Source organism: Pseudonocardia sp. N23 (assembly GCF_002583555.1).
Lineage (GTDB): Bacteria > Actinomycetota > Actinomycetes > Mycobacteriales > Pseudonocardiaceae > Pseudonocardia.
This window is the reverse complement of the sequence record NZ_BEGX01000106.1, coordinates 57,672-99,885: the sequence shown is the minus strand read 5'-3', so window position 1 is coordinate 99,885 and position 42,214 is coordinate 57,672. Positions and strand designations below refer to the sequence as shown.

General features: G+C 73.9%; 37 protein-coding genes and 2 pseudogenes (1 of these 39 running past the window's edge). 8 read left to right on the top strand and 31 right to left on the bottom strand.

Annotated elements, in window-relative coordinates; all coding sequences use genetic code 11:
- Nucleotides 1–750, bottom strand: a 750-nt coding sequence (locus TOK_RS23615) for a methionine adenosyltransferase domain-containing protein (protein WP_374754926.1), incomplete at its 3' end; no start/stop codon positions are given.
- A 305-nt stretch (nucleotides 751–1,055) separates the two neighbouring features.
- On the opposite strand from TOK_RS23615, the gene TOK_RS23610 reads away from it, so the two are divergent.
- The gene (locus tag TOK_RS23610) at nucleotides 1,056–1,631 is read left to right on the top strand and encodes an SH3 domain-containing protein (protein ID WP_098960180.1); all 576 of its coding nucleotides are present in this window, start codon (nucleotides 1,056–1,058) and stop codon (nucleotides 1,629–1,631) included.
- A 224-nt stretch (nucleotides 1,632–1,855) separates the two neighbouring features.
- On the opposite strand, the gene coaBC is transcribed toward TOK_RS23610, so the two are convergent.
- From coaBC to pyrR, 11 genes and pseudogenes are all read right to left on the bottom strand, one after another.
- Nucleotides 1,856–3,073 carry a bifunctional phosphopantothenoylcysteine decarboxylase/phosphopantothenate--cysteine ligase CoaBC gene (coaBC, locus tag TOK_RS23605; RefSeq protein ID WP_253258588.1) on the bottom strand — a complete coding sequence of 406 codons (1,218 nt, stop codon included), beginning with the start codon at nucleotides 3,071–3,073 and terminating at the stop codon, nucleotides 1,856–1,858.
- Between the two features lie 7 nt (nucleotides 3,074–3,080).
- Nucleotides 3,081–3,353 carry a DNA-directed RNA polymerase subunit omega gene (gene rpoZ, locus TOK_RS23600; protein WP_049803439.1) on the bottom strand — a complete coding sequence of 91 codons (273 nt, stop codon included), beginning with the start codon at nucleotides 3,351–3,353 and terminating at the stop codon, nucleotides 3,081–3,083.
- A gap of 2 nt (nucleotides 3,354–3,355) precedes the next feature.
- Nucleotides 3,356–4,048, bottom strand: coding sequence for a guanylate kinase (gene gmk, locus TOK_RS23595; protein ID WP_374754925.1), 693 nt, complete (start codon nucleotides 4,046–4,048; stop codon nucleotides 3,356–3,358).
- Between the two features lie 123 nt (nucleotides 4,049–4,171).
- Complete coding sequence (gene mihF / locus TOK_RS23590) at nucleotides 4,172–4,486, bottom strand: integration host factor, actinobacterial type (RefSeq protein ID WP_098960178.1); 315 nt, start codon at nucleotides 4,484–4,486, stop codon at nucleotides 4,172–4,174.
- Nucleotides 4,487–4,915: 429 nt separating this feature from the next.
- Nucleotides 4,916–5,269, bottom strand: a complete 354-nt coding sequence (locus tag TOK_RS23585) for a response regulator transcription factor (RefSeq protein WP_253258587.1) — start codon at nucleotides 5,267–5,269, stop codon at nucleotides 4,916–4,918.
- Nucleotides 5,270–5,399: 130 nt separating this feature from the next.
- Nucleotides 5,400–6,233: an orotidine-5'-phosphate decarboxylase gene (gene pyrF / locus TOK_RS23580; RefSeq protein ID WP_098960176.1), complete on the bottom strand. Its 834-nt coding sequence runs from the start codon at nucleotides 6,231–6,233 to the stop codon at nucleotides 5,400–5,402.
- Complete coding sequence (gene carB, locus TOK_RS23575; protein WP_098960175.1) at nucleotides 6,230–9,523, bottom strand: carbamoyl-phosphate synthase large subunit; 3,294 nt, start codon at nucleotides 9,521–9,523, stop codon at nucleotides 6,230–6,232. Before carB ends, pyrF begins: the two co-directional genes overlap by 4 nt.
- 545 nt (nucleotides 9,524–10,068) lie before the next feature.
- A pseudogene (gene carA / locus TOK_RS23570) lies at nucleotides 10,069–11,199 on the bottom strand (glutamine-hydrolyzing carbamoyl-phosphate synthase small subunit); the annotation flags it as partial.
- Nucleotides 11,196–12,497: a dihydroorotase gene (locus TOK_RS23565; protein WP_098960173.1), complete on the bottom strand. Its 1,302-nt coding sequence runs from the start codon at nucleotides 12,495–12,497 to the stop codon at nucleotides 11,196–11,198. The pseudogene carA and the gene TOK_RS23565, both read right to left, overlap by 4 nt.
- Nucleotides 12,494–13,438: an aspartate carbamoyltransferase catalytic subunit gene (locus TOK_RS23560; RefSeq protein WP_098960172.1), complete on the bottom strand. Its 945-nt coding sequence runs from the start codon at nucleotides 13,436–13,438 to the stop codon at nucleotides 12,494–12,496. The genes TOK_RS23565 and TOK_RS23560 overlap by 4 nt, the downstream gene beginning before the upstream one ends.
- Complete coding sequence (gene pyrR / locus TOK_RS23555) at nucleotides 13,435–14,022, bottom strand: bifunctional pyr operon transcriptional regulator/uracil phosphoribosyltransferase PyrR (RefSeq protein ID WP_098960171.1); 588 nt, start codon at nucleotides 14,020–14,022, stop codon at nucleotides 13,435–13,437. The genes TOK_RS23560 and pyrR overlap by 4 nt, the downstream gene beginning before the upstream one ends.
- Before the next feature lie 564 nt (nucleotides 14,023–14,586).
- On the opposite strand from pyrR, the gene TOK_RS23550 reads away from it, so the two are divergent.
- Nucleotides 14,587–15,078: a transcriptional regulator gene (locus TOK_RS23550; RefSeq protein ID WP_098960170.1), complete on the top strand. Its 492-nt coding sequence runs from the start codon at nucleotides 14,587–14,589 to the stop codon at nucleotides 15,076–15,078.
- Between the two features lie 125 nt (nucleotides 15,079–15,203).
- Here the strand turns inward: TOK_RS23550 and TOK_RS23545 are convergent, their stop codons facing one another.
- From TOK_RS23545 to shbA, 16 genes and pseudogenes are all read right to left on the bottom strand, one after another.
- The gene (locus tag TOK_RS23545) at nucleotides 15,204–16,370 is read right to left on the bottom strand and encodes an MFS transporter (protein WP_098960169.1); all 1,167 of its coding nucleotides are present in this window, start codon (nucleotides 16,368–16,370) and stop codon (nucleotides 15,204–15,206) included.
- Nucleotides 16,371–16,542: 172 nt separating this feature from the next.
- Complete coding sequence (locus TOK_RS23540; protein WP_098960168.1) at nucleotides 16,543–18,051, bottom strand: ankyrin repeat domain-containing protein; 1,509 nt, start codon at nucleotides 18,049–18,051, stop codon at nucleotides 16,543–16,545.
- 279 nt (nucleotides 18,052–18,330) lie between these two features.
- A complete protein-coding gene (nusB, locus tag TOK_RS23535; protein WP_098960167.1) occupies nucleotides 18,331–18,750 on the bottom strand; it encodes a transcription antitermination factor NusB in 420 nt (139 codons plus the stop codon).
- Between the two features lies 1 nt (nucleotide 18,751).
- Complete coding sequence (gene efp, locus TOK_RS23530; RefSeq protein WP_098960166.1) at nucleotides 18,752–19,315, bottom strand: elongation factor P; 564 nt, start codon at nucleotides 19,313–19,315, stop codon at nucleotides 18,752–18,754.
- Nucleotides 19,316–19,558: 243 nt separating this feature from the next.
- Complete coding sequence (locus tag TOK_RS23525) at nucleotides 19,559–20,650, bottom strand: Xaa-Pro peptidase family protein (protein ID WP_098960165.1); 1,092 nt, start codon at nucleotides 20,648–20,650, stop codon at nucleotides 19,559–19,561.
- A gap of 4 nt (nucleotides 20,651–20,654) precedes the next feature.
- The gene (gene aroB, locus TOK_RS23520; protein ID WP_253258586.1) at nucleotides 20,655–21,746 is read right to left on the bottom strand and encodes a 3-dehydroquinate synthase; all 1,092 of its coding nucleotides are present in this window, start codon (nucleotides 21,744–21,746) and stop codon (nucleotides 20,655–20,657) included.
- A 79-nt stretch (nucleotides 21,747–21,825) separates the two neighbouring features.
- Nucleotides 21,826–22,446 (bottom strand): shikimate kinase, encoded by a 621-nt coding sequence (locus TOK_RS23515; RefSeq protein WP_098960163.1) that lies wholly within the window; start codon nucleotides 22,444–22,446, stop codon nucleotides 21,826–21,828.
- Nucleotides 22,443–23,630: a chorismate synthase gene (aroC, locus tag TOK_RS23510; RefSeq protein WP_216362076.1), complete on the bottom strand. Its 1,188-nt coding sequence runs from the start codon at nucleotides 23,628–23,630 to the stop codon at nucleotides 22,443–22,445. Before aroC ends, TOK_RS23515 begins: the two co-directional genes overlap by 4 nt.
- Before the next feature lie 64 nt (nucleotides 23,631–23,694).
- Nucleotides 23,695–24,678, bottom strand: a complete 984-nt coding sequence (locus tag TOK_RS23505) for a prepilin peptidase (protein ID WP_141566516.1) — start codon at nucleotides 24,676–24,678, stop codon at nucleotides 23,695–23,697.
- A 408-nt stretch (nucleotides 24,679–25,086) separates the two neighbouring features.
- The gene (locus tag TOK_RS23500; protein WP_172457734.1) at nucleotides 25,087–25,992 is read right to left on the bottom strand and encodes a spermidine synthase; all 906 of its coding nucleotides are present in this window, start codon (nucleotides 25,990–25,992) and stop codon (nucleotides 25,087–25,089) included.
- Nucleotide 25,993: 1 nt separating this feature from the next.
- Nucleotides 25,994–27,877, bottom strand: a complete 1,884-nt coding sequence (locus tag TOK_RS34395) for an endolytic transglycosylase MltG (protein WP_253258585.1) — start codon at nucleotides 27,875–27,877, stop codon at nucleotides 25,994–25,996.
- A 160-nt stretch (nucleotides 27,878–28,037) separates the two neighbouring features.
- Nucleotides 28,038–28,487 carry a Holliday junction resolvase RuvX gene (ruvX, locus tag TOK_RS23490; protein ID WP_098960160.1) on the bottom strand — a complete coding sequence of 150 codons (450 nt, stop codon included), beginning with the start codon at nucleotides 28,485–28,487 and terminating at the stop codon, nucleotides 28,038–28,040.
- Complete coding sequence (alaS, locus tag TOK_RS23485; RefSeq protein WP_098960159.1) at nucleotides 28,484–31,147, bottom strand: alanine--tRNA ligase; 2,664 nt, start codon at nucleotides 31,145–31,147, stop codon at nucleotides 28,484–28,486. The genes ruvX and alaS overlap by 4 nt, the downstream gene beginning before the upstream one ends.
- Before the next feature lie 77 nt (nucleotides 31,148–31,224).
- The gene (locus tag TOK_RS23480) at nucleotides 31,225–31,530 is read right to left on the bottom strand and encodes a hypothetical protein (protein ID WP_098960158.1); all 306 of its coding nucleotides are present in this window, start codon (nucleotides 31,528–31,530) and stop codon (nucleotides 31,225–31,227) included.
- Nucleotides 31,527–31,913: a DUF948 domain-containing protein gene (locus TOK_RS23475; protein ID WP_098960157.1), complete on the bottom strand. Its 387-nt coding sequence runs from the start codon at nucleotides 31,911–31,913 to the stop codon at nucleotides 31,527–31,529. The genes TOK_RS23480 and TOK_RS23475 overlap by 4 nt, the downstream gene beginning before the upstream one ends.
- 169 nt (nucleotides 31,914–32,082) lie before the next feature.
- Nucleotides 32,083–32,625: pseudogene (gene shbA / locus TOK_RS23470) on the bottom strand (RNA polymerase sigma factor ShbA); the annotation flags it as partial.
- A gap of 536 nt (nucleotides 32,626–33,161) precedes the next feature.
- Between shbA and TOK_RS32850 the strand changes: the two are divergent.
- The gene (locus TOK_RS32850) at nucleotides 33,162–33,842 is read left to right on the top strand and encodes a TetR/AcrR family transcriptional regulator (protein WP_172457733.1); all 681 of its coding nucleotides are present in this window, start codon (nucleotides 33,162–33,164) and stop codon (nucleotides 33,840–33,842) included.
- A 15-nt stretch (nucleotides 33,843–33,857) separates the two neighbouring features.
- On the opposite strand, the gene rocD is transcribed toward TOK_RS32850, so the two are convergent.
- The gene (rocD, locus tag TOK_RS23460) at nucleotides 33,858–35,129 is read right to left on the bottom strand and encodes an ornithine--oxo-acid transaminase (protein WP_098960155.1); all 1,272 of its coding nucleotides are present in this window, start codon (nucleotides 35,127–35,129) and stop codon (nucleotides 33,858–33,860) included.
- A gap of 151 nt (nucleotides 35,130–35,280) precedes the next feature.
- Nucleotides 35,281–35,736 carry an Lrp/AsnC family transcriptional regulator gene (locus TOK_RS23455; protein WP_098960154.1) on the bottom strand — a complete coding sequence of 152 codons (456 nt, stop codon included), beginning with the start codon at nucleotides 35,734–35,736 and terminating at the stop codon, nucleotides 35,281–35,283.
- A 27-nt stretch (nucleotides 35,737–35,763) separates the two neighbouring features.
- Here TOK_RS23455 and TOK_RS23450 point away from each other — a divergent pair, with 27 nt between their 5' ends.
- Together TOK_RS23450 and TOK_RS23445 are read left to right on the top strand one after the other, a co-directional pair.
- Nucleotides 35,764–37,002 (top strand): arginine deiminase, encoded by a 1,239-nt coding sequence (locus TOK_RS23450; RefSeq protein WP_098960153.1) that lies wholly within the window; start codon nucleotides 35,764–35,766, stop codon nucleotides 37,000–37,002.
- Between the two features lie 174 nt (nucleotides 37,003–37,176).
- On the top strand, nucleotides 37,177–38,034 hold the full coding sequence (locus tag TOK_RS23445) for a S1 family peptidase (protein WP_141566515.1): 858 nt from the start codon (nucleotides 37,177–37,179) through the stop codon (nucleotides 38,032–38,034).
- Between the two features lie 4 nt (nucleotides 38,035–38,038).
- On the opposite strand, the gene TOK_RS23440 is transcribed toward TOK_RS23445, so the two are convergent.
- Nucleotides 38,039–39,412: a replication-associated recombination protein A gene (locus TOK_RS23440; RefSeq protein ID WP_098960151.1), complete on the bottom strand. Its 1,374-nt coding sequence runs from the start codon at nucleotides 39,410–39,412 to the stop codon at nucleotides 38,039–38,041.
- Between the two features lie 294 nt (nucleotides 39,413–39,706).
- Between TOK_RS23440 and TOK_RS23435 the strand changes: the two genes are divergently transcribed.
- The 3 genes from TOK_RS23435 to TOK_RS23425 form a co-directional block, all read left to right on the top strand.
- Nucleotides 39,707–40,891 carry a PLP-dependent aminotransferase family protein gene (locus tag TOK_RS23435; protein ID WP_098960150.1) on the top strand — a complete coding sequence of 395 codons (1,185 nt, stop codon included), beginning with the start codon at nucleotides 39,707–39,709 and terminating at the stop codon, nucleotides 40,889–40,891.
- 11 nt (nucleotides 40,892–40,902) lie between these two features.
- Nucleotides 40,903–41,394, top strand: coding sequence for an Lrp/AsnC family transcriptional regulator (locus TOK_RS23430; protein ID WP_098960201.1), 492 nt, complete (start codon nucleotides 40,903–40,905; stop codon nucleotides 41,392–41,394).
- A 171-nt stretch (nucleotides 41,395–41,565) separates the two neighbouring features.
- Nucleotides 41,566–42,214, top strand: the 5' portion of a protein-coding gene (locus tag TOK_RS23425) for an aminotransferase class I/II-fold pyridoxal phosphate-dependent enzyme (RefSeq protein WP_098960149.1). 506 nt of this gene lie beyond the right edge of the window; 649 of the gene's 1,155 nt are visible here — the first part of the coding sequence; the start codon lies at nucleotides 41,566–41,568; its stop codon lies beyond the right edge, outside the window.

Sequence of the window (42,214 nt, the reverse complement as noted above, 5' to 3'; positions counted from 1 at the left end):
GGCGAACCCGCCGTAGGTGTCGACGATGATCTTGCGGCCGGTGAGGCCCGCGTCACCCATCGGGCCACCGACGACGAACCGGCCGGTCGGGTTGACCAGCAGCCGGGCACCGTCGGCGTCGATGCCGGCACGCTCGAGCTCCGGCTCGACGACGTGCTGGCGGATGTCGGGGGCCAGGAGCGCGTCGAGGTCGACGTCGGCGGCGTGCTGGCTGGACACGACGACCGTGTCGACGCGGACCGCGCGGTCGCCGTCGTACTCGATGGTGACCTGGGTCTTGCCGTCGGGCCGCAGGTACGGCAGCAGCCCGCTCTTGCGGACCTCCGTCAGCCGGCGGGCGAGCCGGTGAGCGAGCGCGATCGGCAGCGGCAGCAGCTCCGGGGTGTCGGTGTTGGCGTAGCCGAACATCAGGCCCTGGTCGCCGGCGCCCTGGCGGGCGATCTCGTCCTCGCTGGACTCGACACGCGACTCGTAGGCGGTGTCGACGCCCTGGGCGATGTCGGCCGACTGCGCGCCGATCGCGATGTTGACGCCGCAGGAGTTGCCGTCGAAGCCCTTGGCCGACGAGTCGTAGCCGATCTCCAGGATCTTCTCCCGGACCAGCGTCGGGATGTCGGCGTAGGCACTCGTGGTGACCTCGCCCGCGACGTGCACCTGACCGGTGGTCACCATCGTCTCGACGGCGACGCGGCTGCGGGGGTCCTGCGCGAGGAGCGAGTCGAGGACGGTGTCGCTGATCGCGTCGCACATCTTGTCGGGATGACCCTCGGTCACCGATTCGCTGGTGAACAGCCGGCGGGCCGGGTTCGTCACGCGTGTCTCCGTCCAGAGTCGTCCTGTGGTCCCGCCCGAGCCTAGTCGACGTCACCGACCCTGCTCACGGGCCTGACCTGCGACGACCGATGCCGTTCGCCACGTCACCGAGCGTAATCGGTTTGCCCGACGCGCCGGTGATCGTTCACCGCTTCCGGTGATGTCGGGGCAGATGGCGAATCGGTGACGAGCCGACTCGTTGGGCCTGGTGAGCGCATCCACCCAACGGAGGTACCCCCCAGATGAACGCGTTGTTGCAACGGCGAGGCCGCGCGGCCGCAGTCGTCGGTGGCCTGATCGCTGCCGGCGCGACCACCGTCCTGGTCATGGTCGGAACGGCGTCCGCAGCCGAACAGGGGCGTTGCACCGACAACGTCAACGTCCGCTCGCAGCCGAGCGCGACGGCCTCGGTCGTGACGGTCTGCAAGCGTGGCACGGACGTCACCATCGGTGAGCGCCGAAACGGCTACGTGCAGCTCACCAACCTCAACGGCTGGGCGTCGGAGCAGTACGTCTCCGCCAACCCGGGCCGTGGCGGGTCGGCGACGACCACCAAGGCCACCACGACCACCGCCCCGACGACGAGCGGTGCGGCGCGCGGCGAGCAGGTCCGCCCGACCACGCCGGCGGCGACCACGACGAAGTCGTCGCAACTGCGCAGCACCGGGTCGGCCGCGCCGACCACGACGGCGCCGCGTACCACCACCTCCTCCCAGGACACCGCCGCCGCGCGCGACGCCGGTGCGTCCGGCGGCGACCAGGGCGGCAGCGACGAGTCGACCGGGAGCACCCCGACGCGTTCGGGTCTCCTCGGCTGACACGCCCCGACCGGCCGAGAGCCGGGAGCTCCACGAGAACGGCCCCACCCCGGGCGGACCGGGAGTGGGGCCGTTCTCGTCGCGCCGGGAGACCGGGCGAGGTGCTCAGACCTCGGCGAGCAGCCTTACGGCGCCGATCTCGGCGCGGGCCGACCACCCGCTCACGGCTCAGATCTCGGCGAGCGGCCGTACCGCGCCGATCTCGGCGCGGGCCGACCGCCCGCTCACGACAGGCGCGGGGTGACGGCGTCCCACACCCGGGAGGCGAGCAGCGCCTTCGACCCGTCGGGAAGCTCCGTCTCCGCACCGTCGGCGGCCAGCAGCCAGCCTGCGTTGTCGGCCACCTCGAAGGCCTTGCCGTCGCCGACGGCATTGACGACCAGCAGGTCACATCCCTTGCGCCGCAGCTTGATCCGGCCGTGGTGCAGCGCGTCGCCGGACTCGTCACCGGTCTCGGCGGCGAACCCGACGACGACCTGACCGGGCCGCCGCGCCGTGACGAGCTCGGCGAGGATGTCGGCGTTGGTCGCCAGGACGAGCGGGTCGGGCGAGGCGCCAGGCGTCTTCTTGATCTTCGTGGTGACGAGGGTGGCGGGCCGGAAGTCGGCGACCGCGGCCGACATCACCAGCACGTCGGCGTCGGCGGCGGCCTCGTGCATCGCGACGCGCATCTGCTCCGCGGTGCCGACCCGCACGACCTCGACCGACGCCGGGTCCCCGAGGTCGGCGGTGGCGCCGGCGACGAGCGTCACCGCGGCGCCGCGCTGAGCGGCCACGCGCGCCAGTGCGTAGCCCTGTCGGCCCGAGGAACGGTTGCCGAGGAACCGGACGGGATCGAGCGGCTCCCGGGTGCCGCCCGCGGACACGACGACGCGCCGGCCCTCGAGATCGCGCGGCAGGGCGTCGCCGCGTTCGAGCAGCAACCGGGCGAGCTCGGCGATCTCGGCGGGGTCGGGCAGCCGGCCGGGGCCGGTGTCCTTGCCGGTGAGCCTGCCCGACGCGGGCTCCAGCACCACCACACCCCGGGACCGCAGGAGCGCGACGTTGTCCTGGGTGGCGGGGTGCTGCCACATCTCTGTGTGCATCGCCGGGGCGAACAGCACCGGGCAGCGCGCGGTGAGCAGCGCGGCGGTGAGCAGGTCGTCGGCGCGACCGTGCGCGGCCCGCGCGAGCAGGTCGGCGGTGGCGGGGGCGACCACGACCAGATCGGCCTCCTGGCCGAGCCGGACGTGCGCCACCGACGGAACGTCCTGGAAGACGCCGGTGTGGACCGGCCGGCCCGACAAGGCCTCGAACGTCGCGGCGCCGACGAACTCCAGCGCCGCGGCCGTGGGCAGCACCCGCACCGAGTGACCGGACTCGGTGAACCGGCGCAGCAGCTCCGCGCTCTTGTAGGCCGCGATGCCGCCGGCCACACCCAGCAGGACGCGGGGCGCGGTCACCTCGGGACTACTCGCCCTCGGTGTGCTCGAGCAGGCCGCTCTGGATCTCGCGCATGGCGATCGACAGCGGCTTCTCACGCGGGCCCGGCTCGACGAGCGGACCGACGTACTCGAGCAGGCCTTCGCCCAGCTGGGAGTAGTAGTCGTTGATCTGGCGGGCCCGCTTGGCGGCGTAGATCACCAGCGCGTACTTCGACGACACCTGACCGAGCAGGTCGTCGATGGGCGGGTTGGTGATGCCCTCGGGCGTGGAACCGGCGACTGCACCGGTCAGAGGCATGCTCACTTAAAGGACTCCTGTGGGGAGAGATCGTCGTCAGGACCCCTGCGCCTGCTCTCCGGCGGCGTGGGGCCGATCGCCAATCCTACCAACCTGTCGACCACTGCCCGCAGGTCGTCGTTGACGACGACGACGTCGAACTCGTCGCGGGCGGCCAGCTCCTCGCGCGCGGTCTGCAACCGGCGCTCGAACTGGGCCGCCGACTCGGTCCCGCGGCCCTTGAGACGTCGCGCCAGCTCCTCGAAGGAGGGGGCGTCGACGAACACCGTCACGGCGTCCGGGATCGCCGCCTTGACGGCGCGGGCGCCCTGCAGGTCGACCTCGACGAGCACCGGCCGCCCTGCGGCCCGGGCCTGCTCGACCGGCGCCGCGGGGGTGCCGGAGCGTTGCAGGCCGCCGTGGATCTCGGCCCACTCCAGCAGTTCACCGCGGGCGATCAGGTCGTCGAACCCGGCCGACGACACGAACAGGTAGTCGCGGCCGTCGACCTCACCGGTGCGCGGGGCGCGTGTCGTCGCCGACACGCTGAAGTGGAGCTCCGGCAGCTGCTCGCGCAGCCCGGCGACGACGCTGCTCTTCCCGACGCCCGAGGGGCCGGCCAACACGATCAGCCGGCCTCTCGGCGCGTCGGGCGAGCGGCCGTCGCACAAGGGCTCGTCCACGGCGGTTCCAGCAGGGTCGGGGGCGCGGTTCACGCCTCGTCCTCGCTCCGTTCCGGACGCCGCTCGCGACGCCCACCCGGCCCGGCCACCGTCACGGCCGGGCTGGGACCGATCGACCACGTGCCCGGGGGCCCGGGATGCGACCGGCCCGATCCGTCAGCCCTCGAACTCGGTGAGCAGCGCCTTGCGCTGCCGGTCGCCCAGGCCACGCAGGCGACGGCTCGTCGCGATCTCCAGGCGCTCCATGATCTGCGCCGCACGGACCTTGCCGACACCCGGCATCGCCTCGAGCAGTGCCGAGACCCTCATCTTGCCGAGAACATCGTCGGTGTCGGACTGGGTCAGCACCTCCTTGAGGGTCGTACCGCCTCGCTTGAGCCGGTCCTTCAGCTCTGCCCGGGCCCGGCGCGCGGCGGCCGCCTTCTCCAACGCTGCGGCGCGCTGTTCCTCGGTCAGCTGGGGAAGGGCCACGATCTCCTCCGTCTTTCGTCGTGCACATCGCTCTGGTGGGACCGCCGCCGGGACCTGCTCGGAACCTGCGTCGGCGCTCTCTGCGGGGTGACCCGAAGAGACTCGGACGAACGTACTCACGACCCTTACGAGGCCGTGAACGGGGGGTCGCACCAGGCGCTTTACCGTCGACGACCCCCCAAAGGGTGATACCACGAACGGGGCCGAACGGCGGCGATCGACCCGGCCGTTCGGCGATACGTCACAACCGCGCGGCTCAGCCGGCGCACGCGAGGACACCCGCCACGCCGTCCGGCGCACGGCAACGGCATGCCGCGTCCGCACACGCCGGTACGCCGACCACCGACGGGCGGTCGGACGGACCGGTGGGCCACCGCGCAGCGACGTGTTCTTCCCGACAACATCCGTCGTTGGGCTCCTGGACGCGTATCAGCCCACGTGCAGTGCGCGCAGCGCGGCCGGCGTCAGGTCCTCCTTGCGGATGTACGCCGCGGCGCCGCAGTCGGCGGCGTCGGCGGGCAGGTCGTCGACGGTGTAGGTCGACAGCAGCACGACGGTCGTCCCCGGGGCCCGGGCCAGCAGCCGCCTCGTCGCCTCGATCCCGTTGATACCGGGCAGGTTGATGTCCATCAGCACGACAGCGGGCCGGAGGCGCTCGGCCTCGTCGAGTGCGTCCTCCCCGCTGCCCGCCTCCGCCGCGACCCGCCAGCCACCGACGAGACCCACGACCGTGCGGGCCACCCGCCGGAACGGTCGCTGATCGTCGACGATCAGTACGTCCACCAAACCGGCCCTCCTCCTTCGCCACTGGTCCCCAGGATCGACCAGGGGTGACCGGCGGGCGAGGGTGCTAGTACCACTCGGCTCCCGCACGCCATGGCGCTCAGGCCGTTGCCGACCCGTGGCCCGGGTGTCAGCTCGCCGCGCGGGCGGCCTCCAGCTCGTCTCGCAACACCTCGGCCGCGCCGCGCAGCGCCACCGGGTCCGGACCGGCACGCAGCACCGACCGCGACGCCGTGGGCACGACGATCCCCGCCAGCCCGGCGAACCGGGCCGCGACGTCGGCCGGGCTCGCGCCCTGCGCTCCGAGGCCCGGCGCCAGCACCGCGCCGCCGAGCGCGGACAGGTCGAGGCCGTGCTCGTGGGTCGCGCCGATCACGACGCCCACGTCGCCGAGCGGCGTGACGTCCGCGTTGGCCGCGGCCGCCCCGTCGACGATCCCCTGGGCGACGCTGCGGCCCGACCAGTCGGCCAGCTGCACCGGCCCGCCCTCCGGGTTCGACGTCCTGGCCAGCACGAACACGCCGCGCCCCGCCTCCTCCGCGGCCCGCAGCGCAGGCGCCAGCGAGCCGAAACCGAGGTAGGGCGAGAGCGTGACGGCGTCGGCACCCAGCGGCGCGCCGACGCCCAGGTAGGCGTCGGCGTAGCCGTCCATTGTCGAGCCGATGTCGCCGCGTTTGACGTCGAGCAGGCTCAGGGTGGGTGTCTGCGCCAGCCCGGCGAGCAGCCGCTCCAGCACCGCCACCCCGGCCGAGCCGTGCCGTTCGAAGAACGCGGACTGCGGCTTGACCAGGCCGACGTGCCCCCCGAGGCCGTCGAGGCAGACGTCGCAGAACCGGGCGAGCCCGTCGGGGTCGTCGGTGAGGCCCCACTCCGCGAGCAGCGAGGGGTGCGGGTCGATGCCGACACAGAGCGTGCCGAACGCGTCGGCCGTCCGCGCGAGCCGCGCGCCGAAACGGTCGCTCATCGGCCCGCCCTCGCCAGCGCCGCGTGGGCGTCCTGCAGCGACCGGACCCCGATGCTGCCCGCGATCATGGCCTCGATCCCCTGCACCGCTGCCGCCGCGCCCTGCACCGTGGTGATGCACGGCACGCCCTTCGTGACCGCCGCCGCCCGGATCTCGTAGCCGTCGACGCGGGGACCGGCGTTGCCGTACGGGGTGTTGACGATCACATCGACGTCCCCGGCGAGGATGCGGTCGACGATGGTGTCGCCCTCCTTGCGGTCGCCCCACTTGCGGACCTCGGTCACGTCGATCCCGTGCCGGCGCAGGATCTCCGCGGTGCCGTCGGTGGCGAGGACCTCGAAGCCGAGGTCGGCCAGCCGGCGCACCGGGAACACCATGGCGCGCTTGTCCCGGTCGGCGACCGACACGAACACCCGTCCCGACGTCGGCAGGGGGCCGTAGGCCGCGGCCTGCGCCTTGGCGAACGCCGGACCGAAGGACGCGTCGATGCCCATGACCTCGCCCGTCGACTTCATCTCCGGGCCGAGCAACGGGTCGACGCCCTGGCCGGACGGCGTGCGGAACCGGTTGAACGGCAGCACCGCCTCCTTGACCGCGACGGGCACCGACGCCGGCGTCGTCGCACCCTCGGAGACCTTCGGCAGCATCCCCTCGGCACGCAGCTCGGCGACGGTGGCGCCCATCATGATCCGGGCCGCCGCCTTCGCCAGCGGCACCGCCGTCGCCTTCGAGACGAACGGCACGGTCCGCGACGCGCGCGGGTTGGCCTCGAGCACGTAGAGCGTGTCGCCGTGCAGCGCGTACTGCACGTTGAGCAGCCCGCGCACCCCGACCCCGCGGGCGATGGCCTCGGTGGACCGGCGCACGTCCTCCAGGACACTGCGCCCCAACGTGATCGGCGGCAACGTGCACGACGAGTCGCCGGAGTGGACCCCCGCCTCCTCGATGTGCTCCATGACCCCGCCGAGGTAGAGCTCGGTGCCGTCGAACAGGGCGTCGACGTCGATCTCGATGGCGTCGTCGAGGAACCGGTCCACCAGCACCGGACGTTCCGGGCTGATCTCCGTGGCCCGGGCGATGTACCCGGCGAGGGTCTCCTCGTCGTAGACGATCTCCATGCCGCGCCCGCCCAGCACGTACGACGGGCGCACCAGCACCGGGTAGCCGATCCGGTTCGCGATGTCGCGGGCCTGCTCGAACGACGTCGCCATCCCGAACGCGGGGGCGGGCAGCCCGGCGCGGCGCAGCACCTCGCCGAACTCGCCACGGTCCTCGGCGAGGTCGATCGCCGCGGCCGAGGTGCCGACGACCGGCACCCCCGCCGCGGTGAGCCGCTGCGCCAGACCCAGCGGCGTCTGCCCGCCGAGCTGCACGATCACGCCCGCGACGGTCCCGGACGCCTGCTCGGCGTGCACGACCTCCAGGACGTCCTCGAACGTCAGCGGCTCGAAGTAGAGCCGGTCCGCCGTGTCGTAGTCGGTGGAGACGGTCTCGGGGTTGCAGTTGACCATGACGGTCTCGAACCCGGCCTCGCGCAACGCCATCACCGCGTGCACGCAGGAGTAGTCGAACTCGATGCCCTGCCCGATGCGGTTGGGCCCGGAGCCGAGGATGAGCACCTTCGGCCTCTCGGTCTGGGCCGTCACCTCGGACTCGGCCGACGGGTCGGTCTCGTAGGCGCTGTAGTGGTACGGGGTGCGGGCCGCGAACTCGGCGGCGCACGTGTCCACGGTCTTGTAGACGGGCCGGATGCCGAGGCGGTGGCGCAGCGACCGGACCCCGTCCTCACCCGCGAACTCCGGGCGCACCGACGCGATCTGCCGGTCCGAGAGCCCGGACCGCTTCGCGCGGCGCAACAACACCTCGTCGAGAACCGGGGCGTCGGCGATCTCGGTGCGCAGCTCCCCCAGTGCGGCGATCTGGTCGACGAACCACGGGTCGATGCCCGAGCGCTCGGCCACGTCCTCGACCGTGGCGCCGTGGCGCAGCGCCCGCTCGACGGCGTAGATGCGCCCGTCGGTGGGCCGGGCGACGTCGGGCTCACCGTCCGGGTCGGGCCGGGTCCAGAACCCGGCGTCGGCGGTCTCCATGGAGCGCAACGCCTTGCCCAGCGCCTCGGGGAAGGACCGGCCGATCGACATGGCCTCGCCGACGCTCTTCATCGTCGTCGTCAGGGTCGTGTCGGACCCGGGGAACTTCTCGAACGCGAAACGCGGCACCTTCACCACGACGTAGTCCAGCGCCGGCTCGAAGGCCGCCGGGGTCTCGCCGGTGATGTCGTTGCGGATCTCGTCGAGGGTGTAGCCGATGGCCAGCTTCGCGGCGATCTTCGCGATCGGGAAGCCGGTGGCCTTCGACGCCAGCGCCGACGACCGCGACACCCGCGGGTTCATCTCGATGACGACGAGCCGCCCGGTGGCGGGGTCGACCGCGAACTGGATGTTGCAGCCGCCGGTGTCGACCCCGACCGCGCGGAGCACAGCGATGCCGACGTCGCGCATGTCCTGGTACTCGCGGTCGGTCAGTGTCATCGCCGGGGCGACCGTGATCGAGTCGCCGGTGTGCACGCCCATCGGGTCGATGTTCTCGATGGAGCAGACGACCACGACGTTGTCGGCGTGGTCGCGCATCAGCTCGAGCTCGTACTCCTTCCAGCCGAGCACGGACTCCTCGATCAGCACCTCGGTGACCGGGGAGGCGGCGAGCCCGCCGCCGGCGAGGCGCTCGAGGTCGGCGGCGTCGTAGGCCATGCCGGACCCGAGGCCACCCATCGTGAACGACGGCCGGATGACGACGGGCAGCCCCAGCTCGGCGACCGCCGCACGGACCTCGTCCATCGAGTGGCAGACCGCGCTGCGCGGCACGTCGCCGCCGACGGCCTGGACGATCTCCTTGAACTTGAGCCGGTCCTCGCCGCGCTGGATGGCCTCGACGTCGGCACCGATCAGCTCGACGCCGTAGCGCTCCAGGACCCCGTTCTCGTGCAGCGCGATCGCGGTGTTGAGCGCGGTCTGCCCGCCCAGGGTCGCGAGGATCGCGTCGGGACGCTCGGCCGCGATCACGAGCTCCACGAACTCCGGGGTGATCGGCTCGATGTAGGTGGCGTCGGCGAACTCCGGGTCGGTCATGATCGTCGCCGGGTTGGAGTTGACCAGGGAGACCCGCAGGCCCTCGGCGCGCAGGACGCGGCAGGCCTGGGTGCCGGAGTAGTCGAACTCGCAGGCCTGGCCGATGACGATCGGGCCGGACCCGATGACCATCACGTGCTGGATGTCCTCACGGCGTGGCATCAGGCCTCCTCCCCGTCGTGGCGCTCGATGAGCCGGTGGCGGCCACCGGAGTCGTGGAACAGGTCGTCGTCGGGAGCGGGGTCGGCCGGGTCGTCGTCGGCGCCGGGGACCACACGCGGCAGGGCGACGGTCTCGTCGACCCCCTGGCCGTCGCGCTGCTGCGCGCCGGGGTCGTCGGCGGGCACGACCGTCTGCGGCAGCAGCATCGTCGGCTCGCCGTGGACGGTGATGTCGACCCGCTCGGCAGGCGCGGCGGGCTCGGCGGGCTCCGCCACCGCGTCCTCGTCGTCGGCCGCACACCGGGTGCTGTCCTCCGCAGCGACGTCCTCCGCAGCGGCATCCTCCGCAGCGACGCCCTCCACAGCGACGCCCTCCGCAGCGACAAGCTCCGCAGCGACAAGCTCCGCGGCGGCATCCTCCACAGCGACGCCCTCCACAGCGACGCCCGTCACGGGGGCGTCGTCCACAGGGGCGTCCCCGACGGGCACGGCGGCAGGCTCCTCGTCGCGCCGGTGCGGCAGCGGCGAGAGGGCCGCGCCACGCGCGGGCCGGTCGGCCATCAGCGTGACGAAGCGGTCGAACAGGTCCGCCGCGTCGTGCGGGCCCGCCGCCGCCTCCGGGTGGTACTGCACGCTGAACGCCGGGAAGCCCTCGCCCGCAAGGCCTTCGACGCAGCCGTCGTTCGGGCAGGTGTGGGTGATCCGGGCCGGGCCGTAGGGGGTGACGAACCGCTCCCCCGCCTCGCCCTCGACCGCGAACCCGTGGTTCTGCGAGGTGATCGCCACCCGGCCGGTGGCGTGCTCGACGACCGGGACGTTGATGCCGCGGTGGCCGTAGCGCATCTTGTACGTCCCGCGGCCCAGCGCCCGGGCGAGGATCTGGTTGCCGAAACAGATGCCGAACGTCGGGATGCCGCGTTCGAGCACCGCCCGGGTGAGCGCGACCGGCGCATCGGCCGTCGCCGGGTCGCCCGGCCCGTTGGACAGGAAGAACCCGTCGACGCCCAGGTCGACGATCTGCTCGATCGACGTCGCCGCGGGCAGCACGTGCACCTCGATGCCGCGGGCGGCCAGCATCCGCGGCGTGTTCGCCTTGATGCCGACGTCGAGCGCCGCGACCCGGAACCGGGCCCCGCCCTCGGCCGTGCCGCCGGCGGGCACGACGTACGGCTCGTGGGTGCTGACGGCGCCGTAGAGGTCGGCGCCCTCCATCGTCGGGCTCGCGAGCACCCGCTCGACGAGCTCGGCGTCGGGTGCCAGCGCGTCACCGGAGAAGACACCGGCGCGCATGGCCCCGCGCTCGCGCAGGTGCCGCACGACGGCCCGGGTGTCGACCCCGGCGACGCCGACGACGCCCTGCTCGACGAGGACGTCACCCAGCGCACGCTGCGACCGCCAGTTCGACGGCCGGCGCGCCGGGTCGCGCACCACGTAGCCCGCGACCTGGACGCGGGCGGACTCGTCGTCCTCGTCGTTCCAGCCGGTGTTGCCGATCTGCGGGGCGGTCTGCACGACGATCTGCCGGTGGTAGGACGGGTCGGTCAGCGTCTCCTGGTAGCCGGTCATGCCGGTGGTGAAGACGGCCTCGCCGAGGTTCGCACCGGCCGCGCCGAACTCCTCGCCGCGGAAGATGCGCCCGTCCTCGAGCACGAGCAGCGCCGTGCCAACCGCGCTCACGTCGCCACCGGTTCGACGATGCGCCCGTCGCGGGCCGTGACCCGCCCGCGCAGCACCGTGGCCGTGACCACGGCGGGCAGCCGCATCCCCTCGTACGGGGTGTTCGAGGCCAGGCTCGCGAGCGTGGCGCCGCGGACCGTCCACGGCTCGTCACCGTCGACGAGGGTCAGGTTCGCGGGTTCACCGACCGCGATCGGGCGGCCCTGGTCGGGCAGCCCCGCGATCTCGGCGGGCCGCTCGGACATGACGCGGGCGACGCCGTGCCAGTCGAGCAGGCCGGGCTCGACCATCGTGTGCACGACGACCGAGAGTGCGGTCTGCAGGCCGAGCATGCCGGGCTTGGCCACCTGCCACTCGGTGTCCTTGTACTGGCTGGCGTGCGGCGCGTGGTCGGTGGCGACGACGTCGATGACGCCCTCGGCGAGCGCGGCCCGCATCGCCTGCGTGTCGGCCGCGGTGCGCAGCGGCGGGTTGACCTTGTTGACCGGGTCGTAGCTGGTCAGCGCGGCGTCGGTGAGCAGCAGGTGGTGCGGGGTGACCTCCGCGGACACCTTCACCCCCGCGGCCTTGGCGCTGCGCAGCACGTCGACGGTGCGTGCCGACGACACGTGGCACACGTGCAGCCGGGCCCCGGCCTCGCGGGCGAGCGCGCAGTCGCGGGCGACGATCGTCTCCTCCGCGGTGGCGGGCCAGCCTGCGAGCCCGAGCCGGGACGCGACGACGCCCTCGTTGGCCTGGGCGCCCTGGGTGAGCCGGTGGTCCTCGGCGTGCTGGGCGATCACGACGTCGAGCGCCGAGGCGTACTCCAGCGCGCGCCGCATGACCAGCGGGTCGTTCACGCAGTGACCGTCGTCGGAGAACATCCGCACGCCGGACGCCGACGCCATCGTGCCGAGCTCGGCGAGGCGCTCGCCCTTGAGACCCACGGTGACCGCACCGACGGGATGGACGTCGACCAGACCGACCTCGGCGCCGCGGCGGCGCACGTGAGAGGTGACGACATCGGTGTCGGCGACCGGCGAGGTGTTGGGCATGGCGAACACGGCGGTGAACCCACCGAGGGCCGCGGCGCGCGAGCCGGTCGCGATCGTCTCGGACTCCTCGCCGCCCGGCTCACGCAGGTGCACGTGCAGGTCGACCAGACCGGGCAGCAGGACCCGCCCCTCGGCATCGATCGTCTCGACGCCGTCCGGCGCGGTGAGGCCGGTGCCGATCTCGGTGATCACGCCGCCGCTCACCACCAGGTCGACGGCGTCGTCGCCGTACGGACGGGCGTTGCGGATGAAGAGGTCGCTCACTCCGGGGCTCCCGCGAGAAGGTGGTAGAGGACGGCCATCCGCACGTGGACGCCGTTGCGGACCTGGGCCAGGATCGCGGCGCGCGCCGAGTCGGCCACGGAGGGCGCGATCTCCATGCCGCGCACCATCGGGCCGGGGTGCAGCACGACGCCGTGCTCGGGCAGCATCGCCGCCCGTGCCTCGGACAGGCCGTAGGACACCGCGTACTCGCGCGAGGACGGGAAGAACCCGCCCGTCATCCGTTCGGCCTGCACGCGCAGCATCATGATCGCGTCGAGGCCGGGCAGCTCCGCGTCGATGTCGTGCGACACCCGGCACGGCCACTGCGCCGCCCCGACGGGCAGCAGCGTCGGCGGTGCGATCAGCACGACCTCCGCGCCGAGCGTGGCCAGCAGGAAGACGTTGGAGCGCGCGACACGGCTGTGCAGCACGTCGCCGACGATCCCGATCCGCCGCCCGGCGACCGACCCGAGCCGGTCGCGCAGGGTCGCGGCGTCGAGCAACGCCTGGGTGGGGTGCTCGTGGGTGCCGTCGCCGGCGTTGACGATCGAGGTGTGGGTGCCCGTCGCCGCCTGGTCCTTGTCGGCCCAGCCCGCGAGGCGGTGTGCCGCACCGGATGCGGGGTGACGGACGATCACGCAGTCGGCGCCCATCGCCGACAGCGTCAGGGAGGTGTCGCGCAGCGACTCGCCCTTGGAGACCGAGGAGCCCTTGGCGCTGACGTTGACGGTGTCGGCGCTCATCCACTTGCCGGCGATCTCGAACGAGACCCGGGTGCGCGTGGAGTCCTCGTAGAACATGGTGATGACGGTGCGCCCGCGCAGCGTCGGCAGCTTGCGGACCTCCCGGCCCAGCAGCGCCTGGCGCAACCGGTCGGACGTGTCGAGCAGTGCCGTCGCGGTGGCCGCGTCGAGGTCGGTGACGGTGAGAAGGTGCTTCACTCCCCCGCCCCCCTGCGGATCGAGACCCGGTCCTCGCCGTCGATCTCGGTGAGCGACACCAGGATCAGCTCGCTGCGCGAGGTCGGAACGTTCTTGCCGACGTAGTCGGCGCGGATGGGCAGCTCCCGGTGGCCGCGGTCGACCAGGACCGCGAGCTGGACCGAGCGGGGCCTGCCGTGCTCCGACAGGGCGTCGAGCGCGGCGCGGACCGTGCGGCCCGACATCAGGACGTCGTCGACGAGGACGACGAGCGCGTCGTCGACACCGCCCTCGGGGAACTGCGTGTCCTCCAGCGCCCGGGTGGGGCGGCGGCGCAGGTCGTCGCGGTAGAGCGTCGGGTCGACGGTGCCGACGGCCGGTTCGGTCCCGCCGAACTCGGCGACGGCGGCGGCGAGCCTGCGGGCCAGGACGGTGCCGCGGGTCGGGATGCCGATGAGCACGACGTGCTCGGCGTCCGCGGTCTTCTCGATGATCTGGTGCGCGATGCGCGCGATGGTGCGGGTGACGTCGGAGGCACTGAGGAGTTCGTGGTCGGGCAGACCGGTCCCCTCGCCACCGACGTCCCCGCGGCGGTCGTTCGCCACGAGTTCGCTCTCCTTCCCCGCCTCTCCGGACGGGTCGTTAAAGGATTGGTGCGCAGCCACGCTATCAGCCACCCCCGTTGTGACAGGGGTGTCGCCCGGACGCGCCGACGCGGGTCACACGTCATGCCGGTCACACCCGCCGGATACAGGTCGGCGACGCGCCGTCGCCGGTTCCGGAGAACTGTCGCCGTCCTCACGGAGCCGAACGGTCACAGTCCGATAACACTCACGGAAGTCACATCAGCCACACAAGCCACTTCAGACACCCAGCGTCCGTACTGTGTGCACCCGTTCCGCTCCTGGACACGGCATGTCGACCAGCCGTTCGAGTGAAGAACGGGCAGGAGGGCACCGGGACGGCCCACCCCGCTTGACCCGGCGACGGAGCGAGGCGCATGATTACTCTCCGTATTGATCAGTAGCTCACGGGTGGCCGCGGAAGCGGGGGGCACCGACCGCGGGCCACTGGCACGGCGGGCAGGCGGAGGGGCTTGCCCGGCCACGCACGACCAGCACACGGACGTCGGTCCCGCGGCCGGACGTCCTGCGAGAGGGGATCGCCACATGGGCGACTACGCCAAAGCGCTCGGCAGCAAGCTCCGCGCCATCCGGCAGCAGCAGGGCCTGTCGCTGCACGGCGTCGAGCAGAAGTCCGGGGGCCGCTGGAAGGCCGTCGTCGTCGGCTCCTACGAGCGCGGCGACCGCGCCGTCACCGTCCAGAAGCTGGCCGAGCTGGCCGACTTCTACGGTGTCCCGGTCGCCGAGCTCCTGCCCGAGGGCCGCGTGCCGTCGGGGTCCGAGCCCGCCACGAAGATCGTCATCAACCTGGAGCGGCTCCAGCAGCTGCCGGCCGACAAGGTCGGGCCGCTCGCGCGCTACGCGGCGGCCATCCAGAGCCAGCGCGGCGACTACAACGGCAAGGTCCTCTCGATCCGCGCCGAGGACCTCCGTTCGCTCGCGATCATCTACGACAAGACCCCCGGCGAGCTGACCGACCAGCTCATCGACTGGGGAGTACTGCCTCCCGAGGCGCGGCCGGCCCACCGGGTCGACTGACACCGCCCCTCCCCGACGGCCTCCCGCCGGGTCCGGCACCGGACCGCCCCGACCACGGTCCGCGCGATGTCCTGCCGGGCCCGGCGGGCATCGGCGTGTCCGGGACCGGGACCGGGCATCTCCGATCAGGTGGTGACGGGCGAGCGACGGCGCGCCGCGACCCGCAGCGAGACCAGGGCCAGCAGCGCACCCACAGCGGCGAGGACCGCCCCCACTGCCGAGGGCGCGCCCAGGCCCAGCCCCATCGCCAGCGCCACCCCGCCGAGCGCCGCGCCGAGCGCGTTGGCGACGTTGAACGCCGAGTGGATCGCCGCCGAGGCGAGGACCGGCGCGTCCTGCGCGGCGTCGAGCACCACCGACTGCACCGCCGGCACGAGAGCCAGCCCGAGCAGCCCGACCCCGAACACCACCAGCGCCGCGAGCCAGCGCGTGTGCAGGGCCACGACCGCGACCGCCAGCAGAACCCCCTGCGCCGCAAGCAGGACGAGCATGACGCGGCGCGGATCGATCCGGTCCGCCAGACGTCCGCCCAGCACCGTCCCGAGCGTCATCCCGAGGCCGAACACCCCGAGCAGGATCGGGACGGTGTCCACGCCGAAGCCGGCGAGGCCCGTCATCACGGGCGCGATGTAGCTGTAGAACGCGAACAGCCCGCCGCAGCCGAGCACGATCATGCCCAGCACCAGCAGCACCGCCGGCTGCCGGAACACTGCGAGCTCCGCCCGGAGGTTCGATGGGGTGCCGACGGCGACGCGTGGGACGAGCAGCGCGATCCCCGCGACCGACGCGCACGCGACGACGACGATCACCGCGAACGCGATCCGCCAGCCCATGACCGAGCCCAGCGCGGTCGCCAGCGGCACGCCGAGGACGTTCGACACGGTCAGCCCCAGGAAGACCGCCGCGATGGCCCGCGCCCGGCGTTCCTCCGGCACCAGTGACGCCGCGACCAGCGAGGCGACGCCGAAGAACGCGCCGTGCGGCAGGCCGGTGAGGAACCGCACGGCCACCAGCACCCCGAACGACGGCGCCACCGCCGCCAGCGCGTTGCCCACCGCGAACATCCCCATGAACAGCATCAGCATCCGGGTACGGGGCAGCCGCAGGCTGACCGCGGTCAGCAGCGGCGCGCCGACGACGACGCCGACCGCGTAGGCGGTGACCAGCGTGCCCGCCGCCGGCACCGAGACGTCGAGCCCCTGCGCGATCTGCGGGAGCAGGCCCATCACTGCGAACTCGGTCAGGCCGATGGCGAACGTGCCCAGCGCCAGGGGCAGGATCGCGATGCGCAACAAGGACTCCGGGGATAGGCGGGGCCCACCGGGAGCACCCGGTGGCAGGCTGCCCGTCCTCGCGCCGGCCCGTGGTCCACGCTAGCCCGCACCGGCGATCGCGCACTGTCCGTCTGGTCACGCCCGCCCGGTCACGCCCGCCGATCAGGCCCGTCCGGGCACGCCCGCATGGTCACGTCTCCGGGCGGCGCTCCCGCTGCCGTGACTCGTGCTCCGCCAGCTCAGCGGCCAGCCCGGTGTGGCCCGCGTGCTCGGCCCAGCCGGTGGGCGTCGCGTCGAACCGGGCGTCGCGCACGGTCGCGTCGGCGCCACGGGCGAGCAGCAGGGCCGCCAACGTCTCGTCACCCCGGAACGCCGCCTCGTGCAGCGCGGTGTTCCACCGCTGGTGCCCGCCCGCGTCGCCCCGCCCCACGGTGTCGACGGGCACGCCCAGGTCGAGCAGGAGCTCGACCGCGCGCAGCCGCCCGTCCGCGGCCGCGACGACGATCACGCCTGCGTGGTCGGCGGCGACGCGGGCCCGCAGCTCGTCCGGGGCGGCCGCCACCGCCGCAGCGTCCCCGGCGAGCGCGGCGGCGAGCAGCGCGTCGACCGGCGTGAGCTCCGGGCGCGGCGCACCGTGCGCGACCAGCACGTCGACGATGCCCGGGTAGCCGAGGCGGGCCGCCGTCGCCGCGACCGGTGTCGACCCGAGCCAGCGGCCCCCCTGGACCGCGACACCGTTGCCCACCAACAGTTCCACGCGTGCTGCCATGCCGTGCAGGACCGCCCGGTCGAGCTGGTCGGCCAGCATCCGCTGCGGCGTCGCCAGGGTGTGCCCGAGCCGCGCCCGCCACACCCCGCCGTCGCCGCGGCCCAGGCCGTGCGCGAACAGCAGGACCAGGTGCGAGTCGTCGGCGCCGAACATCCGGTTGTAGAGGGTCTGCGCGTCGTTGGGATCGGCGCCGCGGTCGAGCAGCAGCTGCGCCAGCGGCTGCTCCGCCGGGTGCCGCGGCTGCGCGACCGGGCCGCCCTCGCCCTCCCCGAACACCCCGGTGAGAACCGTGAACGGCGACGGCAGCCCGTGCCAGAGACGACCGGCGTCCGGGTCGGCGCCCTCGTCGAGCAGCAGGGTCGCGGCGTCGACGACAGCGGCCGGGTCGATGCGCGGGTCGTGGCGGGCGTAGGCCAGGTACATCAGCGGCGGCCACCGGTTGGGACCACCGTCGGCGCCGACGGTGCCGGGTCCGACGAGACGACGCAGGGCCTCGACGTCCGCGGTCGCCGCCGCGGCGTGGACCGAGGCCGCAGCGATCTCCGGGTGGGCGGCCAGCAGCTGCGCGGCCTGCCGCGCGTGGGCCGGGTCGTCGGCGTCGTAGCGCAGGCACGCCAGTGACAGGAAGTCGTCGACGGGGTCGCCGGAGGTGGCCGGGGCCGCATCACCGGTGGGCGGGACCCACGTCCAGCGCAGGACCGTCTCGACGTGGCGGACCAGCGGCGGCCAGCCGTCGAAACCGTGCATCCGGGCGAGCACCAGCTGCGCCAGGTGCAGCGGCACATCACCACCGGCGCGGTCGGGCGCCCAGCGGGTCACCAGGTCCAGCGCTCCGGCCTCACCAGCCCGGGCGGCACGACTCAGCTCGCGCGCGCGGCGGCGCAGCTGGCCGAGATCGGGATCCTGCGGAAGCGGAACGGGGGTGGGCACGATGCCCTCCTCTCACCCGCCGGGGTCCGCGAACCGGGGGTTCGGGAGGAGGGTGTGCTGGACACGCATCCACACGGTGAACCGCCCAGATGGGCTCAGCCCTGCCCGCGGACCCGGTGGCGCCCTGGCACGCCGGAGCCGACGCTACCAGCCCCTCCTCGAGCCGCGCGGGCCGCGACGCGAGGACCGCACACCGGCGCCGGCACACGGACGCCCGCGTCCAGGACACACGGACGCCCGCGTCCGGCGGGCCGGGACGCGGGCGTCGGGAGGTAGGAGTCAGCGGGTGGCGCGCAGCCGTTCGGCGATGTCGGCGATCCGGCCGAGGACGCCGTTGAGGAACCGCGGCGAGTCGTCGGTCGACAGGGTCCGGGCCAGCTCGACCGCCTCGGTGATGGCGACGGGATCGTCGATCTCGTCGACCCACAACAGCTCGAACACCCCGATGCGCAGCAGCGCCCGGTCGACCGCCGGCATCCGCGCGACGGTCCAGCCCTCCGCGTGCTCGGAGAGCAGCTGGTCGATCCGGTCGCGGTGCCCGACGACGCCCTCGACGAGCAGCGCCGCGTACTCCGACACGGGCGGCGCCTCGTCGGTCTCCCGCCGGTGCCGCAGGACGTCCAACGGGTCGTCCCCGCGCGCCTCGGACTCGAACAGGATGTCCAGCGCCCGTTTGCGTGCCTTGGTGCGCGCCCTCACGTCAGGCGCTGATGCGGCCGAGGTACCGGCCGTCGCGGGTGTCGACCTTGACCTTCTCGCCGGTGGTGACGAAGAGGGGGACCTGGATCTCCGCGCCGGTCTCCAGCGTGGCCGGCTTGGTGCCGCCCGTCGACCGGTCGCCCTGCAGGCCCGGGTCGGTGTGCGAGATCAGCAGCTCGACCGACGTGGGCAGCTCGATGTAGAGCGGGACCCCGTCGTGCAGCGCGACCATCGCCGTCTGGTTCTCCAGCAGGTAGCCCGCCGCGGACCCGACCGTGGGCTCCGGGATCGGGATCTGGTCGTAGGTGTCGCCGTCCATGAAGACGAAGTCGGCGCCGTCGCGGTACAGGAAGGTCATGTCGCGACGGTCGACCGTCGCCGTGTCCACCTTGGTGCCGGCGTTGAACGTCTTGTCGACGACCTTGCCCGTCATGACGTTCTTCAGCGTCGTGCGGACGAACGCGCCGCCCTTGCCCGGCTTGACGTGCTGGAACGCCGTGACCGACCACAGCTGGCCGTCCAGGTTGAGCACCAAGCCGTTCTTGAGGTCGTTGGTCGAGGCCACGTGCGGATGACTCCTACGGTCGAAGCGGGGCGAGCCGGAACTCTGATACCGGCCACGGCGGACCCGGCCGGAACCGGGCCCCGGCGGACCGCCGACGACGCCGCCACCAGTGCCGGGGACCAGGATAGCCCCGCGCCGGACGTCCGGACGCGACGGCCCTGGTCGGCGCCGCCGTCCCGGTGTCCGCCGGGTGGTCTTCCGGTCCCCGCCGGTGCCCGCCCGGGTCAGGGCGCGACCCGTGGGTCAGACCTCGACGAGTCCGTGCGGAGCGAGGGTCAGCGGTTCCGGGCCGCCCTCGGCCACGACGAGCGTGTCCTCGATCCGCACCCCACCGCGGCCCTCCAGGTACACCCCGGGCTCGACGGTCACGACCATCCCCGCCGCCAACTCACCCGGCCCGGTAGCGGAGAACATGGGCGCCTCGTGGATCTCCAGGCCCACGCCGTGACCCAGGCCGTGCACGAACCGCTCCCCCAGCCCCGCGGCCACGATGACGTCGCGGGCCGCCGCGTCGACCGTCGAGAGCGCCACACCGGGTGCGAGTGCGTCACAGCCCGCCCGCTGGGCCCGCGCGACCACCTCGTGCAGGTCCCGCTGCCAGCCCGCCGCCGGACCGAGGACGAACGTTCGGGTCGTGTCGGAGTGGTAGCCGTCGACGAGCGCCCCGAAGTCGATCTTGACGAGGTCCCCGCGGCGCAGCTCGCCGTCGGTCGGACGGTGGTGCGGGATCGCGGAGTGCGCACCGGCGGCCAGGATCGTCTCGAACGCCGGGCCCGTCGCGCCGTGCCCGCGCATCCGCATCTCCAGGTCGATCGCGACGGCGCGCTCGGTCCGGCCGGCGGCGAGCCCGCCTGCGGCGAGGAGGTCGGCCAGCGCCGCGTCGGCGACCGCGCACGCCGCCCGCAGCGCGGCGATCTCGACGTCGTCCTTCACCGCGCGCAGCCGGCGCGTCAGTCCCGGGGCACGCACGAGCTCGACGGACCCCCCCACCGCCTCCGCGATCGCCGCGTGCCCGTCGACGGTGACGACGTCGGACTCGAAGCCCAGCCGCTCGATGCCCAGCTCGATGACGCGGCGGGCCGTCGCAAGGACGCTGCTGCGGTCGACGAGCAGCTCGAGGTCCGGGACCTCCGTACCCGACTGCGTCACGTACCGGCCGTCGGTGCAGAACCGGGTGCGGGCATCCCCGTCGGCGGCGAGCAGCAGCGCCGCGTTCGACCCGGTGAACCCGGTCAGGTAGCGGACGTCGAGGAGATCGGTGACCAGCAGCGCGTCGACGTCGGCCGCGGCCAGCAGCTCCCGCAGCCGGTCCCGGCGCGCCCCGAACGGCCGCACGGCGTCACTCCCCGCTGATCGCCGCGTAGGCCCGCTCGATCAACGCCGGGTCCGGACCCTCGAGACGGCCCGGTTCGGCCAGCCCGTCGAGGACGACGAACCGCAGCATCCCCGCGCGGGCCTTCTTGTCGCCGGACATCGTCGCGACCAGCTCCGGCAGCACACCCGCCTCGTAGGAGATCGGCAACCCGATGGAGGTGAGGATGCTGCGGTGCCGTTCGACGGTCGTGTCGTCGAGGCGGCCCGCCGCGCGGGCGAGCTCCGCGGCGAACACCATCCCGACGCTCACCGCGGCGCCGTGGCGCCACGTGTACTGCTCGCGGCGCTCGACCGCGTGCCCGAGGGTGTGGCCGTAGTTGAGGATCTCGCGCAGGTGCGACTCGCGCAGGTCGGCGCCGACGACGTCGGCCTTCACCCGGATCGCGCGCTGCACCAGCTCGGGAAGGACGTCGCCGCGCGGGTCGAGCGCCGCCGCGGGGTCCTTCTCGACCAGGTCGAGGATCACCGGGTCGACGATGAAGCCGGCCTTCACGACCTCGGCCATCCCCGCCGCGAGCTCGGCGGGGGGCAGCGACTCCAGGGTCGCGAGGTCGACGAGCACCGCAGCGGGCTCATGGAACGCTCCGACGAGGTTCTTCCCCGCCACGGTGTTGATCCCCGTCTTGCCGCCGACCGCCGCGTCGACCATCGCGAGCAGCGTCGTCGGGACGTGGACGACGTTGACACCGCGCATCCAGGTCGCCGCCACGAACCCGGCGAGGTCGGTGACCGCACCGCCGCCGAAGCCGACGACGACGTCGCGCCGGGTCAGCCCGACGGTGCCGCAGACCTCCCAGCAGTAGCCGGCGACGGCGAGCGCCTTGCCCTCCTCGGCGTCGGGCACCTCGACGCGATGGGCGTCGAGCCCGGCGTCCTCCAGCGTCTGGCGCACCTCCTCGGCCTGGTCGGCCAGCGGCGGCTGGTGGACCAGCACCACGGTGCCCGCCCCGGTCCCGCCGACGACCTCGGCCAGCATCCCCCGCACGCCGCGGCCGACCACGACGTCGTAGGGCCGCTCGGCCGCGACGTGGATGCGGACGGGTTCGGCGCTGTTCACGGGTTCCTCCAGGGGACGGCCACGCGCGGCGCGGACCGATGTCGTCGTGGCCCGGCGTGTCCTGCCGCGGCCGTCCGGGTCAGTGCGCCGACGGGTCGCGGACGAACGGGTCGGGCAGGGCGACGCCGTCATGCGGCGTGGGCTTGTCGAGCGGGTCGTCGGCGACCGGTTCGGGCTCGGGGGTGCTCTCCCCCAGTGCCGCCAGGACCGCCGTCGCGACCTGGTTGGCGCTGCGCCGCGCGGTGTCGACCGTGACCGTCGCGACCTCGGCGTACAGCGGGGCGCGCGCGTCGAGCAGGGCCTTGAACGTGGCGCGCGGGTTGACCCCGGCCAGCAGCGGCCGCGCCGTCGTCATCCCGGTGCGGCGCATCCCGTCGGCGAGCGACACCGTCAGCCCGACGACCTGGTGACCGCGCAGCGCCGCGCGGGTCTCCTCGGCCAGGACCGCACCGCCGCCGAGCGCGAGGACCCCGCACGAGCGGCCGAGCGCCTCCGCGACGACCTCGCGCTCCATCGCGCGGAACGCCGGCTCGCCGTCCTGGGTGAACATGTCGGAGATCGACTTGCCCGCACGCTCCTCGATCAGCGCGTCGGCGTCGGTGAACTCCACACCGAGCCTGCGAGCGACGACCCGGCCGACGGTGGACTTGCCCGATCCGGGCGGGCCCACGAAGACGATCCGCGGCCGTGGGACGGTCATCCCTGCATCCCGAAGGTGGGCGCCGCCTGCTCGTAGGAGCGCAGGTTGCGGATCGTCTCGGCGAGCGAGTCGCCGCCGAACTTCTCCAGCGCCGAGTCGGCCAGGACGAGGGCGACCATCGCCTCGGCGACGACACCGGCGGCCGGGACGGCGCACACGTCGGAACGCTGGTGGATGGCCTGGGCGACCTCGCCGGTGGCGACGTCGACGGTGCGCAGCGCCCGCGGCACGGTGGAGATGGGCTTCATCGCGACCCGGACGCGGACCGGCTCGCCGTTGGTCATGCCGCCCTCGATGCCACCCGCACGGTTGCTCAGCCGGTCGACCGGTGCCCCCGGGACCATCTCGTCGTGCGCCACGCTGCCGCGGCGGCGGGCGGTGCGGAAACCGTCGCCGATCTCGACGCCCTTCATCGCCTGGATGCCCATCAGGGCACCGGCGAGCTTCGCGTCGAGGCGGCGGTCGGAGTGCACGTAGGAGCCGACACCGACGGGCATGCCGTAGGCGATGACCTCGACGACGCCGCCCAGGGTGTCACCGTCGGCCTGCGCTGCGTCGACCTCGGCGATCATCGCCGCGGCCGCGGCGGGATCGACCGCGCGGACCGGGTTGGCGTCGACCAGCTCGAGATCGCCCGGGCCGGGTACGACGTCGTCGGGTGCCTCGGCGGCACCGAGCGCGACGACGTGGGACACGATGTCCACGCCGAACGCCTGCTTCAGGAACGCCTTCGCGACGGTGCCCAGCACGACCCGCGACGCCGTCTCCCGGGCGCTGGCGCGCTCGAGGACCGGGCGGGCGTCGTCGAAGCCGAACTTCGTCATGCCCGACAGGTCCGCATGGCCGGGGCGGGGCCGGGTGAGGGGCGCGTTGCGGGCGCGGTTGGCGATCAGCTCCGGGTCGACCGGGTCGGCCGCCATCACCGTCTCCCACTTGGGCCACTCGGTGTTGCCGATCCGCACCGCGACGGGGCCGCCCTGCGTGAGACCGTGGCGGATACCGCCGATGATCTCCAGCTCGTCGGCCTCGAACTTCATCCGCGCGCCGCGGCCGTAGCCGAGCCGGCGGCGGGCCAGCTCGGCCGCGATCTCCTTCGACGCGACCTCGACTCCCGCGACCATGCCCTCGAGCACGGCGACCAGGGCCGGACCGTGTGATTCCCCTGCAGTGATCCAACGCAACACGCCGACCATCCTCTCACCCGCCCACCTGCGCTCCCGCTGCGGTCGTGTCTGCCGGGCCGCCCGGTCAGCCGTGCGGACCGGTGACGGTGACGACCGCGAGCGCGGCGCCCACCATCGAAGGCCCGAACGGCACCTCCACCCCCCGCGCGCGGCCGGCCACCGCGGCGGCCACGACGGCGTGCACGGCCCCGAGGACGGCGGCCGCCAGACCACAGAGGGCGAGCGACACCCAGCCGTCGCGTCCCATCGCCGCACCGAGCGCGGGCGCGAGCGCGCAGTCGCCACCACCGATCCCGCCCCGGGTCAGCAGCCGGAGCACCAGCAGGGCCGCGCCCGCCACCACGGCCGCGACGACGGCCCGCGCGACGGCGGGTGGGTCGTGCGCGAGGGTGGGCACGAGTGCCGCGCCCGCGCCCGCGGCCGTCGCCGCCGTCAGCGGAGCGGGCAGCCGGTGGACCGCGGCGTCGACGGCGACGAGCACGACGCCGCAGACCACGATCCAGCAGCCGAGCAGCGCTGCGGGGCCGGGTCGCGCCACGGCGACGACGACGCACGCCGACCCGGCGACGATCTCCACCACCGCCGCGGGCGGGCCGATCCGCGCCCCGCAGCAGGGGGCCCGGCCGGAGCCCGGCAGGCGTGCGACGCCCAGCCACCACAGACACGCCCAGCGGGAGTGCGCACGACCTGACGCCGGGACCGGCCCGGCCCCGCCCAGCGCCGCCGCACACCGCGGACAGGCGTTCCGGGCACCGGGTCCCGGGACGGAGTGCCGGACGATCGCCGCCCGCATCCAGGGCCCCGCGGCCGCCCCGGCCGCCCCGGCGACGAGCACCCTGACGGCCGTTCCGGCCGGAACGATCCCCACGACGGCCGCGATCGCCGCCGACACCACCGCGACGACCGCCGACAACGCCGCCGGGCTCACGCCCACCGGCACCGTGCCCCTCGGCACCGTGCCCGTCGGCACCGTGCCCGTCGGCACCGTGCCCGTCGATGACGGCCCTGCGCCCGCCCGACTGCGCCGCACCGGCACCTGCATTCCCATGCCGCACATGGTCGTCGCTCGCCGCGACCCCGGAGTCACGATCACGGCCGCCTGTGGATGGTGGCGCGGCATGGGGACGGATCGGGCCCGGACCGGACGACACGGCGGAAACCGTCGGTGCCGTGTGCTGCGCCGGGCTGGGCGCCGGCGTCCGGGCCGTGGCCGACGACGACGCGCTCCTCGCCCTGATCGCCGATGCCCGGACGGGCATCCTGATGACCATCAAGCGGTCCCGGCCGCGGACCCGCCCGTCGCGACCGTCGAGGCCCTCGTCGACCTGTACCGCGCCGTCCGGGGCGAGCACCCCGACTGGGACGAGTACCGGGGCCGCCACGGTCGAGCAGCGCCGGGTCGTGCTCACCCTCCCGCTGGACCGGCGTCTGACGCCGGACGGACCCGTGCGCGACCTCAGCCTGTGGCGGGCGGGAGGTCGACGGGCGGATCGCCCGCGGGCCGTCCGAAGAAGCCGGGGGGCGGAATCGGTGACGGCGTCGCCGACCGGTCCGTGACGACGCCCGCGGTCCTGGTGAACCGTCGCAGCTCGACGCCGTGGCGCACCGTCGACGGGAACGGGTCCGCCGCGCAGGCGCGGGCCAGCTCGTCGAGCGGGAGCTCGGTGCGGGACGCGACGAGGACGAGGTTGCCGAAGCGGCGGCCGTGCCACACGTCGGCGGCAGCGACGACCGCGCGGTGCCCGAACACCACGGCCGCCGTGGCGACCTGGCCGCGGGCGAACGCCAGCGGGCCGCCGTCGGCGAGGTTGACGGCGAGCACCCCGCCGGGGGCGAGCGCACGGGCGGCGAGGGCCAGGAAGTCGACCGAGGTCAGGTGCGAGGGGATGCGGGCCCCGACGAAGACGTCGAGGACCAGCAGGTCTGTGGAGGCGGGGGGCAGCGCGAGCGTCTGGGCGCGCGCGTCGCCGATGCGCAGGTCGATCAGCGCGTCGTCGGCGGGGAGGCGGGTGCGGACGAGCTCGGCGAGGGCCCCGTCGAGCTCGACGACGGTCTGCGGTGAGCCGGGCCGGGTGGCGGCGACGTACCGCGCGAGGGTCCACGCCCCACCGCCGAGGTGGACGACGCGCAGCGGTGCGCCAGGGGTCCCCAGTGCGTCGACGACGTGCCCGAGGCGGCGGACGTACTCGAACTCGAGGTGGGTCGGGTCGTCGAGGTCGACGTGGGACTGGGCGGTGCCGTCGACGAGCAGCGTCCACGCCGAGGGCCTGTCCGGGTCGGATACCAGCTCGGCGCGGCCGTGGTCGACCTCGGCCCGCACGACGACCGATGACCCGGCCGCCTCTTCCTGCGCGTAGGGCATGTCAGATCGCGCCGTCGGCGATGGCCTGCCGGATGTTGGCCTGGTGCTCGGCGAGTGTCGTGCCGAAGCAGGAGGTTCCATCGGGCTTGCAGCGCACGAAGAACAGCCACGGTCCCGGCTCGGGTGCGAGTGCTGCGGCCATGGCCGCCTTTCCGGCAGCGGCGATGGGCGTAGGAGGCAGCCCGGCCACGGCGTAGGAGTTGTAGGGGCCGATGCGGGCCCGGGCGTCGGCGGTGGTGCGCAGGGCCTGCACGTCGAGCGGGTAGTTGACGGTGGAGTCGAGCTCGAGACGCTGGCCGGCGGCGAGCCGGTTGTGGACGACGCGTGACACCCGCGGCATGTCCGGGGTGATCCCTTCCTTCTCGACGAGCGAGGAGATGATCAGCGCCTGGTAGGGGGTGACCCCGGCCCGGGCGGAGGCGTCACCGATGCCGGCGGCCTCGAGCCTGGGCACGGACGCGGCGAGCAGCTCGCGCCAGACGTCCGGGGCGGCTGTGCCGGGGGCGATGTCGTAGATGCCCGGCGAGACGAGGCCTTCGAACCGGCGCGCCGGTTCGGCCTTGCGGATGTCCTCGAGCGCCCAGGTGGGGGCTCCGAGCTCGGCCGGATCGGTCTTCTCCATGGTGGTGCGCAGGTCGTCGACGCTGACACAGCGGCGCGCGCCGTCGATCCGGCCGCAGCTGGCCTGCGAGATGAGGCTGAGGACACCGGGGGCGGTGGTGCCGTCGGGTGATCGGGTGTCGTCGAGCTGGGTGCCGCCGCGGACCTCGAGGCGCCCGACGCGGGCGACGGGGTCGACGAGGCGGGCGACGGCGGACTCGGCCGACATCTGCCCGCTCATCTGGTAGTAGCCGGGCTGGACGGCGAGGACCCGGGAGTCGTCGGAGGCGGCGCCGGTGAAGGCGCCGACGCTGGCGACGACGCCGCGACGCAGCAGCATCTGGCCGATCTGGCTCGTGGAGTCGCCGGAGACGACCTGGACGATGACGTCGCCGGTTCCGGTTCCGTCGTAGTCCTTGTCGAAGAACGAGGAGCCGACGACGTAGGCGCCACCGCCGACGACGCCGAGGAGCACGACGACGGCCAGCACCAGGACGCCGATGCGGCGGCGCTTGCGGGTGACCGCCTCGCGGCGGGCGGACCGGGCTGACGTACCGGCGGTGCGGCGGGGTCCGACGCGGTCGTCGTCGGCCACGGCGGCGGGGTGCGTTCCCCCACCTGCGGCGGCGGCGGGGGCGGCGGCCGCGGTGTCCCGGCTCCGGGCCGACCGGACGGGCGCGTCGTAGGTGTCGTACGGGTCGGCGGGGTCCCGGGTGTCGGCCCGCGCATCGGCACGGTCGGCACGGGGATCGGCACGGCGCGCGTCGACGGATGCGGCGGCGAGCCGCGCGGTCTCCTCGGCCGTGCGGCGTGGGCGGACGCTGCGGGCCCGGACGGTCTCGGCCACGGCGTCGGCAGGCGGTGGTGCGGCCGCGCGGCGCGGCGTCGCGGCGGGGTCGCGCCGGCGATGCCCGCCACCACGGGGGGCGACCGGCTCGTCGTCGGAGCCAGCCTGGTGGCGGCGCCGGACGGCGGGAACCCGGTCGGTGCCCTGCTCGGTCCCGTTCTCGGGGCGGTCCTTCTCGGGGCGCCGGCGCCGGGTGGGCGCCGGTCCGTCCCCGCGGCGGCCGGGGTCCGCAGATGTGTCGCGTCCCGGTTCGGTGCCGCGGGCGGGTGGCGGGCGCTCGTCACCGCGGGTGGCGGACCTGTAGGGGTCGCGCGGACCCGATGGCGGCGCCCACCCGCTGTCGCCACGGCGCTCCCCACGCCGTGGCTCGCGGTCGTCCCCTCCGGGCACCCGTCCGGCGGGGCGGGCGCCGCCGCGGCCGTCGATCCCGTCGGTCACCGGGTACGGCCGGGGCGTCGGGAGCGGACAGGCGTGGTCACAGGGCCCGACAATACCGACGGCCGCTGCGCCGTCGACGCGGTCGGCACCCCGGCTCGCCGGGACACACGCCGCGAACCCGGCAACCAGGACCCCGCGACGACAGTGCGTGCCCGGCCGGTCACCGTCCGCGGGCGTCGAGCCAACCCTGCAGGATCGCGACGGCCGCGGCCTGGTCGACGACGGCGCGCTGCTTCCTCCCCTTCACCCCGCGCTCGCGCAGCTGCCGGGTGGCGACGACCGTCGTCAGGCGCTCGTCGGACAGCTCGATCGGGACGTCGAGCACGGCCGCGAGGTCATCGGCGAAGGCGCGGGCCGTCTGCGCCGCGGGCCCTTCCGCGCCGGCGAGGGTGCGGGGCAGCCCGACGACGACCTGCACGATGTCGTGCTCGGTGACGAGTGCGGCGATCTCGCGCAGGTCCGAGCCGCCGCGGTCACCGGCCTCCCGCAGGTCACGGGCCACGGTGACCAGCGGCGTCGCGAGCACACAGTCCGGGTCCGAGAGGGCGACGCCGACACGGACCGCGCCGACGTCGATCCCGAGGCGTCGCCCGCGTGCCGGGGCGCTCACGCCTGTGCGAGCGCGGCCCGGAGCGCGGCGATCGCGTCGGGGACACCGGCGGGGTTCTGCCCGCCGCCCTGCGCGAGGTCGGGCTTGCCGCCGCCACGGCCACCGACGGCCGCGGCGAAGGCCGGGATGAGCTTGCCGGCGGCGAGGCCGCGGTCGCGGGCCGCGGCGGTCGTGGCGACCACGAAGGCGACCTTGTCGTCGTCGGCACCGAAGAGGGCGACGACACCGGGCCGGTCGCCGAGGCGCGCACGAACGTCCGAGGCGAGGGCCCGCAGGTCGTTGCCGCTGACCCCGGCGGGCGCGGAGACGGCGACGAGCGCGATGCCACCGATGTCCTCGGCGCCGTCGGCGAGCGAACCGGCGGCACCGAGCGCAGCGTCGGCCCGGTGCTTCTCGAGGTCGCGTTCGGCGGTGCGCAGCCGCTCGACGAGTGCCGCGATCCGGTCGGGCAGCTCGTCGGGACGGGCCTTGAGCTGGTCGGAGATCTGCGACAGCAGCAGGTGCTCGGTGGAGACGTGGCGCAGCGCGTCGTTGCCGACGAGGGCCTCGACGCGGCGCACACCCGAGCCGATGGAGGCCTCGGACAGCACCTTCACGATCCCGATCTGGCCGGTGCGGTCGACGTGGGTGCCACCGCACAGCTCGCGTGAGTAGTCGCCCATGTCCACGACGCGGACGCGGTCGCCGTACTTCTCGCCGAACAGCATCATCGCGCCGAGGGTGCGGGCCTCGTCCATGGAGGTCTCGAAGGTCTGCACCTCACGGTTCTGCTGCAGGACGGTGTTGACCTCCTCCTCGATCTCGGCGAGCGCCGCGGGCGGCACCGCACCGGTCGGGGACGTGAAGTCGAACCGCAGCCGGCCGGGCGCGTTGAGCGAGCCGGCCTGCGCCGCGGCGGTACCCAGGGCACCGCGGACGCCCGCGTGCACGAGGTGGGTGGCGGTGTGGGCGCGCGAGATCGACGCGCGGCGGGCGACGTCGATCTCGGCGACGACCGCGTCACCCACGGCGACGGTGCCGGCCTCGACGGTGCCGCGGTGCACGCGCAGGCCCGAGACCGGGGACTGGACGTCGTCGATGCGGACGGTGGCCGAGCCGGTGCGCAGCACGCCGTGGTCGGCCTGCTGGCCGCCGGCCTCGGCGTAGAACGGGGTGCGGTCGAGGACGACCTCGACCTGCATGCCCTCGCTCGCGGCGGGCGCGGCCACCCCGTCGACCACGAGCCCGACGACGGTGCCCTCGGCGGCCAGGTCGCTGTAGCCCAGGAACGTCGTGGTGCCGTGCGCGTCGAGCAGCGGGCGGTAGACCGATCCGTCGTGGTGTCCGGTCTTGCGGGCCTTGGCATCGGCCTTGGCCCGGGTCCGCTGCTCGGTCATGAGCGCGGTGAACCGGTCGTGGTCGACGCTGAGCCCGGCCTCGGCGGCCATCTCCAGCGTCAGGTCGATCGGGAAGCCGTAGGTGTCGTGCAGCGCGAACGCCTGGTCCCCCGCGATCCGCGAGCCGCCGGCCCTTCGGGTGTCGGCGACGGCGACGTCGAAGATGCGCGAACCGGCGGTCAGCGTCTGCAGGAACGCCTCCTCCTCGGCGCGCACGACCGCGGAGATGCGCTCGAAGTCGGTGACGAGCTCGGGGTAGGACGGCGCCATGGCGTCGCGCACGACCTCGGCGAACGAGCCCAGGACGGGCTCCTGCACCCCGAGCAGCCGCGACGAGCGCACGATGCGGCGCAGCAGCCGGCGCAGCACGTAGCCGCGGCCGTCGTTGGACGGGGTCACGCCGTCACCGATGATCATGACGCCGGAGCGGGCGTGGTCGGCGATGACGCGGAAGCGGACGTCGTCCTCCGGGGAGACGCCGTAGCGGCGGCCCGAGAACTCCTCGGCGCGCGCGATCACCGGGCGGACGAGGTCGGTCTCGTAGACGTTGTCGACGCCCTGGAGCAGGTAGGCGACGCGCTCGACGCCCATGCCGGTGTCGATGTTCTTGGCGGGCAGCTCGCCGACGATCGGGAAGTCGTCCTTGGTCCCGCCTGCGGCCCGCTCCTTCTCCATGAAGACCAGGTTCCAGATCTCCAGGTAGCGGTCCTCGTCGACGACCGGGCCGCCGTCGCGGCCGAACTCGGGGCCGCGGTCGTAGTAGATCTCCGAGCACGGGCCGCACGGCCCGGGGACGCCCATCGACCAGTAGTTGTCGGCCATGCCGCGGCGCTGGATGCGCTCGAGCGGGATGCCCGCGATGCGCTGCCAGAGCCCGACGGCCTCGTCGTCGTCGAGGTAGACGGTGACCCAGATACGGTCGGGGTCGAACCCGTAGCCGCCCTCGGACGTCGGCGAGGTGATGAGGCGCCACGCGTGCTCGATGGCGCCTTCCTTGAAGTAGTCGCCGAAGGAGAAGTTCCCGGCCATCTGGAAGAAGGTGTTGTGCCGCGTGGTGCGGCCCACCTCGTCGATGTCGCCGGTGCGCACGCACTTCTGGATCGACGTGGCCCGCGGGTAGGGCGCGGGCGCGTCGCCGAGGAAGTACGGCTTGAACTGGACCATGCCTGCGTTGACGAACAGCAGGGTCGGGTCGTCGAGGATCAGCGACGCGCTGCCGACAGGGGTGTGGCCCGCGCCGGTGAAGTGGTCGGTGAAGCGGCGGGCGATCTCATGGGTCTGCACGGGAACAGCTCTCTGCGTGGTGCGGTCGGTGGGCCGGAATCAGGCAGGACGTGACGATCCGCGGGTCAGGACCCGGGTCAACGCCCTGCCCGGCGCGCTCGCTGCGGGCGGACCGCGGGGTCCTCGGCGACGGCGTCGGCGAAGGTGGGGACGTGCTCGCCGGTACGGCGCTCGACCATGTCGGCGAGCTCCTGCTCGCGTGATTCCATGCCCGCGCGCACCTCGGCGCCGAACGCGCCCAGCCCGGCACCGAGCTCGCGCAGACCGTCGGCGACGTTGGCCCCCATCCCCGCGGGGGTGAGGCTCTGCGCCGCGCGGGTGGCGCGCCTGCTGCCGTACACGCCGGCCGCGACGCCGACGCCCAGCCAGAACAGGCGCTTCACTTGCGGCCCTTCCGCGTCCCGACGGCGGCCTTGCCGGCGCGGCGGGCCTTGATGGCCTTGTTCACCCCGTAGGAGAACGCGGCCGCGCGCACGAGCGGGCCGCCGAGCGTCGCGGTGAACAGCGACGACAGGACCGAGACGTTGGCGGTGACGGTGCGGGCGCCCGCGGTGATGCCGTCGACGCGCTCGAGCTGGGTGTTGACCTGGTTCAGCGTCGTGTGCGCGTCGGACAGCAGCGGGGCGCTGCCCTCGTGGGCCTTGCGGATCGCGACGGTGGCCTCGTCGAGCGTGCGGCCCAGTTTGAGCAGCGGGACCGCCGCCAGCAGGACCAGCACGACGAACGCGCCGGCGGCGATCAGCGCGGCGATCTGACCAGCCGACACGTGTCCTCCTGACCCGGACGTCGAGGGCCCGGTGACGATGGTGGGTGATCGTCGCCAGGCTACTCCCCGACCAGGTTCGGGCTCAGCCGACCCGGCTGTCCGGTTCCGCCTCCCCGGCGGTCGTGGCGACGGTGTGCCCGAGGGGTGGGTCGGTGAGCAGTGCGGCGGCCTCGTGCTCCACGAGGACCTGGCGCAGCCGGGTCAGCGCACGGTGCTGGGTGACGCGGACCGCGCCCGGGGTGGAGCCCACGGCGTGCGCGGTCTCCTCGGCCGAGAGCCCGACGGCAACCCGCAGCACGATCACCTCGCGCTGGCGCGGGGTGAGGGTGTGCAGCAGCTCGGCGAGGCGCTCGCCCAGCTCGACCGCGAGCGCGCGGTGCTCGGGCCCCTCGGCCGCCGACACCGAGTCCGGCACGTCGGGGACGGGTTCGGAGCGGTTGCGGCCGATGGCCCGGAACGCGTCGGTCACCTTGTGGGCGGCGATGCCGTAGACGAAGGCGCGGAACGACAGTCCCTTGACCGTGTAGTTGGGCAGCGCACGGACGACGGCGAGGCAGACGTCCTGTGCGACGTCCTCGGCCGCGCCGACGACGCACTCCTGGCGGCCCAGCCGGGCGCGGCAGTAGCGCAGCACCATCGGGTGGATGATCGAGAGCAGCGCGTCGCGGGCCTTGATGCTGCCCGCGACGGCGTCGCCGACGAGCGCCTCGATCTGCTCGGCCGGACCGTCCGGGACGACCTCGTCGTCGGCGGAGTCGTCCGTGGCGGCCGCGTCCGCGACGGCCTGCTCGACGACGACGAGGACGGCCGGGTCGACGATCGGCTCGACGAGCACCAGAGTGGTGACCGGTTCGGATGTGTGGAGCGGCAGTGGTGCAGCCGCTGGGGCGGTCATCGCGACGATGCGGCTGTGACCGCGCGCGTCAGGACGTACATGTGGGGGTCCCCTCCCTGCACCGGACCGCGCCGGTTTCCCCACCGGCGCGGTTCGTGAGATGCGTCCGGGCTCCGACCCGCGGCGGGGGTCGATGCACCCGGTCGTGCGACGGAGGACATCCCGACAGGCCGGTCCACACACCGCGGTCCCCCGACCGCCGACGCGCGGGGCCTCCCCCGTTCGGCTGGCGACACGGACCGCTGTGCCCTGCAGGCCCGCGACGTTCACCTTTCAAGTACGGATCAGTATTCTGGGTGAATCCCGAGTTGGAGTCAAGGGTAGTTGGGCCAGTTTTGGTTACGCTGAGTGCAATGAGCCCGCCACGCAACCCCCATTCGTCGGATCCGCGCGCTCGTGCCGCGGCCACGAAGCGCAACCGAACGCGGCGGGCGCTGCTCGATGCGGCGGACGCCGCGTTCACCGCGCGGGGCTGGGCGCGCACCCGCATCGAGGACGTCGCCACGACGGCCGGTGTCAGCCCGGCGACCGCCTACAACCACTTCCCGGCCAAGCACGCGCTGATCGCGGAGGTCTACGCCCCGCTGATCGCACCCCTGGTAGCGACGGAGGCGGCCCGGGCCGCGAACGGCGACGACGACGCCGACCCGGCGACGCTCGTCGTCGAACAGATCCGGGCGCTGGCCAGGGTGTGCGTCCGCAACCGCGGACTCACGGCCGCCTACTGGGCCGCGGTCCAGGACTACGAGGTCCGGGTCGCGGCCCCACCGGACCCGGACGACGAGCAGGACCCGCGCACGATCGCGCCGGTCGCCGAGGTCCTCCACGACCTGGTGGAACGCGGCCAGGCGGCCGGCGAGCTGCGTGCCGACCCGCCCGCCGGCACGCTGTGCCCGATCCTCGTCGACGTCCTGCTGGCCCGGATCGCTCTGCACGCCGGCGAGGCCGCTGAACCCGTCACCCGGCTCGTCGCAGGGCTCGCCCTCGGGGTGCTCGCCCCCGAGCGGGTCGCCGACGGTGGTGCCCCGGCCTGAGCACCACCATCGTGATCAACGTCTCCCGGCGAGATCGCGACGCATGTCGGCGAGAACCTCACCGAGGACCCTGACCGCCACGACCAGGTCGTCCTCGGAGATCACCAGCGGCGGGGACAGCCTGATCGTCGATCCATGGGTGTCCTTGACGAGCACCCCGCGGGCGCACATCCGCTCACACACCTCGCGTCCCGTCCCGAGTTCCGGGTCGATGTCGACGCCCGCCCACAGTCCGATGTGACGGAACGTGATCACTCCGCGACCCACGAGAACATTCAGTTCAGTGCTCAACAAGTGACCGAGGGTAACGGCTCTCCGGAGCAACGCCCCCTCCTCCAGAAGGCCGATCACGGCGCTCCCGACGGCCCCCGCGAACGGGTTCCCACCGAACGTGCTGCCGTGCTGACCGGGCTTGAGCACCCCGAGGACGGCCTCGTCCGCGACGACCGCCGACACGGGCAGGATTCCTCCGCCCAGCGCCTTCCCGAGCAGGTAGACGTCGGCGTCCACGCCGCCGAGGCCGCGCGTCGCGAGCACGTGGCCGGTGCGGCCCAGCCCCGACTGCACCTCGTCGGCGACGAAGAGGACCCCGGCCTCGGTGCAGGCCGCCCGCACGTCGGCCAGGTAGCCGGGCGGCGGGACGACCACCCCGGCCTCCCCCTGCACCGGCTCGAGCAGCACCGCGACGGTGTCCGGGCCGATCGCGGCCCGCAGCGCGGAGGTGTCGCCGTAGGGCACGACGTCGAAACCGTCCGGGAACGGGCCGAACCCGTCGCGGGCCTGCGGGTCCGTGGAGAACCCGACGATGGTGATCGTGCGCCCGTGGAACGCCTCGGCGGCCACGACGATCCGCGCCCGGTCCCGTGGCACCCCACGCACCTCGTAGCCCCACTTGCGGGAGACCTTCAGGCCGGACTCGACGGCCTCGGCGCCCGTGTTCATCGGCAGCACCATGTCCTTGCCGACGAGGCCGGCCAGCGCCGCGCAGAACGGGCCGAGCCGGTCGTTGCCGAACGCGCGGCCGGTGAGGGTGAGCCGGTCGAGCTGGGCGTGGGCGGCCGCGAGCAGGACGGGGTGGGCATGGCCGAAGTTCAGGGCGGAGTAGCCGGCCAGGCAGTCGATGTAGCTGCGGCCCTCGACGTCGGTGACACGGGCGCCGCGCCCCTCGGCGAGCACGACGGGCAGTGGGGCGTAGTTGTGGGCCGAGTGCTCCGCGAGCAGGGCCTCGTGTCGGGCGGTCGCCGCGCCCGGTACTCCGGCGGGCTGGTGCGGGGTCGTCAGGGTCATGGAGCCTCCCGTGATGGTGGTGCTCGTCGACCGGGTCGTGTCGTCAACGCTAGGAACCGCCCCCACCCACCACAACGCCACGACGTTGCACGTCCGCGCAGGATCGTTGCGTGTGGTGGCGGTGCCGCGGCGGAACGTTGCGCCGGCACGCTCAGGCGTGCCGGGGACCCGCACCGCGGCGCAGCAGCGGCGACAGGACGAGGACCGACTTCGTCCTGGCGACGAACGGCTCGGCCCCGATGCGCTCCAGCACCCGCTCGAAGTCGCGCATGTCGGCGGCGAGGATGTGCAGCAAAGCGTCGGCCTCCCCCGAGACCGTGCTCGCGTCGACGACCTCGGCGTGCGGGGCCACCGCGGCGCGGATCGTCTCCGGCGGCGTCGAGGAGCGGCAGTACAGCTCGACGTAGCCCTCGACGGTCCAGCCCAGCGCCGCCGGGTCCAGCGTCACCGTGAACCCGGTGATCGCGCCGCCCTCGCGCAGCCGGTCGACACGGCGCTTCGCCGCCGACGCCGTCAGGCCGACCCGCGTCCCGAGGTCGGCGTAGCTGCGGCGCGCGTCCGCCGCGAGCAGCACGAGGAGCTGCTCGTCGAGCCCGTCCAGCCGCATCGGCCCATCATCGGCCACGATGGGCCGATGGTGGGCACGAACTCCACGTTCCGGGTCGACTCCGAGGTCGGCGCGCTGCGCCGTGTCGTCGTGCACCGGCCCGGGCTGGAGCTCAAGCGGCTCACCCCCGGCAACAAGGACCGGCTGCTCTTCGACGACGTCCTCTGGGTCGCCCGGGCCCAGGCCGAGCACGACCGGTTCGTCGCCGTGCTCCGCGACCGCGGAGTGCAGGTCGACCTCTTCGGGGACCTGCTGCGCACGACACTGGCCGTGCCCGCCGCCCGCAAGTACGTCCTCGACACCGTCGTCGACGATCGTGTCTACGGCCCGCTCGCCGTCGACGGCCTGCGGGCCTGCATGGATGCGATGGACGTCGACACCCTCGCCGAGCACCTGGCGGGCGGGATCACGAAGCGGGAGGTGCTCGACCGCATCCCCGAGCCCCGGTCGATGGCCTTCCACGTGCTCGGCATCGACGACTTCGTGCTGGAGCCGCTGCCCAACCACCTCTACACCCGCGACACGTCGGTGTGGATCCACGGCGGGGTCGCGGTCAACTCGATGCGCCGCGAGGCCCGGATGCGCGAGACCGTGCACTGGGAGGCCGTCTACCGTTGGCACCCCGAGTTCGCGGCCGCCGAGTTCGCGACGTGGTCCGACGGCGCCGCCGACGGGCCCGCGACGGTCGAGGGCGGCGACATCCTCGTCGTCGGCGGCGGCGCACTGCTGGTCGGGCTGTCCGAGCGCACCACCCCTCAAGGGGTGGAACGGTTGGCACGCAGGCTGTTCGCGGGTGGCGCGATCGACCGGATCGTGGCGCTGGCCCTGCCGTCGGCACGGGCGCAGATGCACCTCGACACCGTGATGACGATGGCCGATCCGGAGACGCTGGTGACCTACGCCGGTCTCGGCGAGCTGCCGTCGTACACGGTGCGCCCCGGCGCCCGCCCCGACGAGATGCACGTGACCGACCACGCGCCCGGCGACATGTACAGGGCGATCGCCGGGGCGCTGGGCGTCGAGCGGCTGCGCGTGCTCACCGCGGCCCAGGACGTGCACGCCGCCGAGCGCGAGCAGTGGGACGACGGCTGCAACGTGCTCGCCGTCGCGCCGGGTGTCGTCGTCGCCTACGAGCGCAACGTCACCACCAACACCCACCTGCGTCGCAACGGGATCGAGGTGCTGGAGATCCCCGGCGGCGAGCTGGGCCGGGGCCGCGGCGGGCCCCGGTGCATGAGCTGCCCGCTGCTGCGCGACCCCGCCTGAGCCGGTGCCGAGCGGCCGGTGGGTGACCGCGACGGCAACGACGGGTGACGTTGCGGACCCGGACGTGCACCGGGCGTGACGATCTCCGCGGACGCTCGTTCACCGGGAGACGCCTCCCACGAGAAGGGCCTCCCCTTGTCCGTCCGCCTCCGCCGTGCGCTCTGCGGTGTCGCCATGGCCGCCGCCGCGGTCACCACGCTCCTCGGCGCGACGCTGTCGACCCCGGCCTCCGCGGCCCCGGTCACCGCGCTGCTCGACCCGGCTGCCGTCAAGGAGCTGCTCGACGGGAGGGCCGCGCTCGGGCTGCCCACGGAGGTGGCCGACTACGGGCTCGACCCGCAGAGCGGACGGCTCGTCGTCGAGCTCACCGGGGACCGGACCGCCGCCGTCGACGAGCTGCTGTCCGGCGTCGACCCGGGCGTGCTCGACGTCCGCACCGGGATGCCCGCGCCGCGTCACCACGCCACGCTCAAGGGCGGGGACACGATCGTCAGCGGCTCGCTGCGGTGCACGCTCGGGTTCCCGGCGACGGGTGGGGGCCGCACCTGGCTGCTCACCGCAGGGCACTGCACCCGCGGTTCGGGCACGTGGAGCGTCGAGTCGACGGGCCAGGCACTCGCCCCGGTCGGCTCCGGTGCGCGCACCGCGCCGACGGGCACCGACGTGGGCGCCGTTCCCGTCACCGGCGCCGGCTGGCAGGCCCGTGGCCTCGCCGGCACCACCGCGGTGAGGGGTTCCACCCCCGCCGCTGTCGGTACCCCGGTGTGCCTCTACGGCTCCACCAGCGGTCGCGTCTGCGGGACCGTCACCGCCCTCGACCGGACGGTGAACTTCGACGGCGTCGTCCAGTACGGGATGACGGCGACGTCGATCTGCTCGGCCGAGGGTGACTCCGGCGGGCCGTACATCACCTCGTCGGGCCAGGCTCAGGGCATCCACTCCGGTGGCGGCACGGGGCGAGGGTGCACTAGCTACTTCACCCCGATCTCGACGGCGCTGAAGGCGTTCGGGCTGCGCCTGCTCACCGGCTGACCGCTCACGACGGGTCGGGCCGGGTGCCACGGACCGCCCGGCGCAGCCGCGGGACCCGCTCGGCGAGCACCCGCTCGGCGCCCCGCGCCGTCGGCTCGTAGTAGTCGCGGCCGACCAGGTCGTCGGGCGGGTACTGCTGGGCGACGACGCCGTCGGCGTCGGCGTGCGGGTACCGGTAGCCGATGGCGTTGCCCAGCTTCTCCGCGCCCGAGTAGTGCCCGTCGCGCAGGTGCGCAGGCACCGACCCCACCGCGCCCGCCCGCACGTCGGCCATCGCCGCGTCGATCGCCGCGATCGCCGAGTTCGACTTCGGAGCCGTCGCCAGGTGCAACGTCGCCTGCGAGAGCGCGATCCGCGCCTCCGGCATCCCGACGAGCTGGACCACCTGCGCCGCCGCCGTCGCCGCGAGCAGTGCCGTCGGGTCCGCGAGCCCGATGTCCTCGCTCGCGTGGATCATCAGCCGGCGCGCGATGAACCGCGCGTCCTCCCCCGCGACGATCATCCGGGCCAGGTAGTGCAGCGCCGCATCGGGATCGGAACCGCGGATGGACTTGATGAACGCGCTGATGACGTCGTAGTGCTGGTCGCCCGCCCGGTCGTAGCGGACCGCGACCTCGGTGACCGCCCGCTCCACCTCCGCCACCCCGACGCTCGCTCCGCCGTCGGCGCGGACCCCGTCGGCCGCTGCCTCCAGCGCCGTCAGCGCCCGCCGCGCGTCGCCCGCCGCAAGCCGGACCAGGACGTCCTCACCCTCGTCGGTCAGCTCGACCGCGCCCGCGAGCCCCCGCTCGTCGGCCACCGCGCGGCGCAGCAGCCCGCGGAGCTCGTCGGGCTCCAACGACCGCAGCTGCAGCACCAGCGACCGGGACAGCAGCGGCGCCACCACCGAGAACGACGGGTTCTCCGTGGTGGCCGCCACCAGCAACACGACCCGGTCCTCGACCGCGCCGAGCAGCGCATCCTGCTGCGTCTTGGAGAAGCGGTGCACCTCGTCGATGAACAGGACCGTGCCGGTGCCGTCGCGGTCGAGGCGGCGGCGGGCGGCGTCGATCACCGCGCGAAGCTCCTTCACCCCCGCCGACAGCGCCGACAGCGCCTCGAACCGCCGCGTCCCACCCCCGGAGCGGGCCATCAGCCGGGCCAGCGTGGTCTTGCCCGTGCCGGGCGGGCCGTAGAGCAGCACCGACGCCGCGGACCCGCCGTCGAGCAGCCGCCGCAGCGGAGCCCCGGGCCCCAGCAGGTGGCGCTGGCCCGCGACCTCGTCGAGCGACTGCGGGCGCATCCGCACGGCGAGCGGTGCGCCCGGGCGCACGTGACCCTCGTCGGGCCCGGTCACGTCGTCGCCCGTGGAGATGTCGAACAGCCCGTCGGTACTCATCGACGTCAAGCCTGCCATCGGGCACCGACATCCCGTCGCCCACGTCGCGACACCGGAACCGGGGTCGCCACCGACACACCCGCGATGTACCACATCGTGGGATCACAGTTCCGGATCGCAGGAGCGCGGCGAAGAATCGCCATCGGGGCCGGGCCCACCCGGTCACGCCCCACACCTCTCGCAGTGATCGATCCGCGCGGGACATGCGGTCGGGCGCCCACCAGCGCCCGACCCGACCCCGCCCGGTGCTGCCGTCCCCGCCGCCGGGCCACCGCCCGTGCCCCGGAGGCCGAGATGAGCTCCCTCGCCCCACACCCGTACCCGTTGTCCGCCAGGCTTCGCGACGTGCGCGGCTCGGCGATCCGCGACCTGCTGACCCTCACCGCCCGCGCTGACGTCCTCAGCCTCGCCGGTGGGCTGCCCGCGGCCGACCTGCTGCCGCGCGACCGGATCGCCGACGCGACCGCCCACGCTCTCGCCGCCCCCGCCGCGGCCCAGTACAGCGAGACCGCCGGGGTCGCGACGCTGCGCGACGTCGTCGCCGCCCTGGAGTCCTCCCGGACCGGACGCGACATCGAGCCCGCCGATGTCGTCGTCACCAGCGGCTCGCAGCAGGCCCTCGACCTGCTCGCCCGCGCGACCCTCGACCCCGGCGACCCCGTCGTCGTCGAGGACCCCGCCTACGTCGGCGCCCTCCAGGTGTTCCAGGCCGCCGGGGCGGTCCTGCACGGCGTGCCCGTCGACGCCTCCGGGATGGACGTCGACGCCCTCGACGCGCTGCTCGTGGGTGGGCTGCGGCCGCGGCTCGTGCACACCGTCGCGAGCTTCCACAACCCGCGCGGCGTGACCATGTCGCAGGACCGTCGCGCCCGGCTCTGCGCACTCGCCGACCGGTACGGCTTCCTCGTCGTGGAGGACGACCCCTACGGCCTCCTCTGCTTCGACGGCCCGCCCCCGGTGCCCGTCGCCGCCCACGGCGACCGTGTCGCGCGGCTCGGCAGCGCCTCCAAGGTCCTCGCGCCCGCGCTGCGCGTCGGCTGGCTCGTCGCCCCGCCGCAGGTGTGCGCGGGCGTCGAACGTCTCAAGCAGTCCACCGACCTCTGCGGCTCCGCACTCACCCAGACCGTCGCCGCCGAGCTCCTCGCCGACACCGCGTGGTTCGACGAGCACCTGCACGGCCTGCGCGCCGCCTACCGGTCGCGCGCCGCGGCGCTGACCGCCGCACTCGACGACGCCTTCGGCGCCGCCATCACCCGCAGCACGCCCACCGGCGGGATGTTCTGCTGGGTCGAGTTCCGCGACGGCCGCGACACGTCCACCCTGCTCACACGAGCCGTCGAGCGCGGTGTCGCGTTCGTGCCCGGGGCCGCGTTCGCCGTCGGCAGACCCCTCACCTCGGCGCTGCGGTGCAGCTTCGCCGGCTACCCCGAACCGGTGCTGCGCGACGCGGTTCTCCGGCTCGCGGCCGCGGCGACGTAGGGTTGTCGATCGTGCGGGAGATCCTCGAGTTGCTGGAACGCGACTCCTCGTTGAGCCACGACACCATCGCCACCATGCTCGGCCTGCCCGTCGAGGAGGTGTCGGCCCGGATCGCGGAGTGGGAGTCGAGCGGCGTCATCCGCCGCTACAAGGCCGTCGTCGACTGGGAGGCCGTCGACGACGCCATCGCGCGCGAGAAGGTCGTCGCCTTCATCGACGTCTCCGTCGCCCCGGCGCGCGGCGTCGGGTTCGACGACGTCGCCCTGCGCATCTCACGCTTCGACGAGGTCACCAGCGTCCATCTCGTGTCCGGCGGGCACGACCTGCGCTGCACCGTCGTCGGCCGCGACATCCGCGCCGTCAGCGACTTCGTCAGCCAGCGGCTGTCCACGATCGACCGGGTCATGTCGACCGCGACGCACTTCGTCCTCAAGACCCACAAGCGTGACGGCGACGTCTTCGCCGAGCCGGAGCCCGACCACCGGCTCCGCGTCACTCCCTAGGGGGTGCCTGATGGCCCCCTCGCCGCGGTGTCGGCGCCCGGACGGCCCCCGGCGGCGTTGTCGCCGGGCCGACATGCGCCCGGTGTGCCGACCCGGCTCCGCCCTGCCAGGAACCGCCCGGATCCCCGAGCCCGTCGACGGTGATCCATCAGCCACCCCCTTGGAGACGCCGTGAAGCCCCTCAACGAGGTCATCGCCGCCTGCCCGCCCTCGGGGATCCGGCGGTTCTTCGACATCGCCGCCGAGATGGACGACGTCATCTCCCTCGGCGTCGGCGAGCCCGACTTCGTGACGCCCTGGCGTATCCGCGAGGCCGGCATCTACGCCCTCGAACACGGCTACACCACCTACACGTCCAACGCCGGGCTCCCCGCGCTGCGCATGCTGATCTGCTCCGACCTGCAGCAGCGCTACTCCGCCGAGTACGCGTGGGACAGCGAGTGCCTGATCACCACGGGCGTCTCCGAGGGCCTCGACCTCACCCTGCGGGTGCTGCTCAACCCCGGCGACGAGGTCATCATCCCGGAGCCCTGCTACGTCGCCTACGAGCCGTGCGTCGCATTCGCCGGCGGCACCACCGTGCGGGTGCCGACCCGGTGGGAGGACAACTTCACCATCGACGTCGACGTCGTCGCCGCCGCGATCACCCCGCGCACCAAGGCGATCCTCATCGGGTCGCCCGCCAACCCGACCGGCGCCGTCCAGCCCCGGGAGGCGCTGCAGGCGCTCGCCCGGCTCGCCGAGCAGCACGACCTCTACCTGATCTCCGACGAGATCTACGACCGGCTCACCTACAACGGCAGCCACACCTGTCTGGGTG

Bases quoted from the DNA above. Each gene is read 5' to 3' on its own strand.
- TOK_RS23610 (WP_098960180.1), top strand. From the start codon at position 1,056: ATGAACGCGTTGTTGCAACGGCGAGGCCGCGCGGCCGCAGTCGTCGGT.
- rpoZ (WP_049803439.1), bottom strand. From the start codon at position 3,353: ATGCCTCTGACCGGTGCAGTCGCCGGTTCCACGCCCGAGGGCATCACC.
- pyrF (WP_098960176.1), bottom strand. From the start codon at position 6,233: ATGAGCGACCGTTTCGGCGCGCGGCTCGCGCGGACGGCCGACGCGTTC.
- carB (WP_098960175.1), bottom strand. From the start codon at position 9,523: ATGCCACGCCGTGAGGACATCCAGCACGTGATGGTCATCGGGTCCGGC.
- TOK_RS23550 (WP_098960170.1), top strand. From the start codon at position 14,587: ATGGGCGACTACGCCAAAGCGCTCGGCAGCAAGCTCCGCGCCATCCGG.
- TOK_RS23515 (WP_098960163.1), bottom strand. From the start codon at position 22,446: ATGACCGTCCCACGGCCGCGGATCGTCTTCGTGGGCCCGCCCGGATCG.
- TOK_RS23505 (WP_141566516.1), bottom strand. From the start codon at position 24,678: ATGGGAATGCAGGTGCCGGTGCGGCGCAGTCGGGCGGGCGCAGGGCCG.
- TOK_RS23500 (WP_172457734.1), bottom strand. From the start codon at position 25,992: ATGCCCTACGCGCAGGAAGAGGCGGCCGGGTCATCGGTCGTCGTGCGG.
- TOK_RS32850 (WP_172457733.1), top strand. From the start codon at position 33,162: ATGAGCCCGCCACGCAACCCCCATTCGTCGGATCCGCGCGCTCGTGCC.
- rocD (WP_098960155.1), bottom strand. From the start codon at position 35,129: ATGACCCTGACGACCCCGCACCAGCCCGCCGGAGTACCGGGCGCGGCG.
- TOK_RS23455 (WP_098960154.1), bottom strand. From the start codon at position 35,736: ATGCGGCTGGACGGGCTCGACGAGCAGCTCCTCGTGCTGCTCGCGGCG.
- TOK_RS23450 (WP_098960153.1), top strand. From the start codon at position 35,764: ATGGTGGGCACGAACTCCACGTTCCGGGTCGACTCCGAGGTCGGCGCG.
- TOK_RS23445 (WP_141566515.1), top strand. From the start codon at position 37,177: ATGGCCGCCGCCGCGGTCACCACGCTCCTCGGCGCGACGCTGTCGACC.
- TOK_RS23440 (WP_098960151.1), bottom strand. From the start codon at position 39,412: ATGAGTACCGACGGGCTGTTCGACATCTCCACGGGCGACGACGTGACC.
- TOK_RS23435 (WP_098960150.1), top strand. From the start codon at position 39,707: ATGAGCTCCCTCGCCCCACACCCGTACCCGTTGTCCGCCAGGCTTCGC.